Source organism: Pseudomonas pseudonitroreducens (genome assembly GCF_021603645.1).
GTDB lineage: Bacteria > Pseudomonadota > Gammaproteobacteria > Pseudomonadales > Pseudomonadaceae > Pseudomonas > Pseudomonas pseudonitroreducens.
Window position 1 is genome coordinate 108000 of sequence record NZ_BQHJ01000017.1, and the last position, 54918, is coordinate 162917.

49 protein-coding genes (1 of these 49 cut by a window edge) are annotated in these 54918 nt (G+C 65.3%); 21 read left to right on the forward strand and 28 right to left on the reverse strand.

Going from position 1 to position 54918, the window contains the following annotated elements; genetic code table 11:
* Window positions 1–448 carry the 5' portion of an adhesin gene (locus tag L6D89_RS30725; protein ID WP_236202156.1) on the reverse strand. It extends 131 nt beyond the left edge of the window, so 448 of the gene's 579 nt are visible here — the first part of the coding sequence; it begins with the start codon at window positions 446–448; its stop codon lies beyond the left edge, outside the window.
* 1 nt (window position 449) lies between these two features.
* The gene (locus L6D89_RS30730) at window positions 450–899 is read right to left on the reverse strand and encodes a hypothetical protein (protein WP_236174927.1); all 450 of its coding nucleotides are present in this window, start codon (window positions 897–899) and stop codon (window positions 450–452) included.
* A 630-nt stretch (window positions 900–1529) separates the two neighbouring features.
* Here L6D89_RS30730 and L6D89_RS30735 point away from each other — a divergent pair.
* Together L6D89_RS30735 and L6D89_RS30740 are read left to right on the forward strand one after the other, a co-directional pair.
* The gene (locus tag L6D89_RS30735; RefSeq protein ID WP_236174928.1) at window positions 1530–2360 is read left to right on the forward strand and encodes an undecaprenyl-diphosphate phosphatase; all 831 of its coding nucleotides are present in this window, start codon (window positions 1530–1532) and stop codon (window positions 2358–2360) included.
* A gap of 17 nt (window positions 2361–2377) precedes the next feature.
* Window positions 2378–3088, forward strand: a complete 711-nt coding sequence (locus L6D89_RS30740) for a DUF1294 domain-containing protein (RefSeq protein ID WP_279829386.1) — start codon at window positions 2378–2380, stop codon at window positions 3086–3088.
* A 9-nt stretch (window positions 3089–3097) separates the two neighbouring features.
* Here L6D89_RS30740 and L6D89_RS30745 read toward each other — a convergent pair whose 3' ends face one another.
* The gene (locus tag L6D89_RS30745) at window positions 3098–4003 is read right to left on the reverse strand and encodes a LysR substrate-binding domain-containing protein (RefSeq protein WP_236202158.1); all 906 of its coding nucleotides are present in this window, start codon (window positions 4001–4003) and stop codon (window positions 3098–3100) included.
* 131 nt (window positions 4004–4134) lie between these two features.
* Between L6D89_RS30745 and L6D89_RS30750 the strand changes: the two genes are divergently transcribed.
* The gene (locus L6D89_RS30750) at window positions 4135–4743 is read left to right on the forward strand and encodes an FMN-dependent NADH-azoreductase (protein WP_236202159.1); all 609 of its coding nucleotides are present in this window, start codon (window positions 4135–4137) and stop codon (window positions 4741–4743) included.
* Between the two features lie 194 nt (window positions 4744–4937).
* Window positions 4938–5951: an alpha/beta hydrolase family protein gene (locus tag L6D89_RS30755; RefSeq protein WP_236202160.1), complete on the forward strand. Its 1014-nt coding sequence runs from the start codon at window positions 4938–4940 to the stop codon at window positions 5949–5951.
* Between the two features lie 172 nt (window positions 5952–6123).
* On the opposite strand, the gene L6D89_RS30760 is transcribed toward L6D89_RS30755, so the two are convergent.
* Window positions 6124–7713, reverse strand: coding sequence for an ABC-F family ATPase (locus L6D89_RS30760; RefSeq protein ID WP_236202194.1), 1590 nt, complete (start codon window positions 7711–7713; stop codon window positions 6124–6126).
* 236 nt (window positions 7714–7949) lie between these two features.
* Between L6D89_RS30760 and L6D89_RS30765 the strand changes: the two genes are divergently transcribed.
* Together L6D89_RS30765 and L6D89_RS30770 are read left to right on the forward strand one after the other, a co-directional pair.
* Entirely contained in the window at window positions 7950–8900 is a 951-nt protein-coding gene (locus L6D89_RS30765) for a phospholipase D family protein (RefSeq protein WP_236202161.1), read from the forward strand.
* 157 nt (window positions 8901–9057) lie between these two features.
* Window positions 9058–9339, forward strand: a complete 282-nt coding sequence (locus tag L6D89_RS30770; RefSeq protein WP_236174934.1) for a hypothetical protein — start codon at window positions 9058–9060, stop codon at window positions 9337–9339.
* A gap of 72 nt (window positions 9340–9411) precedes the next feature.
* Here L6D89_RS30770 and L6D89_RS30775 read toward each other — a convergent pair whose 3' ends face one another.
* From L6D89_RS30775 to L6D89_RS30795, 5 genes are all read right to left on the reverse strand, one after another.
* Complete coding sequence (locus tag L6D89_RS30775) at window positions 9412–10689, reverse strand: OprD family porin (RefSeq protein WP_236174935.1); 1278 nt, start codon at window positions 10687–10689, stop codon at window positions 9412–9414.
* Between the two features lie 281 nt (window positions 10690–10970).
* Window positions 10971–12155: an MFS transporter gene (locus L6D89_RS30780; protein WP_236202162.1), complete on the reverse strand. Its 1185-nt coding sequence runs from the start codon at window positions 12153–12155 to the stop codon at window positions 10971–10973.
* A 239-nt stretch (window positions 12156–12394) separates the two neighbouring features.
* Window positions 12395–12949, reverse strand: coding sequence for a putative glycolipid-binding domain-containing protein (locus L6D89_RS30785; protein ID WP_236202163.1), 555 nt, complete (start codon window positions 12947–12949; stop codon window positions 12395–12397).
* Entirely contained in the window at window positions 12949–13311 is a 363-nt protein-coding gene (locus L6D89_RS30790; RefSeq protein ID WP_236202164.1) for an MmcQ/YjbR family DNA-binding protein, read from the reverse strand. The genes L6D89_RS30785 and L6D89_RS30790 overlap by 1 nt, the downstream gene beginning before the upstream one ends.
* A 51-nt stretch (window positions 13312–13362) precedes the next feature.
* The gene (locus L6D89_RS30795; RefSeq protein WP_236174939.1) at window positions 13363–13641 is read right to left on the reverse strand and encodes a peptidylprolyl isomerase; all 279 of its coding nucleotides are present in this window, start codon (window positions 13639–13641) and stop codon (window positions 13363–13365) included.
* A 186-nt stretch (window positions 13642–13827) separates the two neighbouring features.
* Between L6D89_RS30795 and L6D89_RS30800 the strand changes: the two genes are divergently transcribed.
* Window positions 13828–15063 (forward strand): PilT/PilU family type 4a pilus ATPase, encoded by a 1236-nt coding sequence (locus L6D89_RS30800; protein WP_236174940.1) that lies wholly within the window; start codon window positions 13828–13830, stop codon window positions 15061–15063.
* Window positions 15064–15624: 561 nt separating this feature from the next.
* Here L6D89_RS30800 and L6D89_RS30805 read toward each other — a convergent pair.
* On the reverse strand, window positions 15625–16875 hold the full coding sequence (locus L6D89_RS30805; RefSeq protein ID WP_236202165.1) for an OprD family porin: 1251 nt from the start codon (window positions 16873–16875) through the stop codon (window positions 15625–15627).
* Window positions 16876–17406: 531 nt separating this feature from the next.
* Here L6D89_RS30805 and L6D89_RS30810 point away from each other — a divergent pair.
* Window positions 17407–18291, forward strand: a complete 885-nt coding sequence (locus tag L6D89_RS30810; RefSeq protein ID WP_236202166.1) for a DMT family transporter — start codon at window positions 17407–17409, stop codon at window positions 18289–18291.
* 117 nt (window positions 18292–18408) lie between these two features.
* On the opposite strand, the gene L6D89_RS30815 is transcribed toward L6D89_RS30810, so the two are convergent.
* Complete coding sequence (locus L6D89_RS30815) at window positions 18409–19227, reverse strand: helix-turn-helix domain-containing protein (protein ID WP_236174943.1); 819 nt, start codon at window positions 19225–19227, stop codon at window positions 18409–18411.
* 168 nt (window positions 19228–19395) lie between these two features.
* Between L6D89_RS30815 and L6D89_RS30820 the strand changes: the two genes are divergently transcribed.
* On the forward strand, window positions 19396–20838 hold the full coding sequence (locus L6D89_RS30820) for an alanine/glycine:cation symporter family protein (protein ID WP_236174944.1): 1443 nt from the start codon (window positions 19396–19398) through the stop codon (window positions 20836–20838).
* A gap of 90 nt (window positions 20839–20928) precedes the next feature.
* Window positions 20929–21924, forward strand: a complete 996-nt coding sequence (locus L6D89_RS30825) for an asparaginase (RefSeq protein WP_236202167.1) — start codon at window positions 20929–20931, stop codon at window positions 21922–21924.
* Between the two features lie 15 nt (window positions 21925–21939).
* Here L6D89_RS30825 and L6D89_RS30830 read toward each other — a convergent pair whose 3' ends face one another.
* Entirely contained in the window at window positions 21940–22566 is a 627-nt protein-coding gene (locus tag L6D89_RS30830) for a response regulator transcription factor (RefSeq protein ID WP_024767262.1), read from the reverse strand.
* Between the two features lie 265 nt (window positions 22567–22831).
* Between L6D89_RS30830 and hpaC the strand changes: the two genes are divergently transcribed.
* Window positions 22832–23353, forward strand: a complete 522-nt coding sequence (hpaC, locus tag L6D89_RS30835; RefSeq protein ID WP_024767261.1) for a 4-hydroxyphenylacetate 3-monooxygenase, reductase component — start codon at window positions 22832–22834, stop codon at window positions 23351–23353.
* A gap of 46 nt (window positions 23354–23399) precedes the next feature.
* The gene (gene catA / locus L6D89_RS30840) at window positions 23400–24332 is read left to right on the forward strand and encodes a catechol 1,2-dioxygenase (protein ID WP_236202168.1); all 933 of its coding nucleotides are present in this window, start codon (window positions 23400–23402) and stop codon (window positions 24330–24332) included.
* A 605-nt stretch (window positions 24333–24937) separates the two neighbouring features.
* On the opposite strand, the gene fhuB is transcribed toward catA, so the two are convergent.
* The 5 genes from fhuB to L6D89_RS30865 form a co-directional block, all read right to left on the reverse strand.
* Entirely contained in the window at window positions 24938–26947 is a 2010-nt protein-coding gene (gene fhuB, locus L6D89_RS30845) for a Fe(3+)-hydroxamate ABC transporter permease FhuB (RefSeq protein ID WP_236202169.1), read from the reverse strand.
* Window positions 26940–27845 (reverse strand): ABC transporter substrate-binding protein, encoded by a 906-nt coding sequence (locus tag L6D89_RS30850; protein ID WP_236202170.1) that lies wholly within the window; start codon window positions 27843–27845, stop codon window positions 26940–26942. The genes fhuB and L6D89_RS30850 overlap by 8 nt, the downstream gene beginning before the upstream one ends.
* Before the next feature lie 112 nt (window positions 27846–27957).
* Window positions 27958–30354 carry a TonB-dependent siderophore receptor gene (locus L6D89_RS30855; RefSeq protein WP_236202171.1) on the reverse strand — a complete coding sequence of 799 codons (2397 nt, stop codon included), beginning with the start codon at window positions 30352–30354 and terminating at the stop codon, window positions 27958–27960.
* A 154-nt stretch (window positions 30355–30508) separates the two neighbouring features.
* A complete protein-coding gene (locus tag L6D89_RS30860; RefSeq protein ID WP_236202172.1) occupies window positions 30509–32197 on the reverse strand; it encodes a cyclic peptide export ABC transporter in 1689 nt (562 codons plus the stop codon).
* Between the two features lie 259 nt (window positions 32198–32456).
* The gene (locus L6D89_RS30865) at window positions 32457–33485 is read right to left on the reverse strand and encodes a FecR family protein (RefSeq protein ID WP_236202173.1); all 1029 of its coding nucleotides are present in this window, start codon (window positions 33483–33485) and stop codon (window positions 32457–32459) included.
* Between the two features lie 126 nt (window positions 33486–33611).
* Between L6D89_RS30865 and L6D89_RS30870 the strand changes: the two genes are divergently transcribed.
* From L6D89_RS30870 to fhuF, 4 genes are all read left to right on the forward strand, one after another.
* Window positions 33612–34118: a sigma-70 family RNA polymerase sigma factor gene (locus L6D89_RS30870; RefSeq protein ID WP_373874999.1), complete on the forward strand. Its 507-nt coding sequence runs from the start codon at window positions 33612–33614 to the stop codon at window positions 34116–34118.
* A gap of 425 nt (window positions 34119–34543) precedes the next feature.
* Window positions 34544–35878: a lysine N(6)-hydroxylase/L-ornithine N(5)-oxygenase family protein gene (locus L6D89_RS30875; protein ID WP_236202175.1), complete on the forward strand. Its 1335-nt coding sequence runs from the start codon at window positions 34544–34546 to the stop codon at window positions 35876–35878.
* 98 nt (window positions 35879–35976) lie between these two features.
* Entirely contained in the window at window positions 35977–36963 is a 987-nt protein-coding gene (locus L6D89_RS30880) for a GNAT family N-acetyltransferase (protein ID WP_236202176.1), read from the forward strand.
* 46 nt (window positions 36964–37009) lie between these two features.
* Entirely contained in the window at window positions 37010–37765 is a 756-nt protein-coding gene (gene fhuF / locus L6D89_RS30885; protein ID WP_236202177.1) for a siderophore-iron reductase FhuF, read from the forward strand.
* A gap of 434 nt (window positions 37766–38199) precedes the next feature.
* Here fhuF and L6D89_RS30890 read toward each other — a convergent pair whose 3' ends face one another.
* Window positions 38200–38967 carry an ATP-binding cassette domain-containing protein gene (locus tag L6D89_RS30890; RefSeq protein ID WP_236202178.1) on the reverse strand — a complete coding sequence of 256 codons (768 nt, stop codon included), beginning with the start codon at window positions 38965–38967 and terminating at the stop codon, window positions 38200–38202.
* A gap of 165 nt (window positions 38968–39132) precedes the next feature.
* Here L6D89_RS30890 and L6D89_RS30895 point away from each other — a divergent pair, with 165 nt between their 5' ends.
* Window positions 39133–41097, forward strand: a complete 1965-nt coding sequence (locus tag L6D89_RS30895; RefSeq protein WP_236202179.1) for a DEAD/DEAH box helicase — start codon at window positions 39133–39135, stop codon at window positions 41095–41097.
* A gap of 15 nt (window positions 41098–41112) precedes the next feature.
* Here L6D89_RS30895 and L6D89_RS30900 read toward each other — a convergent pair whose 3' ends face one another.
* Complete coding sequence (locus L6D89_RS30900) at window positions 41113–41454, reverse strand: FKBP-type peptidyl-prolyl cis-trans isomerase (RefSeq protein ID WP_236175924.1); 342 nt, start codon at window positions 41452–41454, stop codon at window positions 41113–41115.
* A gap of 234 nt (window positions 41455–41688) precedes the next feature.
* Between L6D89_RS30900 and L6D89_RS30905 the strand changes: the two genes are divergently transcribed.
* A complete protein-coding gene (locus L6D89_RS30905) occupies window positions 41689–42159 on the forward strand; it encodes a glycine zipper 2TM domain-containing protein (protein WP_236202180.1) in 471 nt (156 codons plus the stop codon).
* 1 nt (window position 42160) lies between these two features.
* On the opposite strand, the gene L6D89_RS30910 is transcribed toward L6D89_RS30905, so the two are convergent.
* Entirely contained in the window at window positions 42161–43072 is a 912-nt protein-coding gene (locus L6D89_RS30910; RefSeq protein ID WP_236202181.1) for a LysR substrate-binding domain-containing protein, read from the reverse strand.
* A gap of 123 nt (window positions 43073–43195) precedes the next feature.
* On the opposite strand from L6D89_RS30910, the gene L6D89_RS30915 reads away from it, so the two are divergent.
* Window positions 43196–44011: an aminotransferase class IV family protein gene (locus tag L6D89_RS30915; RefSeq protein ID WP_236202182.1), complete on the forward strand. Its 816-nt coding sequence runs from the start codon at window positions 43196–43198 to the stop codon at window positions 44009–44011.
* 86 nt (window positions 44012–44097) lie between these two features.
* On the opposite strand, the gene L6D89_RS30920 is transcribed toward L6D89_RS30915, so the two are convergent.
* On the reverse strand, window positions 44098–44874 hold the full coding sequence (locus L6D89_RS30920; protein ID WP_236202183.1) for an NAD(P)H-dependent oxidoreductase: 777 nt from the start codon (window positions 44872–44874) through the stop codon (window positions 44098–44100).
* 99 nt (window positions 44875–44973) lie between these two features.
* On the opposite strand from L6D89_RS30920, the gene L6D89_RS30925 reads away from it, so the two are divergent.
* Window positions 44974–45867: a LysR family transcriptional regulator gene (locus tag L6D89_RS30925; protein WP_236202184.1), complete on the forward strand. Its 894-nt coding sequence runs from the start codon at window positions 44974–44976 to the stop codon at window positions 45865–45867.
* Between the two features lie 276 nt (window positions 45868–46143).
* Here L6D89_RS30925 and L6D89_RS30930 read toward each other — a convergent pair whose 3' ends face one another.
* The 7 genes from L6D89_RS30930 to L6D89_RS30960 all read right to left on the reverse strand — a co-directional run bounded on the left by L6D89_RS30930 (window position 46144) and on the right by L6D89_RS30960 (window position 53957).
* Window positions 46144–47037: an alpha/beta hydrolase gene (locus L6D89_RS30930; protein WP_236202185.1), complete on the reverse strand. Its 894-nt coding sequence runs from the start codon at window positions 47035–47037 to the stop codon at window positions 46144–46146.
* Window positions 47038–47059: 22 nt separating this feature from the next.
* Complete coding sequence (locus L6D89_RS30935; RefSeq protein ID WP_236202186.1) at window positions 47060–49294, reverse strand: TonB-dependent siderophore receptor; 2235 nt, start codon at window positions 49292–49294, stop codon at window positions 47060–47062.
* Window positions 49295–49375: 81 nt separating this feature from the next.
* Window positions 49376–50752: a HAMP domain-containing sensor histidine kinase gene (locus L6D89_RS30940; protein ID WP_236202187.1), complete on the reverse strand. Its 1377-nt coding sequence runs from the start codon at window positions 50750–50752 to the stop codon at window positions 49376–49378.
* Window positions 50752–51444, reverse strand: a complete 693-nt coding sequence (locus tag L6D89_RS30945) for a response regulator transcription factor (RefSeq protein ID WP_236202188.1) — start codon at window positions 51442–51444, stop codon at window positions 50752–50754. Before L6D89_RS30945 ends, L6D89_RS30940 begins: the two co-directional genes overlap by 1 nt.
* A gap of 99 nt (window positions 51445–51543) precedes the next feature.
* Entirely contained in the window at window positions 51544–51993 is a 450-nt protein-coding gene (locus L6D89_RS30950) for a methyltransferase family protein (RefSeq protein ID WP_236202189.1), read from the reverse strand.
* 75 nt (window positions 51994–52068) lie between these two features.
* Entirely contained in the window at window positions 52069–52719 is a 651-nt protein-coding gene (locus tag L6D89_RS30955; protein ID WP_236202190.1) for a Vgb family protein, read from the reverse strand.
* A 41-nt stretch (window positions 52720–52760) separates the two neighbouring features.
* On the reverse strand, window positions 52761–53957 hold the full coding sequence (locus tag L6D89_RS30960; RefSeq protein ID WP_236202191.1) for an ATP-binding protein: 1197 nt from the start codon (window positions 53955–53957) through the stop codon (window positions 52761–52763).
* 285 nt (window positions 53958–54242) lie between these two features.
* Here L6D89_RS30960 and vgrG point away from each other — a divergent pair.
* A partial coding sequence (gene vgrG / locus L6D89_RS30965) for a type VI secretion system Vgr family protein (RefSeq protein WP_236202192.1) occupies window positions 54243–54918 on the forward strand: 676 nt, incomplete at its 3' end.

Below are 54918 nucleotides of genomic sequence, written 5' to 3' on the forward strand. Positions count from 1 at the left end.
CGGAGTTAGCTGGGCCTGAGTTCACTGGCAGCGCGACGTTCTGCTGGGACAGCACGCTGTCATCGACGCTCTGCGGTACGGCGCTGACGCTGATCCGCATGGCGTTCACTTGCTGGTTGGCAGCCCCGGCGGCCTGGTTCACGCCCAGTGCGCCGTTGCCGTTGCTGAAGGCGTTGCCGGTGATGCTGGCGGACGCGGCCTGGCTGGGGTCGACGTAGGCGTTGACCGTCTGCCGGAATTGCGTGGTGGCCTGGGCATTGGTGCTGATGGCGATGGTCCGGCCGTTGGCCTGTTGCTGCTCATCGCCCGCGGCCTGGTTCACACTGGCCACGCCGTTGTAGTTGCGCACGGCACTGTCGATATTGGCGTTGTTGACCGTCGAAGGATCGGCGGCGAAGGCCGAGGCGGAGCAGAGCAGGATCGGCAGAGCGAGCAGATGGGCTTTCATCTCAGCGATCTCCCGTCAGCATGCGCAAGGGTGAGAGGCCCTGCTGTACGGTGCGGTTCACCGAGTTGGAGATGCCGCCGCCAGCGCCCATGCCGCCGCCGAGGCTGCCATTGCTGAGGCTCTGGTTGCTGCCGTTGTCCATTCCTACCAGGGTGCCGCCGGGAAGGATGTGGCGCTCGAGGGTGGAGCCGCTGGTGACGCCAGCGAAGTCGCTGTCGCTCAGTTCGGCATTGCCGGTCTGGCGCACGACCTGATCGGAGATATTGGGATTGACGGTGATCGGATTCGGATCGGGAATATCGGTGGGGCGCGTGGCGACGCGTGGCTGCACCTGACGCTGCAGGACGATGGTGCCGTCGCCGGCCTGGACGGTGGGGCACAGCGTAGCGCTGGCCACCCCGCAAGCGAGCGTGACGAATAGACCGACGATCCTTGAGTCGATGTTCCCCATGATGGCGGTTCCTTCTTGGTGCGCTGAGCCCTAACCAGCGGTACCAAGGTGGAGCAGATGCCGTGCCGCTTTTGATCAGCTATTGCGAATCAACGACATAGCGTCAGGCCATGCGAACTGCCATGGAGCGAGTGTTGCCCTGCTGATACAGAACGAACGTACGAAAGCCATGCGCCGGCCCTAGAACGGGGCTCGTATCAGGGAAGAAGCGGATTCTGTTGCAGCGCTGATACACAACTTTGGATGGGCAGGGCCAAAGTCCAGCCCGCTTGCGTTTGCGACGATCCGAGTGTTTCGCGGGGCTAACAGAATCGCCTGATTCGTAGGGTTTCTGGTACTGAAGTACTGCAGTAATTTCAACAAATTAGGCATTTTGCATGATGGCGCGAACCCCATCGTGGCGTGGTTGTCTGCATCTTCCCGGCGGCGCAACGCGGGAGCGATTCTTGCCAAAGTGCCAACGCATCCTCCGCTTGCTCCGCCGAAGAGAAATTTTTGTGAATTTCATAGCGATCTGCGGGCAATGCATTAGCATGCCGACGCCGCTGCGGCGCTTGCGCGCCAGGAGCAGGCAGCGGGACAAAACCATTAGAAACGTGCGAGCCAGCGTGCCTCGCGGGGGACAGTAGTATGGATCTGTGGAGCGCCTTTCAGGCCTTCATTCTTGGCGTGGTCGAGGGGCTTACCGAGTTCCTGCCGATCTCCAGCACCGGTCACCAGATCATCGTGGCCGACCTCATCGGCTTCACCGGGGAACGTGCCGAGGCCTTCAACATCATCATCCAGCTGGCGGCCATTCTCGCCGTGGTCTGGGAATTCCGCCGCAAGATCCTCGACATCGTCCTGGGGTTGCCCACACAGCCCAAGGCGCAGCGCTTCACCGTCAACCTGCTGATCGCATTCTTCCCGGCCGTGGTGCTGGGCGTGGCCTTCGCCGACTACATCCACCATTACCTGTTCAACCCGATCACCGTCGCCGTGGCACTGGTGGTGGGCGGTGTGATCATGCTCTGGGCAGAGAAGCGCCAGCATCTGATCCACGCCGAAACCGTGGATGACATGACCTGGAAGCAAGCCCTGAAGGTTGGCTGCTGCCAGTGCCTGGCGCTGATTCCGGGCACCTCGCGTTCCGGCGCGACCATCATCGGCGGCCTGCTGTTCGGCCTGTCGCGCAAGGCGGCCACCGAGTTCTCGTTCTTCCTGGCGATGCCGACCATGGTCGGCGCCGCGGTCTACTCGGGCTACAAGTACCGTGACGTGTTCCAGCCTGCGGACCTGCCGGTGTTCGCCATCGGTTTCGTCACCTCGTTCATCTTCGCGATGATCGCTGTCCGTGGCTTGCTCAAGTTCATCGCCAACCACAGCTATGCGGCATTTGCCTGGTACCGTATCGTGTTCGGACTGCTGATCCTGGCAACCTGGCAGTTCGCCCTGATCGACTGGAGCAGCGCAAAACCCTGATCCGATAGCGAGTGAACGTGGAAAAGAACGGCACCATCAGCCGCTGGGACGATGACAAGGGCTTCGGCTTCATCAGTCCCCAGGCCGGCGGCAAGGAAGTCTTCCTGCATATTTCCGACTTCCGCGGCGACCGTCGCCCGGAGGCGGGCGACCAGGTCTGTTATGTCGAAGGCAGCGGCAAGGACGGCCGCCCCCGCGCCAACCACGCCCGCCTTGCCGGGCTGGCTATCGACACCCCGGCGATTCGCCGCAAGCCCGCAGCGGCAGCCACCCGTGAGCGCGCCCGCAGCGGGCGCGAAGTAGCCTTCCCGAGCGCGCCGAAACGCTCGCTGGGCAAGGCGCTGGCGATCCTGGCAGTGCTGCTGGCGTTGCCCGTCATCGGCTCGCTGCTGTGGTTGAAAGAGGCTTACTTCGTCTGGTTCCTGCTGCTCTATCCGGTGTTCAGCGTCCTGGCCTTCCTCGCCTATTGGCGCGATAAGCGCAGTGCCGAGCGCAACGACTGGCGAACTCCCGAGCAGAGCCTGCACCTGCTGGAACTGCTCGGTGGCTGGCCGGGCGCCTTCCTCGCCCAGCAGGTGTTCCGTCACAAGACCCGCAAGCTTTCCTTCCAGCTGGTGTTCTGGGCCATTGTCCTGCTGCATCAGCTGTTCTGGATCGACTGGCTCAGTGGCGGCCGGTTGCTGGGCTGGATCGGCGCGCTGATGGGGCTGGGCACCACCCCGGCGTAATCGCCTGGTTCAGACAGGCCAGTCGTCTTTCGAGAAGCCTTCCTCCAGGTAATCGAGCAACGCCCGCACCGCCGGCAGGATGCCGCGCCGATGCGGGTAGACCGCCTGCAGGTAAGCCTCCGGCTCGCTCCAGGCGGGCAGCACGCGCACCAGGCGACCATCCTCCAGTTCCTCGGTGCAGTAGTGCAGCGGCAGGAGTGTCACGCCCAGCCCCGCCAGGGCGACGTTCTTGCGCAGGTTGAAGTCTTCCACCGCCAGGCGTGCCTCCAGGGCGACTTCCTTCACTTCGCCCTGCAGGCCGGTCAGCTTCATGTGTACCCGACGGTCGTTGTCGATGGCGCCCAGGACGGGCAGGGCGGCCAGGTCCTCCGGTGCGCGCAGCTCGACGCCCCTGAGCAGCGCCGGTGCGGCCACCAGCGCGGTCTTCGCCAGGCGCAGGCGCCGCGAGATCAGCGACAGGTCCTCATCGCCCGGCGCCCGCACGCGCAGGGCGACATCGATGCTTTCGTTGAGCAGGTCGACGCGGCGATTGGTCAGCATCAGCTCCAGGTTGACCTGCGGATAAGCGGCGAGAAAGCCCGGCAGCATCTCGTTCAGCGAGGTTTCCGCCAGCGCCACCGGGCACGACAGCCTCACCCGGCCGCGTGGCTCGGCGCTCAGTTGCGCGGCGACCTCGTCGGCCATCTCGGCCTCTACCAGCATCGCCTGGCAGTGCCGGTAATAGCGCTCACCCAGGTCAGTCAGTGCCAGCTTGCGGGTGGTGCGCTGCAGCAGACGTACATCCAGGCGCGCTTCCAGCTCGGCGACACGCCGCGACAGGCGGGACTTCGGCAGGCCCAGCAAACGCCCGGCAGCTGCGAAGCCACCGGCCTCCACCACCTTGGCGAAATAGAAGAGGTCATTGAGGTCCTGCATCGGATTGTCCTGCTGGTGAGACGAATCATTGCATTTTTGCTGACTTATCGAAGATTGGCTACATGCGTAGTCTTGCCTCCAACAACGAATTCCTCCGCCAACCCACTTGGCCCCTTTCCTGGAGAACACACATGAAACTGCTGCACATCGACTCGAGCATCCTCGGCGACAACTCCGCCTCCCGCCAACTGAGCGGCGAACTGGTCGCCGCCTGGGCCGCCGCCGAGCCGGGCGTCGAAGTGACCTACCGTGACCTGGCCGCCGACGCCATCAGCCACCTGTCCTCGGCCAGCCTGGTCGCTGCCGGCACCCCGGCCGAACTGCGCGACGCCGCGCAGAAACACGAAGCCGCACTGGGCGAGAAAAGCATCGAGGAATTCCTCGGCGCCGACGCCATCGTCATCGGCGCGCCGATGTACAACTTCTCCATCCCCAGCCAACTGAAGGCCTGGATCGACCGCATCGCCGTCGCCGGCAAGACCTTCCGCTATACCGAGAGCGGCCCGGAAGGCCTGGCGGGTGGCAAGAAAGTCATCATCGTCTCCACCGCCGGCGGCATCCACGCGGGCCAACCCAGCGGTATCGCCCACGAGAACTACCTGGAGCTGGTGCTGAATTTCCTCGGCATCACCGACATCGAGGTCGTCCGTGCCGAAGGCCTGGCCTACGGTGACGAGCCGCGCCGCAACGCCATCGCCGGCGCCCAGGCGAGCATCGCCAGCCAGTTCGCCGCTGCCTGATCGCTGCCCAGTGAAAAGCCCCGCGCATGCGGGGCTTTTTTGTTTCCGCGAGTACCGCCTGTCTGCGGGCACGGAGCTACTCTCGCTGGCGCGTACTATGCAGAGGTTCCCACCAGGCGGCGCCCGGCGGTTTCTGCATTCATCAACAAGCCTCGTGGCGCCTGATCTGGAGACACATCGGAGCGAACTGCACCATGGCGAGGCGCCTGTTCTGGTTCCTGCTGCTCGTTACCTTCAGTACCGCGAGTTGGGCGGCACAGGGCTGGAATGTGGGTTTTCACCGCCTGCAGGTGAGTGACCCGCTGGACCAGCAACCGATGAAGGCCATTGCCTTCTACCCCACGCGCGCAGCCGAACAACCCCTGCACCTGGGCAACTTCATCCTGGACGTTGCCTACGAAGGCAAGACCGCCAACGGGCGATTCCCGCTGCTGGTCATGTCCCACGGCAACTACGGCACCCCGCTGGCCCACCGTGACCTGATCGAGGCACTGGTGCGCAAGGGCTTCGTGGTGGTGACGCTGCTGCACCCCGGCGACAACCTGCGTGACCACAGCCGCCTGGGCGCGGTGAGCAATCTCTATGGTCGGCCGCTGCAGGTCTCCGAAACCATCAGTGCCGCTCTGCTCGACCCCGAGGTCGCCGCCATCGTCGACCCGCGAAAGGTCGGTGTGATCGGCTACTCCGCCGGCGGAGAGACTGCGCTGATCCTGGCCGGGGCCCAGCCGCGCCTGGACCGGCTGATCAAGTACTGCCAGCAGCGCCCTGACGATCGCGATGCCTGCAGCGAGAAGGGCGAAGTACGCGCCGACCGCAACGACCTGGTGCCCATGGCCGACCCGCGCGTCGGCGCCTTGCTCCTGCTGGCGCCGCTGAGCCTGATGTACGGCGTTCATGAGCTGGAGGATGTACAGGTGCCGGTGTTGCTCTACACCGGCAATGCAGACCACATCCTCGACTGGAAGAAGAATGCCGCAGCGCTGGCGCGCAAGTTGCCGCAACAGGCGGATCTGCGGGTGCTGGACGGGGCAGGGCACTTCGTCTTCATGGCGCCGTGCTCGGAGGAGGAAAAGGACGCCACGCCGGACCTGTGTACCGACAACCAGGGCCTGGACCGGCAGGCTATCCATCGCGACCTGGCCGCCTCGGCGGCAGAGTTCTTCGATGTCAGCCTGGGCAGCGCAACGATGCAGACGTCGGGGCGTTGATCCGGGGCTGAGCAAAAAGGTGCCTCTTGTAGGAGCGAGCTTGCTCGCGAATGGGTTTCCCGGCTGCATTGGTGTCAGACAGGTTCGCGAGCAAGCTCGCTCCTACGAAGATCAAAAGAGCAAGAAAAAGCCCCGCACTGGGCGGGGCTTTTTCATTGCAGCTTGGCGTTGATCAGACAATCACGCCCTGGCTGCGCAGGTAGTCATCGTAGGTGCCGCTGAAATCGGTCACGCCGTTTTCCGACAGCTCGATGATGCGAGTGGCCAGGGAGGACACGAACTCGCGGTCATGGCTGACGAAGATCAGGGTGCCCGGGTAGTTCTCCAGCGCCAGGTTCAGCGACTCGATGGACTCCATGTCCAGGTGGTTGGTCGGCTCGTCCATCACCAGCACGTTCGGGCGCTTGAGGATCAGCTTGCCGAACAGCATGCGACCCTGCTCACCACCGGAAATCACCTTGACCGACTTCTTGATGTCGTCGTTGGAGAACAGCATGCGGCCGAGGGTGCCACGTACCAGCTGCTCGCCGCCCTGGGTCCACTGGGCCATCCAGTCGAACAGGTTGTAGTCGTCCTCGAAGTCCTCGGCGTGGTCCTGGGCGAAGTAGCCCACATCCGCGCTGTCGGTCCACTTCACTTCGCCCGCGGTGGGCGCCATGTCGCCGACCAGGGTGCGCAGCAGGGTGGTCTTGCCGATGCCGTTGGGGCCGATGATGGCGATGCGTTCGCCGGCTTCCACCTGCAGGCTGAGGTTCTTGAACAGCGCGTTGCCGTCGAAGCCCTGGCTGACTTTCTCCAGGGTCACCGCCTGGCGGTGCAGCTTCTTGTGCTGTTCGAAGCGGATGAACGGGCTGACGCGGCTGGACGGCTTGACCTCTTCCAGCTGGATCTTGTCGATCTGACGCGCACGGCTGGTGGCCTGCTTGGCCTTGGAGGCGTTGGCCGAGAAGCGGCTGACGAAGGTCTGCAGCTCGGCGATCTGGGCTTTCTTCTTGGCGTTGTCCGACAGCAGGCGCTCGCGGGCCTGTTCGGCCGCGGTCATGTACTCGTCGTAGTTGCCCGGGAACAGGCGCAGCTCGCCGTAGTCCAGGTCAGCCATGTGGGTGCAGACGCTGTTGAGGAAGTGACGATCGTGGGAAATGATGATCATGGTGCTGTTACGCGCCGTGATGATGTTTTCCAGCCAGCGGATGGTGTTGATGTCCAGGTGGTTGGTCGGCTCGTCGAGCAGCAGCAGGTCCGGATCGGAGAACAGCGCCTGGGCCAGCAGCACGCGCAGCTTCCAGCCCGGGGCGACAGCACTCATCGGGCCGAAATGCTGGTCCAGCGGAATGCCCAGGCCCAGCAGCAGTTCGCCGGCACGGGATTCGGCGGTGTAGCCGTCGAACTCGGCGAACTGGACTTCCAGCTCGGCCACGGCCATGCCGTCTTCCTCGCTCATCTCCGGCAGGGAGTAGATGCGGTCGCGCTCGGCCTTGACCTTCCACAGCTCCTCGTGACCCATGATCACGGTGTCGATCACGCTGAAGTCTTCATAGGCGAACTGGTCCTGGCGCAGCTTGCCCAGGCGCACACCGTTCTCCAGCATGACCTGGCCGCCGGAAGGCTCCAGCTCACCGCCGAGGATCTTCATGAAGGTGGACTTGCCGCAACCGTTGGCGCCGATCAGGCCGTAGCGGTTGCCGTTGCCGAATTTGACGGAAACGTTTTCGAACAGCGGCTTGGCGCCAAACTGCATGGTGATGTTCGCGGTGGAGATCAACTGGGTAACCCTTGGCTGGAACATGATGCGCGCCGGGCGCGAGCGGCGCGGGCGGGCAGTGACGACGGCGCGCGAAGGCGGCCTGACAAAGCCGCCTATTATGCCACATGCGGGGCGGATCTTGCATGTCCTGCCGCTACAGCGCCCTGACTGCGGGCAGAAGGTGCGAGCTGGCAGTTGAAACCCCCCATTGTCCTGCATCAGAATTCGGTGTTCAGAATTCTGGTGGGGGCTGTATGAAAATCCTAAACGCTCAACATTCGCTCAAGCAGTACCTGGAGCAGGTCAGCGGCAAGCTGATCACCGTGGTCTCGGCCTCCGCCAGTGAAACCGAGTCACTGATCGAAACCCTGGTGGAGAAGGGCAATCGCCTGGACCTGCTGGTGGGCACCATCAATTCGTTCAGCTCGCCGGACTTCATCGATTTCTGTGTCCGCGACGCGGGCGCCAAGGTCAGCTTGCACGTCGACTTCCGCGCGCAGAACAGCGTGCACTGGAAGCTGATCCTGATCGAGCCGGATGTGGTGATCCTGGGCAGCGCCAACTTCACCGAGATCGGTCTGAGCCTGACCCGCGACACCTGCACCGTGATCCAGGACGCCGCGCTGTACGCCGATTACCTGGCGCGCGTGGCCGAGATCAAGGGCATGGACGACGTGGTGCCGGGCGAGGATTCGCCGGCCTTCGACGCGCGACTGGAGGAGTACCGCCAGAGCCATCGCCGCGTGCAGGCCAGCCTGGCGCGCAGCGCCCAGTACCTGGACGGCGAGAGCTGGCTGGGCGACGAGACCAATCAGAGCATCCCGCTGTTCATCTGGTACAGCGATCACTCCGACGAGTCCGAGGAGCAGGCCGAGGCCTTCCTGCACGCCAGCAGCGATGGCGTGGACTGGGACGATGTACGCGAGTTCTTCACCTACGAATGCGCGGAGGGCGTGCTGCCCTACGAAGAGGGTGACATGGTGCTGACCGCGCGCTGCAATGGCACGCACATCGGCTTCTATACCTTCGACCGCATCCTCTACCGCAACGGCACCTACTTCATCTACTCCTACCGCAAGAAGCGCTACACCCAGCCGTTCAAGCTGGAGGATGCCAAGGAACGCCTGAAGGACGTTATCCCCGAGTGGTACGAGGAGATGCGTACCTCGCTCAATCGTCATGACATCAACAGCGTGGTGCGTTAAGCGGCAGCCACTCATCGGCGCGCAGTGCGTGACCCTGCGGTCGCGCACTGTGCACCTTGGCAATTCCCGCATGCATGGCTAGCATCCTGCCAGTATCTCGACGTTGCATGCCGCAGTGGCGTGAACCCGTCAGGAACCTGTCAGGAGGCAAAGGATCATGCCGCAACTTCCCCTCGATGAAGTCCCCGTTCGCCGCCGCATGCGCTGGCATTGGCGGCTGCTCACGCTGAAGATCTACATTCTCTCGATATTTCTGCTGGCCTGCATGCTGGGCGGCAGCGCGATGCTGTTCCTCAATGTGCTCAACGACACGCTGGAGCCCGCCCAGCGCCTCGGTTCCTTCGCGGCCGGCGCGCTGATTCTGCTGCTCTGCCTGCATATCCTGCGCATGGCGTTGCCGCCGATGCCCTGGTTACCCAGGCGGCGCTCGCTGGAGTAATCGGCGCCAGAATGAAAAACGCCCCGTGGCAGCGCTGCCACGGGGCGTTTTCTTTCGAGCCTGATCAGATCATCAGAAGATGTTGACCGGGTACTCGACGAAGACGCGTACTTCGTTGCCATCGTCGTTGTAGGAGCGGGCGTCGTTCGACACGCGCAGCCAGGAGCCGCGCAGCTTGACCGACAGGTCCTTGGCCGGGCCGCTCGGTACGACGTACTTCAGCTGGTTGAAGATTTCGCGCTCTTTACCGTTGCTGGTCTCGGCGGTCTTGATGTTGTCGCCGTAGACGTAGGCCACGGTGTAGCTCAGGCCGGGAACGCCGTACTCGGAGAAGTCCAGGCTGTAGCTGCCCTGCCAGGAGCGCTCGTCTTCGCCGTTGAAGTCCGACCAGTAGGAGTTGGCCAGCCAGATGGTGGTGCCGCCGTCGCCCAGGCCGCCTTCGTTCTGGTACCAACCGTAGTTGTAGCCGGAGTCGCCGTTGTTGCGCTGGTGCGCGACCATGAAGGTGTGGGCGCCGATGTTGTAGGCGGCCGACAGGCTCCAGATGGTGTTCTTGGTGCCGTCGATGCCGTGGTCGGCAGCGAAGTCTTCGTTGACGCGGGTACGGTAGCCGTTGAAGTCCAGGGTCAGGGACTGCTTGTCGGCCATCGGGATGACGTAGTTCAGGTTCATGTACTGCTTGCGAGCGACGTCTTCGTTCTCGTAGCCGTACAGCGAGCCGCTGAAGCTATCGGTGAACTTGTAGCTGCCGCCGAACACGTCGATGCGCTTCAGGCCGCCGCTGTCACGCCCTTCGGCGCTCTTGCGGGTTTCCGAGGTGAAGCGGCCGACGTTCAGCTCCAGGCCTTCGATCTCCTTGGAGGTGATCAGGGTGCCGGTGAAGCTTTCCGGCAGCAGGCGGGAGTTGTCGTAGCTCAGCACCGGCAGGGCCGGCATCTGGTCACCGTACTTGATCACGGTGTTGGAGAAGCGTGCTTTCACCGCGCCACCGGCACGGGCCAGGTCGTTGGCGGCTTCGCCGCTGTCGCCCTGCTTGAAGAAATCGATGCCGGGAGCGCCGCTGCGGCCCTTGCCGCCGTCCAGGCGCACGGCGTACATGCCGAAGGCGTCAACGCCAAAACCGACGGTGCCCTGGGTGAAGCCGGAGTTGAAGGTGGCGGTGGCGGCCTGGCCCCATTCGGCCTGGTCTTCCTTGCCGTGCTTCTTGTCGCGATTCATGTAGGCGTTGCGGAAGAACAGGTCGAGGTGGCTGTCTTCGACGAAGCCCTTGGCGGTGGACTGGTCTTCGGCCATGGCGGCGGTCGACGCGAGGATCCCCAGTGCGAGCAGACTGATCCGGTGGTTCAGCATCTTGATTTCCTTAATGGTGCAGCGCCAGCGAGCAGAAAGAAAAAGCTCTCCGCCCCGTAGTGCGTGAACGGGGTAGGTGGAGTCCTGTGCTGGCATGTTCTTTTGGTTGTATTCGGGGCGTGGTCGCCCCGGCGCCGCGCGATAATAGCAGAGGATCGAACTTTTTCGTCCAGCCTCTGTCACGCTCGTGTCATGTTGACCTGATCAACGGCGATGGTTGCCGGATCATGGTGGCTCGAAGGCAATAGGCGCAGTCGCAGCGTGTTGCTGTGTAGTGCCGGTCAGGCCTGGTGGTACGAGCGCTGATAGAGCCAGAGGCTCAGTATCAACCCGCTGAATGCTGCGAGTGCGGCGCAGAGGAATATCGAGCCGAAGCCGAAGCCACTGGCGACGGCGCCCATCAGCGGTCCGGTGACGCCGAGGGAAACATCGATGAACAGTGAGTAGGCCCCCAGGGCGGCGCCACGGTTGGAGGCGGGCACCAGGCCCACGGCTTCCACGCCCAGCGCGGGGAACACCAGCGAGAAGCCAAAGCCGGTCAGCGCCGCGCCGGCCAGGGCGATCCAGGGTGTCGGTGCGCTCCACAGCAGGAGCAGGCCGAGGCTTTCCACCGACAGGCAGGCGATGGCGACGCGGAAGCCGCCGTGGCGATTGATGACGTTGGCGAACAGCAGGCGCGCACCGATGAAGCAGCCGCCGAAGGCGCTCAGGCAATAGACCGCATCTTTCCAGCCAAGGCTGGCGTAATAGAGCGTGATGAAGGTGGCGATGGTGCCGAAACCGATGCCGCCCAGCGCCAGGCCCATACCATGGGGAAATACCCGGCCGAGTACGTGGTGGAAGGGCATCCGCTCGCCATGCACCAGGGCTGCCGCACGCTTGGGCCACGCCAGGGCGAAACCGAGCGCCGCCAGCAGAACCACGCTGGCGCCCAGGCTGGCCAGCCCGAGCTGACCGACCATCTGCACTCCCAGCGGCGCGCCGATGGCCAGGGCGCCATAGCTGGCGATGCCGTTCCAGGAAATGACTTTCGCGGTGTTCGCCGCACCGACGCGGTCGATCCCCCAGGCGATCGACGCACTACCCACCAGGCTTTCCGAGGTGCCGAGCACCAGCCGCGCGACCATCAGCAGGCCGAGGCTGACCCACGGCAGGCCCTGCGTGGCCCAGGAGCCGAGCATCAGTGCACCGCTGCCGGCGCAGCCGAGCATGCCGTAGAGCACCGCGCGCTTGGGCCCGAGGGTGTCGATGACCTTGCCTGCGTACGGACGGGTCAGCAGGGTGGCCAGGTACTGGATGCTGATGACCAGGCCGGCCATCACCGAGCCGAAACCCAGGTCGCTGTGCACATAGCCGGGCAGCACGGCCAGCGGGATACCGATGGTCAGGTAGGCGATGAAGGTGAACAGGACGACGGACACCACTTGCAGGGTGGTGGACGAGTTCGAGCGGGAGTCGGCGGACATGTGCAGCGGTTCGGTACGGCGAGTGGGCTTACATGATGGACCGCGCCTGGCATGTAGGAAAGCTAGCTAACGAACTACCTTTCAGGTCCGGTGTGATGCGAGCCGATCGCGGACGGAGTCCGCTCCCACGCGCCGGCCCGCGCACTGCCTGTAGGAGCGAGCTTGCTCGCGAACGGATTTCCTCGGTGAGCATCGAGGGAGGTGGTTCGCGAGCAAGCTCGCTCCTACAAGGGCCTGCATCAGGCGCGGCGGAAGAGGGTGGGATAATCGATGACCAGGCCGTCATCATCCACCGTCAGCAATGCCTGAAAGTCCGTGCCTTCGAGGTTTTCGTACAGATAGTGGTGGGCATCGATCCGCGTGTAGCCCTGGCGCATGCGCACCGGCTTCAGCTTCGGTGCTTCCAGATACACCACCGTCAATTCGCGGCGATCGCCGTCGGCCAGTTGCAGGCGGCGAATGGGGAAGGTGTTGGTGAAGGGCGACGGCCAGATGTCGATGTCCAGACAGCCGTCCAGATCCATCAGCGCGTCACCATTGGCGTTAAGCCAGTGGCCTTCGCCATCGGTCAGCAGGTGAAGCTGATGCGCACCGCGCTCGCTCTCGACAGAGAAACGCGCCTCGCGCAAGCGCCATTGGCTGTCCCAGTCGAGTTGGTAGTCCAGCTGATAGGAAGGCCCGCCCGCTTCGTCGATGGCACGCAGTTGGCTTTCCGCGCGGCCATCCACCAGTTGCAGGGATTCCCAGCTGGCCGCCGGTGCGTGCCACAGGCCTTCCCAATTCAGGGTGCGCATCAGGGCGCCTCCAGCACGAGGCCCAGGCGTTGGCGCTTGGGCAGGCGGGCGACCACCATCTGGTGCGAGCGGGTCAGGGCTTCGCGCAATTCAGCGTCGCCCATGGGGTAGGGGCGCTGCATGGAAATCCAGAAAGCCCGGGCCAGGTAGGGCGCCGGATGGATGCCAGGGCGGTCGACGTAGCCCAGGAACAGCTCCGGGCCGACCTTGAAGGCCAGGCCACCATGGCCACTGTCGAGGAAATCAAGGATGGCGAACATCTTGTTGCCAGCCACCGAGAACACCCGATTGCTGCCCCACTTGATGTCTTCGCGGGCGCCAGGCAGTTCCAGGCAGAAGTGGGCTATCTGTTGCGGCGTCATGGCGTGCGTTCCTTCGTTCCCGGGCGTGTCTTGGATCAGCCACGCCTCTGACTAATCACGGAAATAGACCTCGACCAGATGGTAGCCGAACTGGCTTTTCACCGGCCCGTGAATCACGCCGACTGGCTTCCTGAAGATCACCTGGTCGATGGACTTCACCATCTGCCCGGGGCGCACCTCGCCCAGGTCGCCGCCGCGCTTGCCGGAGGCGCAGGTGGAGTGCTTGCGCGCCAGGGCGGCGAAATCCTCGCCCTTGGCCAGGCGCTGCTTGATCTGCTCGGCTTCGGCGGCGGTCTTGACAAGGATGTGGCGGGCCATGGCGACGGGCATTGTTTCGTGTCCTGTGATGAAAGCGTCTGGGCGGCATTGTACGGCAGCAGTGATGCAGGTCGCATTTCACGATGGGTTGCATTGTCTGGTACAGGAGTGCTCCATAGAGTCAATGAGCAAATTCTTATCTATAGGGCGCTGCTGACAGACAGCGCCTGCCGCCACCTTGCGTACGGATGCAGTTCAATGGATATCCAAGCGATGCTCAAGATCCTGGCCACCCAGGATGGTTCGGATCTTTACCTCTCCACCGGCGCGCCGCCCTGCGCCAAGTTCAATGGGGTGCTCAAGCCCCTGACCAATGAACCGATGAAGGCTGGTGATGTGGCGCGCATCGGCTATGGGCTGATGGATGAGGAGCAGCGCGCCGAGTTCGACCGCGAGCTGGAGATGAACCTGGCGATTTCCGTGCCCGGCGTCGGGCGCTTCCGGATCAACCTGTTCAAGCAGCGCAACGAAGTGTCCATCGTGGCGCGCAACATCAAGCTGGATATCCCGCTGTTCGAGGACCTGAAGCTCCCCGAGGTGCTGCTCAAGGTCGTCATGGAGAAGCGTGGCCTGGTGCTCTTCGTCGGCGGCACCGGCTCGGGCAAGTCCACCTCCCTGGCGGCGCTGATCGACCACCGCAACCGCAACAGCGGCGGGCACATCATCACCATCGAAGACCCCATCGAGTACGTGCACCGGCACCGCAAGTCGATCATCAACCAGCGCGAGGTCGGCGTGGACACCCGCAGCTTCCACGCCGCGCTGAAGAACACCCTGCGCCAGGCGCCGGACGTGATCCTGATCGGCGAGATCCGCGACCGCGAGACCATGGAGCATGCCCTGGCCTTCGCCGACACCGGCCACCTGGCGATCTCCACGCTGCACGCGAACAACGCCAACCAGGCGCTGGACCGGATCATCAACTTCTTCCCCGAGGAGCGCCGGCCGCAGTTGCTCAACGACCTGGGCAACAACCTCAAGGCCTTCGTCTCCCAGCGCCTGGTGCGCACCCAGGACGGCAAGCGCCGCGCGGCGGTCGAGGTGCTGCTGGGCACGGCGACCATCAGCGATATCATCAAGCGCGGCGACTTCAGTTCGATCAAGGAGATCATGGACAAGTCCCGCGCCCTCGGCATGCAGACCTTCGACCAGGCGTTGTTCGACCTGGCGGTGGAAGGGGCGATCAGCGAGGAAGAGGCGGTGAAGAACGCGGACTCGGCGAACAACCTGCGGCTGAAGCTCAAGCTGTACAAGGACAACCCGGGCAGCGTCGGCAGCACTGCCACCCCCGCGGCCGCCAAGCCTGCCGCGCCGGCACCTGCGCCCGCTGCACCTGCGGCAGCGACCCAGCCGGTGGATGCTTCCAGCTGGGGGCTGGAACTTGCGCTGGAAGAGATCGAGGCAGAAGACGCCGAGAAACCGGCCGGGCAGTAAGCCACCTGCTGGACGAAGAAAAGCCCCGGCATGCCGGGGCTTTTTCATTAAGAAGGGCTCACCTGTAGGAGTGGGCTTGCCGGCGCAACGCCAATTCTCCACTCCAGGATTCGAGCTGTACGTAGGAGCGGACTCCGTCCGCGATCGATTCCCGACCACTCCGATGGGCTGGGCGTTTGCACAACCCTATCGCGGACAGAGTCCGCTCCTACGTAAATGTCTGCTTCAGGTGCCGAACACTTCGCCAGCGCTCCCTGTAGGAGCGAGCTTGCTCGCGAACCTCCCAACGCTGGCGCCGCCAGGAAGACATCGCGGACGCATTCCGCTCCTGCGAGATGCCTCTGCGCTTGGGCCATCCCTCACCCTGGCCCTCTCCCAAGGGGAGAGGGGGCCGTTCGGGGCAGGATGAAACCTTCGCGTCAGTCGGCTCGAACTGCCCCCTCTCCCTGAGGGGCGGGGCGAGCAGCCAGGGTTGGGGTGAGGGAGGAAGACACAGCGACGGGCTATCCAGAGAAGACAGTTGCTCCTGCGCGCGTCGGAGAGTTCGGCGCAAGGCGAGCATCAGAGCAATGACAGCGGATAACTGATGATCAGCCGGTTTTCGTCGAAACTGTTGGTGCTGCCCCAGTCGCGGCGCATGGTGGAGTTGCGCCACTTGACGTTCAGCGTCCTGAAGGTGCCGCTTTGCACGGTGTACGCCAGTTCACTCTCGCGGCCCCATTGGCTGCCGTCGGCGGTGCTGGCGTTGTGCACGTTGTCGCCGTGGATGTAACGGTTCATCAGGGTCAGGCCAGGAATGCCGAAGCCGGCAAAGTCGTAGTCATGGCGCAGCTGCCAGGAGCGCTCCTTCGCGCTTTCGTAGCTGGCGTTGTAGCTGTCGTTGGCCAGGGTGCCGCCGCTGGTGCCGTTGACGCGGAACCACTCGTCCTTGCCCATGACCTTCTGCAGGCCGAGATAGAAGGTGCTCGCACCGTACCTGGCCGAGAACATCCCGGAGAAGGTGCGGTTGTCGAGGTCGCCGGCTTTGGCGCTGCCATCCTCCTTGCCCCAGAAATAGCCGATATTCGCACCGAGCACCCAATTGCCCAGTGGCTGGCTGTGCTGCAGCTGCAGGTATTGCTGCTGGTAGATGTCCTTCAGTTGCGCATTCCACAGGCCGACCAGCGTGCGGTCGCCGTTGAAGCGGTATTCGCCACCGGCGAAGTTGAAGCGGTCCGAGGTAAAGGCGGGGCGGTTGAACAGCGACATGTCTTGCATGCTGGCGTCGTTGCGCGGGCTGTTCTGACGGAACTGGCCGCCGTAGAGGGTCAGGCCGTCGATTTCCTTCGCGGTGACCTGGGCGCCCTGGAAGGTCTGCGGCAGTGAACGGCCGTCGTCCGAGCGCAGGATCGGCAACACCACCATCCATTCGCCGAGCTTGAATTCGCTGTTCGATACCTTGGCCTTGCCGGCCACCGCCAGACGGCCGAAATCGTCGGCGGGGCGGCCGTCGTCGTGGGTCGGCAACAATTGGGTGCCGGCCGTGCCCTTGCCGCCATCGAGCTTCAGGCTGTAAAGCCCGAGCACGTCCAGGCCGAGCCCGACGGTGCCCTGGGTGAAACCGGAGCGGGCGTCGAGGATGAAGCTCTGGGTCCATTCCTCCGCCTTGTCCTGGCGGGCTTCGCCGACGTAATTGCGGTTCATGTAGAAGTTGCGCAGCAACAGGCTGGCCTTGGCATCTTCGAGAAAGCTGCCTTCGTTGGCGCTGGCCAGCACGGGCAGGGCGGGCAACAGGCAGGCACCGATGGCGAGGCGGGGCAGGTGGCGGATCATGGGTGTTCCCTCGGCATTCTTGTCGTTGTTCGGGGCGAACGGAGGCCTGCGCCGGGCTCGTTCGAGCGCGGCGAATGGCGGGCGAAATCGGTCAGAGCTCGCGGGTTGGGCGGTCAGCCGGGCGCGACAGGAATCTGCGGAAGGGCGCGGAGGAGGGCGATGCACGCGCGCAGGCGTGCCAGGGTGAGGGTGAGCATGTGAACGGACCTTTCTTATAGTTGTTGGCGCCGCATCGAGGCGGCGGCTGCGTCCATAGTGGTGTTCCGTGGCGGCCCGCCGCAATTCGCCCGAGGCGTAAGCGTTCGCTGTTCGAACATGAATTAACCAAATGGAACATTCCTCCGCGGGTATTGCGCGTAGGATGCCTGGCACAACGCCGAGCGGGACGCGTATCGCCCGGCCTTTCAGCGGACCCGCGAGGTGCTCGGGCAGCGGCGTGGCGGATTCTTTCTGCAGAGCCTCCTGCTAGGCTGTCCTGCTCTCCATGTTGGCCCCGTGCCGGCCGCATCTGCCTAGTGAATCCGTGAGTCGATGAGTACCAGCCAATCGCCGTTGTCCGGCGTCCACCAGCCCTTCAAGGGCATCCTGCTCATTGTCCTGGCGACCTTCCTGTTCTCCAGCCACGACGCGCTGTCCAAGTACCTGGCGAGCATCTATCCCATCGTCATGGTGGTGTGGGCGCGCTATGTGGTGCACACGCTGCTGATGGCGGGCATCTTCCTGCCGCGCGCGGGGTTTGCAGTGCTGCGCACCCGCCATCCGTTCCTGCAGACGGCCCGGGCGCTGTGCCTGCTGGGTACCAGCTTCCTGTTCACCACCGGCCTGCAGTACATCCCGCTGGCCGAGGCGACCTCGGTGAACTTCCTTGCGCCGCTGCTGGTAACGGCGCTGTCGGTGCCGCTGCTCGGTGAACGGGTCAGTTTCGGCCAATGGGCGGCGGTCATCGTCGGCTTCATCGGCGTGCTGATCATCGTCCACCCCGGCGGTGAGCTGTTCACCCCGGCGGTGCTGCTGCCATTCGGTTCGGCGCTGTGCTTCAGCGTCTACCAGCTGCTGACCCGCAAGCTCAGCCAGGTGGACAGCCCGACCACCAGCAACTTCTTCGCCGGGTTGTGCAACACCCTGATCGTCAGCGCGCTGGTGCCGTTCTTCTGGCAGTGGCCGGGGCTGGTGCACGGGCTGATGATGCTGGCCCTGGGCACCTGCGGGATGACCGCGCACCTGTTCCTCACCCAGGCGTTCAAGCATGCCGCGCCGGCACTGCTGGCGCCGTTCAGCTATTGCCAGATCGTCTTCGCCGGGCTGCTGGGATTCGTGATCTTCGGCCATACGCCGGAGCCGTCGGCGCTGCTGGGGATCGCGGTGATCTGCGGCAGCGGGTTGGCCGCGGCCTGGCTGCAGAGCCGCAAGGGGTAGGGCGATGCCGTTGCCGTAGGAGCGAGCTTGCTCGCGAACGGATTCACCGGTTGCTCCGACACTGGGCTGTTCGCGAGCAAGCTCGCTCCTACAGAAAAGCAATAGCGCCGGGCGGGGCTACTCGATTTCGAAGAGGCCATGGCGGATCGGCCCGACCTGCAGGCGCTGGCGTACGTCGTCGTCGATGCGCGGGTCGTCCGGCTGGTAGAGCTTCACCTGGCGGTAGGCGCTGATCCGGTTGATCTCCTGGCCCAGGTATTCCCAGACCACACGGGTGCAGGCCGGGGTGCGCCGGTCGCCGCTGGAGACACCGGTCTTCAGCCCGTTCAGGCGGGTGATACGGCTCTTGAAGCTGGGAATGAGGATGGTCTGGCTCATCTCGTTGACGGTGAGCGACTCGTAGTCCATCAGGAACAGCCGGTCCTGCAGCTGGAAGGCCGCGCCCAGGTAGCGGCAGCGCACCCAGTCCTCGGCCTGCACATCGGTGCTGCTGGAACGCTCCTGGCGTTCCTGGCGCTCGAAGAGGAAATTGCCGTCCTGCTCATACAGGTGCACCAGCGACAGCAGGATCGATCCCGGCACCGACATGCAGTTGGAATACTCGAAGTAGTAGCCGCAATAGCGCGACAGGTTACCCGCGTGGTCGCGCAACGGCTGGAGCATTTCCAGCAGCGGGTCATTGCGCTGCACATTGGCCGGCGAAGTGCCGCGCGCGCCGATCAGCCGGGCGAACTGCTCAGGCGGCAGTTGCAACTCGTAGTCCTCGACGCCGAAGAAATCGCCGATGCGCTTGAGGTTGTATGCGGTGGGCTGGCTCTGTCCGCCGAGGTACTTGTTGAACTGCGCACGGTTGATCGAAAGCTTGCGGCAAACCTCCGAAATAGAGCGGTAATGGGCGCACAGCAGCTTGAGGTTGGGGCCAAGGTTTTCGGACATCAGTGCCAGGTCCAGGTGATGCGACTGACGCCATAATAGCGCCAAGTGGCGTCAATTCGTAGCAAGCCGCGAAATTGTTTCAGGAGGCTTCGGGCGCAACCATGCGCCCCTAGTGAGCGGACCAGCCCCAGGTCCGTGCTCCCACAATAACAATCGAGGCCCCAGCACATGCTCGACGCGATCAACGATTTCCTCTCCGGGAAAGTCCTCATCGTCCTCATCGTAGGACTCGGCGCGTATTTCACCATCCGCTCCCGGTTCGTCCAGTTCCGTCACTTCGGCCACATGTTCGGTGTGTTCAAGGAGTCGATTCGTGGCCAGTCGGGCCAGCTGAGCTCGTTCCAGGCCCTGATGCTGTCCCTAGCCGGTCGCGTGGGCGCCGGTAACATCGCCGGTGTCGGCATCGCCGTGACCCTCGGTGGTCCGGGCGCCGTGTTCTGGATGTGGGTCACCGCGCTGGTGGGCATGTCCAGCAGCTTCTTCGAGTGCACCCTGGCCCAGGTCTACAAGCGCAGCGACGGCAACGGCCTGTACCGCGGCGGCCCGGCCTACTACATCCAGCACGGCCTGAAGCTGCGCTGGATGGCCATGACCTTTGCGGTCCTGCTGCTGGTCACCTACGGCTTCGCCTTCAACGGCCTGCAAGCCTTCACCGTGACCCACTCGCTGCAGAATGCCTTCGACATCCCGGTGCTGTACTCGGGCATCGCCCTGGCCGTGCTGCTGGCCATCGTGTTCTTCGGCGGCATCCAGCGCATCGCCGCGGTCTCCGATCTGCTGGTGCCGGTGAAGACCCTGGCCTACATCGCCGTGACCCTGTACGTGATCGTCACCCAGATCGAACTGGTGCCGGGCATGCTGAGCACCATCGTGAAGAGCGCCTTCGGCCTGGAACCGGCCTTCGCCGGCCTGCTCGGCAGTGCCATCGTGATGGGCGTGAAGCGTGGCGTGTTCGCCAACGAAGCGGGCCTGGGCAGTGCGCCGAACGTGGCCGCAGTCGCCGCCGTGCGTCACCCGGCGTCGCAGGGTGTGGTCCAGGCGTTCAGCGTGTTCCTCGACACCTTCGTCATCTGCACCTGCACCGCGCTGCTGATCCTGCTCTCGGGCTTCTACACTCCGGGCTTCGAAGGCGACGGCATCACCCTGACGCAGAACTCGCTGGCCGCCGTGGTCGGTGACTGGGGGCGAATCTTCGTCAGCGTCGCGCTGTCGCTGTTCGTGTTCACCTGCATCACCTACAACTACTACCTCGGCGAGAACGCCCTGCAGTTCATCGTCGGCCGCAGCCGCTCTGCGCTGATCGCCTTCCGCATCCTGGTGCTGGGCCTGATCCTCTGGGGCTCGATGCAGAACCTGGGCACCGTGTTCGCCTTCGCCGACATCACCATGACCTGCCTGGCCTTCGTCAACCTGGTGGCCCTGGCGATGCTGATCAAGACTGGCCTGCGCGTAATGCGCGACTACGACGAGCAGCGCCGCGCCGGCATCGAGCGCCCGGTGTTCGACGCCAGCAAGTTCGCCGACCTGGATATCGACCACGACGCCTGGCGCGACGCGCACAAGATCAACGCCACCGCTCCGGCCCACGGCAGCCTGCCGGCCCAGGGCTGATCCTGCCTCGGACCAAGGTCTGACAAGCGAGGCCGGGACTTCTCCCGGCCTCGCGGTTTATCCTGTGAACTTTCCTACAAGAGCACTGGCATGCGTCGCGTGAAGAATCTCTTCGTCCTCTATACCGGCGGCACCATCGGCATGCTGCAGACCGCCGAAGGCCTGGCGCCGGCAGGCGGTTTCGAAGCGCGCATGCGCGAGCAACTGCAAGGGCACCAGGAGATATGCCTGGATTGGTCCTTCGCCGAACTGCGCCCGCTGCTCGATAGCGCCAACATGACCCAGGCCAACTGGCTGGCCATGCGCGACGCCATCGTCAATGCGGTGGAGCAGGGCGGTCATGACGGTGTGCTGGTGCTGCACGGCACCGACACCCTGGCCTACAGCGCCGCCGCGCTGTCGTTCCTGCTGCTGGGTCTGGGCGTCCCCGTGGTGTTCAGCGGCTCCATGCAGCCGATGGGCGCGCCGGGCAGCGATGCGCCGGCGAACCTGTTGGGCGCGCTGAAGGCACTGGAGTCCGGCGTCGAGCCGGGCGTCTGGTTGTACTTCAATGGCGAACTGATGCATGGCGCGCGCGTCACCAAGCTGCGCAGCGAGGCCTTCGATGCCTTCGCGGTACTGCCACGCGAGCGCAAGGGTGAGCGTGCGGCGCTGCTTCCTGGCGAACTGGATTACCGCCAGCCGCGCCAACCGGTGAACCTCGCGGTGCTGCCGCTGTTCCCCGGCCTGCGTGCCGAACACCTGCGCGCGTTGCTGGGCAGTGGCGTACAGGCGCTGTTGCTGGAGTGCTACGGCAGTGGCACCGGTCCGTCGGATAATGAGGAATTGCTGGCGGTATTGCGTGAGGCGCATGCCCGTGGCGTGGTGTTGCCCGCCATCAGCCAGTGTCCGCAAGGCCACGTGGCGTTCGACGTCTATGCCGCGGGCAGCCGCCTGCGCGATGCCGGATTGGTGTCGGGAGGGGGAATGACCCGCGAAGCCGCGCTGGGCAAGCTGTTCAGCCTGATCGGCAGTGGTCTGGCGCAAGACGAGGTGGAACGCCTGTTCGCCCTCGACCTGTGCGGCGAGCGCGTCGACACCGAGTAAAGGAAGGCGCCCCGTTCAGGGGCGCGATTCTTCCAGCGGCACGTTGAGCACTTCGCGCACCAGCATGGCGATGCTGCTCACGCCCATCTTTTCCTTGATCTTGGTGCGGTGCACATCGACCGTCTTGACGCTGATATTCAGCTCGCGGGCGATGACCTTGCTGGCCTTGCCGTCCACCACCATCATCAGGATTTCCCGCTCCCGCCCGGTCAAAAGGTCCAGCTTGTGCTGCAGGACCTGCTTCTGCTCCTGCCCGGCATGCACCTGCACTGCGCTTTTCAGCGCCGCCTGGATGCGATCGAGCATCTGCTGCGGGTTGTAGGGCTTCTCGACGAAATCCAGCGCGCCGTTCTTCATCGCCTTCACCGACATCGGGATATCGCCGTGGGCGGTGACGAAGATGGTCGGCAGGGCGATGCCCTTGTCGTTGAGCATCTCCTGCAGCTGGAAGCCGCTGGTCTCGGGCATGCGCACGTCGAGCACCAGACAGGCGGGAAGCTTGGGGTCGTATTCGCGCAGGAACTCCTCGGCGCCGCCGTAGCACAGCGATTCGATGCTGACCGATTCGAGCAGCCAGGCGAGGGAGGTGCGCAGGTCCTTGTCGTCGTCGACGATGTAGACCACGGGTTTTCTAGCATCCATCAGGCGTTGCCACTTTCTTTTTTATCGTTGTAGAGCTGCACGTAGGCCGCGTACGCCGGGCTTTGGCCCGGTCGCCGCAATGGCATGCCCCGGAGCATACCCATAGTCGGCGATGCTGACGATAAAGAAACCACCTACATGACTAGCGGCCACCACCCTCTGGCGTGGTAATCGTCTGAATGTTTCGCACCCTGGCGCTGCCCTACGCTGGCCCCATACAAGAAAGGCCGGGCGTGCCGGCCACTCCAGCACAAGGGGCGACGACATGGCCAACACCCTCAGCCAGACCCAGATCGATTTCCGCAACGCCATGGCGCAACTGCCGGCGGCGGTGAACATCATTACCACCAATGGCCCGGAAGGCCGCTGCGGCATCACCGCCAGCGCGGTCTGCTCGGTCACCGACTCGCCACCCACCGTGCTGGTCTGCGTCAACCGCGGCAGCGCCACCCACGACGTGTTCCGCAGCAACGGCCACCTGTGCGTCAACGTGCTCTGTGGTGAGCAGGAAGAGCTGGCCAAGCACTTCGCCGGGATGACCAAGGTGTCCATGGAAGAACGCTTCGCCTGGGATCTCTGGGACGACGGCTACGCCGGCCTGCCAGTACTGCGCCAGGCGCTGGTCAGCCTGGAAGGGCGGATCAGCGACTGCAAGGAAGTCGGCTCGCACACCGTGATGTTCGTCGAGCTGGAAAAGGTCGCGGTGCGCGAGCGCCAGGACAGCCTGGTGTACTTCAACCGCGTGTTCCATCGCGTCGACCGCGAGGCCGTGCGCTGCGCGAGCTGACCCCCTGCGGTTTTCGAGATCAATAACAAGAACGAGGTGATTCAGCATGACCGTGAAGATTTCCCAGACTGCCGATATCCAGAGCTTCTTCGAAGAGGCCAGCGGCGCCCTGAACGATGCCGGCAACCCGCGGGTGAAGAGCCTGGTCCTGCGCATCCTGCAGGACACCGCCAGGCTTATCGAGGACATGAACGTCACCCCGGACGAGTTCTGGAAAGCCGTGGACTACCTCAACCGGCTCGGTGCTCGCCAGGAAGCCGGCCTGGTGGTCGCCGGCCTGGGCATCGAGCACTACCTCGACCTGCTGCTGGACGCCCAGGACGCTGCCGTCGGCATCGAAGGCGGCACCCCGCGCACCATCGAAGGCCCGCTGTACGTGGCCGGTGCGCCGCTGTCCGAAGGCGAGGCGCGGATGGATGACGGAAAAGACGCGGGCACCGTGATGTTCCTCTCCGGCCGCGTGTTCGACCTCGACGGCAAGCCGCTGGCCGGTGCCGTGGTCGACCTCTGGCACGCCAACACCAAGGGCACCTACTCCTACTTCGACAGCACCCAGTCCGAGCACAACCTGCGCCGGCGCATCGTCACCGACGCCGAAGGCCGCTACCAGGCCCGCAGCATCGTCCCCAGCGGCTATGGCTGCCCGCCGGACGGCCCGACCCAGGAGCTGCTCAACCAGCTCGGCCGTCACGGCCAGCGCCCGGCGCACATCCACTTCTTCATCTCCGCGCCGGGGCATCGCCACCTGACCACGCAGATCAACCTGGCCGGCGACCAGTACCTGTGGGACGACTTTGCCTACGCCACCCGTGACGGGCTGATCGGCGAGGTGCGTTTCGTCGAGGACGCAGCCGCCGCCCAGGCACGCGGAGTGGAAGGGCGCTTCGCCGAGATCGAGTTCGATTTCCAGTTGCAGCAGGCGGTCAGTGCCGACGCGGAAGACCGCAGCAATCGTCCTCGCGCCTTGCAGGAAGCCTGATTCTCCATCTGCTCTGACCCTGCCGATGACCTCGCCGTAGGATGGCGTGGAGCGCAGCGATACCCATCAATCCGTGCACCGGCAGCATGGGTATCGCTGCGCTCCACCCACCCTACCCAGCTCGCTGCTCATCTCGGTGTGGCCGGCGAGCAATCGCGGACGGAGTCCGCTCCTACGCCCCCGGAACCTTTCTCGCCAGGCGTGTAGGAGCGGACTTCGTCCGCGATGGCTTTCCATCCATGCCGAAGCATCAGAGGCGTGCGGTTCGCGAGCAAGGACTGGGCGTCCCCTCGGTCCTGCAAGGGACTCCAGTGATTACCGGCAGAGCCCGGCCTTGCTGGCAACCCGCCGTAGGATGGCGTGGAGCGCAGCGATACCCATCGATCCATGCACCGACCGCATGGGTATCGCTGCGCTCCACCCATCCTACCCAGCTCGCTGCTGACCTTGATGTGGCCGGGGAGCAATCGCGGACGGAGTCCGCTCCTACGCCCCCGGAGCCTTTCTCGCAAGGTGCGTAGGAGCGGACTCCGTCCGCGATGGTTTTCCATCCATGCCGATGCACCGGCGCGTGCGATTCGCGAGCAGGCTCGCTCTTGCCCGCTTTAGCCCCGACGCTCCCGATGCATCAGCCAGAGGAAGTACGGGCAACCGATGAACGCCGCCAGCAAGCCCGCCGAAACCGGCCAGGGATAGGCGATGTTGCGCCCCAGCCAATCCGCCACCACCATGATCAAGGCACCGGCCAGCGCGCTCAGCAGCAATTGCGGCGCGGCGCGGCGTACGCCGAGGTGGCGGGCGATGTGCGGGCCGATCAGGCCGACGAAGCTCAGTGGGCCGACGATGATGGTCGCGGTGGCGGTCAGCACGGCGGCGGTCAGCAGGATTGCCAGGTGACTCCCGCGCAACCGCAAGCCCAGCGCGGTGGCGGTGCCGTTGCCGAGGGTCAGCAGGTCCAGCGGGCGGGCCAGCAACAGGCTCACCCCGATCATTGCCGCACCGACGGCCAGCCCGGTGCTCGCGGACGTCACATCCACCTGATAGGTCGAGCCGGTCATCCAGCTCATCATCGCGGTCATGCGCGGGTCGCCACTGGCCAGTAGCAGCGTGCTCAACGAATGCAGCAGGGTGGTCAGGCACACGCCGGTGAGCAGCAGGCGCTCGGCATTGAAGGTCTTGCGCCAGGCAAACCACAGCAGCAGGCCGAGCGTCAGCAGTGCGCCAATGCTGGCGGCCGGCACCATGTAGGTCTGCGGCTGCGGCATCACCAGGAACAGCACCAGCACGGCGATGGCCGCGCCGGATGTGGCGCCAAGGACTTCCGGGCTGGCCATGGGATTGCCGGTCAGGCGCTGCACCAGCAGGCCGGCGACGGCCAGCATGGCGCCGGCGGCGAGCGAGCCGAGCACGCGGGGTACGCGCCATTGTGCGATGGCGTCGCTGAGGCCGGCGTCGCCCCAGTGCCAGCCGTTGGCGCCCACCGCGAAGTAGATCGCCGGCAGGGTCAGCAAGGCGAGCAGGACGGTCATGCCGATGATCAGCCGCCAAGGATGTTGCCGTTGCGGCTGGGCCGGCGCCGGTCGCGGGATGATCCCGCCGCTGCGCTGGCGGCTGAGCAGCCACAGCAGCAGCGGCACGCTGAAGATGCCGGTGAGGATGCCGGCGGGAATCTCCCCGGCGAAGCGCGATAGTTCGCGGGCGATCTGGTCCACCACGCAAAGGAGCGCGGCGCCCAGCAGCGGCGCCCAGATCAGCCGTTGCTTCAGCGTGCGGGCACCGCACAGCCGGGCAATGGCGGGAGCGGCAAGACCGACGAAGGCGAGCATGCCCACCGCGCTCGTGACGAAGGCACTCAGCGCCACGGCCACGGCGAGGCCCAGCACGCGGGTGCGACGCAGGTTGACGCCCACCGCCGCCGCGCCTTCATCCTCCAGGCCCAGGGCTGCCAGCGGGCGCACCATCAGCAGGGCGATGACCATGGCTACCGCCAGGCGCGGGGCGAGGTACAGCACGCCGTCCCAGCCGCTCTGGTTCAGCGAGCCGGCCTGCCAGAGCAGCAGGTCGATCAGGTAGTCGTGGTTGAACAGCACCAGCAGCGCGTTGAGCGACACGCAGTAGAGGCTGATGACCATGCCGGCGAGGATGAAACGCAGCGGCGACAGCGTGCGGCCCCAGGCAAAGGCGAACAGCAGGGCCGTGGCGAGCGCGGCGCCGGTCAGGGTGACGGCTTCCAGGCCATGCACCAGCAGCGTCGGGGCGAAGATGGTGGCGGCCGACAGCGCCAGGTTGGCGCCGGCGGAAACACCCAGCGTCACCGGTTCGGCCAGCGGGTTGCGCAGTATCTGCTGGAACAGCGTGCCGGCCAGGGCCAGTGCGGCGCCGGCCATCAGGCTCACCGCCAGGCGCGGGAAGAAGCTGAAGTGCAGCAGCACCTGGCGCACGTCGTCCAGGTTCGGCGACCACAAGGCCTGCCACCAGAGTTCGCGGGGCAGGGCGCCTTGCAGGCCGTGGAAGACCAGCAGGCCCGCGAGGATCGCCAGCACCAGCGTACAGATCGCCGGCCCCAGCGGCAGGCCGTTGCGCGGGGCTGCGAGGCCCAGGGTCGATTCAGACATGGGCGACCTCCGTGGCGCTGTCCAGGTAGGCCGCGATGCGCTCGGCGAGGTCCAGCACCGAGGCCGCGCCGGCGTAGGGGTAGAAGCGCTGCAGCGTCAGGGTATGGCCCTGGCGCACGGCGGGCAGGTTGGCCCAGAGGTCGTTGGGCTGCCGCAGGCTCTGCAGGCGCGCCGAGGTGGTGGGGATGTCGACGTAGACCAGGTGTGCGTCCGGACGCTCAGCCAGCCGCTCGATGCTGACCATGGCCAGCCCCACCGGGCCGACTGGCCCTTGCCAGGCATTCTCGACGCCGAGGCGGTCGAGCACGTCCTGCACCATGCTGTTCCTGCCGTAGACAGCGGCGTGGCGGCCGTCCTGGTTGAGCACGGCAACGCAGACCGGCGGCAGGCTGCGGTTGGCCAGTTTGGCGCGTAGTTCGGCCAGGCGCTGTTCGCCGGCAGCGATGTAGTCGGCAGCGACCTGCTCGACGCCCAATCGCCGCGCCAGGTCATTCATGAAGTCGGTCGTGGCCTTCCAGGCGCCCTCGGCAGCCGGGTAGATGGCGACCTTTTCGGTCGGCGCAATACCGTTGAGTCGGCGCTGCAAGGTCGGCGTCATCGGGTCGCTGAGGATCAGTTGTGGTTGCAGCTGCTGGATCAGTTCGAGGTTCGGTTCCCAGTACGGGCCCACGTCACGCACGCTGTCGGGCAACGCCATCGTCGGCATGCGCACCCGGTAGTAGCGGTCGTCGGAAATCGCCAGGGGCGGCACCCCCAGGGTCAGCAGCGTTTCAGCGGCCACCCAGTTGAGCGCGACGATCCGCGTCAGGCGCTCACCGGCGAAAACCGGCAGGCCGCAGGCGCAGGCCAGCCCGCCCAGGGCAAGGCGCTGCAGCAGGTGGCGACGGGTGAGGGACATGCACTACTCCTCGCGTGAAACAACAGGCTCTTGAAACAACAAAGGGCCCCCTGTGAACAGGGAGCCCGGGAGCAGCGGACGGAAGCGACACGGGGCCGCTTCCGTCGGTGCCTTACCAGCTGTACTTCACGCTGGTCATGACGGTGCGGCGCAGGCCCGGGTAGCAGGAGATCGGGCTGTCGCAGGTGGCGGCATAGTCCTCGTCCAGCAGGTTCTGCGCGTTCACCGAGAGGGTCACGTTCTTGTTCAGCGGGTAGCTCACGCCGGCGTCGAACAGGGTGTAGTTGTCGACGTGGTAGGTGTTGGTGTTGTTGCCGTAGAGCGAGCCGGTGTAGCGCACGCCGCCGCCGATGGAGAGGCCGTCGACCACGCCTTCGTGGAAGGTGTAGTTCAGCCAGCCATTGGCCATGTGCTCGGGTACGTTGGCCGGGCGGTTGCCCTCGTTGGCGTCGTTGCTCTTGGTGATCTTGGCCTTGGTGTAGGTGTAGGAAGCCAGCAGGTCCCAGTTCTCATCCAGCTTGGCCTTCAGCTCGGCCTCGATGCCGCGCGAGCGCTGCTCGCCGGTGGGCTCGTTGAAGCCAGTCGGCACGCCGTTGGCACTGAGCTGCGGGGTGAGGATGTTTTCCTTGGTCAGCTCGTAGGCGGCCAGGGTGATCAGCAGCGTCTCGTCCGGCTGGAACTTCACGCCGGCCTCGTACTGGTGGGCTTCGCTGGATTTGAACGCGCCGCCATCCGGGCCGAGGCCGGAGTTCGGCACGAAGGACTCGGAGTAGCTGACGTAGGGCGCCAGGCCGAAGTCGGTCAGGTAGGTCACGCCGACGCGGCCGGTGAAGGCGTTGTCCTTCTGCATGCTGTGCGCGCCGGTATGGCTGTCCAGGTCATTGCGCACGTAGTCGTAGCGGCCACCGGCGGTGAGGATCCAGTGGTCGTCGAACTTGACCTGGTCCTGCAGGTAGGCGCCGACCTGCTCGATGTTCTGGTTGTAGTCGATCGCCTGGCCGGGGAGGGTGGTGTCCTTGGTCGGGCGCTGCACGCTCTGGCCGTACTGCGGGTTGTCCAGGTTCAGCGACGGGCCGAGGGTGCGCCAGCGGGCGATGTCGGCGTCCTGCCAGCTGTAGTCGACGCCCATCAGCAGGGTGTGCTTGATGGAACCGGTGTCGAAGTTGGCCTGGAGCTGGTTGTCCAGGTTGAAGGTGTCCATGTGCTGGTCGAAACGGTCGGCGGTACGGATGATGTTGCGACCGACCTGGGCTTGCGGCAACAGGTTGGCGAACACCAGGTCGACCTGGCCATAACGCGCGTTCTGGCGGAACTCCCAGACATCGTCGAAGCGATGGCGGAACTCGTAGCCGAGGGTGTACTGGTCCTGGCTGAAGTGGTTGTAGCTATGGTCGCCCAGCAACGTGCCGGTGGTGTGGCCGTTGACGCTGTAGTCGAAGATCGACCCGGAGTTGCGGTCACGCAGGAAGTCGGTGAGCACGGTCAGGCTGGTGTCTTCGTCCGGCGCCCAGGTGAAGGACGGGGCGATGTAGTAGCGGTCGTCCTCGACCTCGTGGCCGTCGTCGTATTCGGCCTGGGTGTTGGCATCGCGGGCCAGGCCCACCACGCGGTAGAGGAACTGGTTCTGCTCGTCCAGGGCGCCGCCGAGGTCGAACTGGCCCTGCTTGCGGTCATGGTTGCCGCCGGTCAGCTGGACTTCGTTGATGTGATTGGCAGTGGGCTTCTTGCTCACGCGGTTGACGATGCCGCCGGCGTCGCCCAGGCCGAACAGGCTGGAGGACGGGCCACGGACCACGTCGATACGCTCGAAGGCATAGGGCTCGCTGCGAAAGAAGGCGTAGCTGTTGTTCTGCTGACGCAGGCCGTTGAGGTAGTCACTGGTGGCCTGGGCATTGAAGCCGCGGATGTACATCCAGTCGAAGCCCTTGGGGTCCAGGCCATAGGCTTCCACCTTGACGCCCGGCACGTAGCGCAGCGCTTCGGTCACCGTCTGGGCGCCCTGGGCGTCCATCTGCTTGCGGGTGATCACCGAGATCGACTGGGGGATTTCCAGCAGCGGGGTGTCGGTCTTGCTACCGCTGTTGGAGGTGCGCGGCACGTAGCTGTCCTCACCCTCGACGGCGCCGGTGATGACCTGGGCGGACATGTTCAGGGTGTCGCCACTGGCGGCGTCGGCGCCCAGCAGGGTCACGCGGCTGCCTTCCACCTGGTACTTGATGCCGGTGCCCTGCAGCAGACGCTCCAGCGCCTGGGTAGGCTCCATCTCGCCGCGTACGCCGGGCGCACGCAGGTTCTGCACCTGGGTCTGGTTGAAGACGATCTGCAGGTTCGACTGCGCACCCAGGCTGGTGAGGGCGGAGGCCAGCGACTGGGCCGGGATGTCGATGCGGACCGGGGCGGCCTCGGCGGCGGAGGCCGCCAGTACCATCCCCAGGGCGGTGGCGCGGACCAGGCGGGCCAGGGGCTTCACCGGGTGCCGGGATTGCAGCGCAGTGCGGGTGCGACTCACTTTGTTAGCTCCTATGATCTTAATGCAGTTTCTAATAAGAATGATTCAGCTTTATGTGACGCGCCGGCTGAAAAAAACCGGAAGAATCCGTTCGATCTTTTTTTATTGCTGAGCGACGACCGCGGGAAAGGCGGCCATCCAGGCCGCCGGGCCGTCAGTGCAGCGCCACGCCAGAAGCACCAGGCGTGGCTGCGCTGCGCTGCTCCTCGACCGCCACGATCTGCCCGGCGCGCATGCGCAGCAGGCGGTCGGCGACGTTGAAATAACGGTCATCGTGGGAAATCACGATCAGCGTCTTGCCCTGGGCGCGCAGCTCGGGCAACAGCTCGGTGTAGAAAATCCGCCGGAACTCGGGGTCCTGGTCCGCGGCCCATTCGTCGAACACCAGCACCGGGCGCTTCTCCAGCCACGCCTGCACCAGCGCCAGGCGCTTGCGCTGGCCGGTGGACAGGTCGGTCGTCGAGAACTCCTGGCCGTGCAGGCTGACCTTATGGGCGATCTCCAGGCGCTCCAGGTAGCGACCGGCTTCGACCGGGATGTCCTGGCTGCCCTTGAGCAGGTCCTCGAACAGGAAGTAGTCGGCGAAGATGGTGGTGAACAGTTGGCGGTAGTCGTCGCGACTGCCATCGCCGACCGCTTCGCCATTGAGCAGCAGCTCGCCAGCGCGCGGGGCGTAGAGGCCGAGCAGCAGCTTGATCATGGTGGTCTTGCCGCAGCCGTTGTCGCCGGCGATGAAGAGGATTTCCCCGCGATTCACCGTCAGGTTCAGCGGGCCGACGGCGAAGCCACTGGAGCCGTCGTCGGTGGGGTAGTGATAGGCCAGGTCGCGCAGCTCGATGGAGTGGAATTCCTGTGCCGGGCGACCATCGTCGGCCAGCAGCAGGTTCGGCTCCGGGGAGGAGAAACGCACCGACAACTCGGCGATGCGGCGGAACGCGACCTGTGCACGGGTGACCACCGGCAGCTGGCCGATCAGTCCTTCCAGCGGGCCCTTCATGTACAGCAGCACCAGGATGAAGCCGGACAGCGTCGCCTGGTCGGTGCTCGGCCACAGCGACTGGTAGGCCAGGGCCACGCCGATGACGATGAAGAACAGCGTCGAACCGAAGCCCTTGGCCACGTTGAACAGGTTGATCGAGCGCAGCTGGATGTCGCAGATCTCGTCGGCGGTGCCTTGCAGGCGCTCGCTGTAATGCTGGAAGCGGCGCGGGCGGCTGATGCGCAGCTCCTTGGCGCCCTCGGCGATGGCGCGGTAGTGCTTCTGCAGCTCGTCTTCCTTGTCCCGAGCCTCGAAGAAGCCCTTGATGCCCTTGGCCCGTGCGACGTACTGCACGGCACTGCCGACGACGATGGCGATAGCGGTGGCGAGGAACATCGGCGGCGACAGCCAGGCCAGGTAGCCCAGGCAACCCAGCGTCGTGGTCAGCGCGACGGCCAGCGGCGCGAAGGCGAAGGCGAAGTCGCTGATGGTGTCGATGTCGTGGGTCAGCACGGGGATCAGGCGATGGCTGCGGTAGCGTTCGATCTGCTCGATGGGCGCGGAAATGATCTTGCTGCCCAGGTCTTTGCGCAGCCGCGCGATCACGTGCTGGCCGACGTAATTGGTGCCCATGTCGGAAATGATCGAGCCCAGCAGTGCCAGCGCGCACAGCCCGGCGAAGCCCAGCAGCAGGCCGGCGGGCATGCCGCCCTGCGAGTGCAGGCTGTAGTTGATGGTGGCGAGCAGCGCTGTGATGGCCGAGCCGCCCAGAATCCCCAGCAGGGTGGCGGCGGTCAGCGGCAGCCAGTGCGGCCGCAGCAGTTTGAGCATCTCGCGCAAGGCGCTTGGAGCGGGTGTCTGCATCGTCTTTTCCTGGACCCGGCCTGCCGGAAAGCAGGCCGCACAACGGGACGAGACGGCGCGCGAATCAGCAAATCATCGGCAAATCCGAATCGTTGCTATCAAGACGAATGAGCCGGGAGAAAACTGAAGAGAATTTGCGAATTTATCGCAAATGAGTCGGCACAGATGCTGAGGTCTCTGTAGGAGCGGACTCTGTCCGCGATCGGTGTCCGGCGCGAAGCGAGGCCAATCGCGGACAGAGTCCGCTCCTACAGTGGGGTTAGAGCTGCACGTAGCGGCTGGCGAGCACCATGCGGCCCTGGTGGTCCTTGCGCAATTCCAGCGGCAGGACCTTGGGTAGCGAGTCCACCAGCGCCTGCAGGTCGTCGGTGCGGTAGATGCCGCCAATGCGCATGGCGGCAACGGTCGCATCGTCGAGGAACACCGGCTGCTTGAGGTAGCGATTGATCAGCGGGATGGCCGCTTGCAGCGTCAGGTCGTCGATCACCAGCTTGCCCTCGATCCAGGCGATGGCGCCCGCAGGCGCCACCTGGGCCAGCTCGATGCGCTGGCTGCCCTGGCTGTAGCGCGCCTGCATGCCCGGCGTGAGCTGGGCGCTGTTGCCGTCGACGCTGTCGGGCGGGCTGACCACCACCGAGCCTTCGAGCAGGGTGACCAGCATCTGGTGCGGGTCGGTCCAGACGTTGAAGCGCGTGCCGGTGACCCGCACGCTGCCGTTGTCGGTGTAGACCGAGAAGGGCTGCAAGGTGTCGTGGGTGACCCGGAAGTACGCTTCGCCGCCGCTTTTCAGCCAGGCACTGCGGCGATCGCGGAAGTCGGCGAAGATCAGTTGCGAATGGCTGTTGAGCTCGACTATCGAGCCGTCGGCCAACTCGACCTCGCGTGCGCCGGGTTGCGCGGCGTAGTAGCCGACCTTCGACGGCAGCCAGCCAGCGGACCAGCCGGCCGACCACAGGGCGCCAATGGCCACCAGCATGCCAGCCGCCACGGCGACGATGCGCTTGCCTCGGCGTGGGCGACTGGCGCTGCTGTGGCGGCGGCGATCGTTCGAAGGCGTCGCTGCGATCGGGGCGGGCGCTACTCGCGGAGTCGCTGGCAGCAGTTCCGAAAGCTGCCAGATCTCCAGCATCGCCTGGTACTCCTCCTCGTGGCGCGGGTCGACTGCGAGCCACTGCGCGAATTCGGCGCGCTCGGCATCGCTGCACTCTTCATCGTGCAGACGCGCGCACCAGTGCGCGGCTTCGGCGCTGACGCGGTCATCGTCGAACGGGGCGGGGGAGCTGGTCATCAGGAATCTCGGTGAGGCCGTTTGCGGCCGATATCACACTTTCTTTTCGCGTTGATGCGAGTGATTATAAATAAGCCTGACTCGGACTGTCAGCAGGCGCCTACAGCCTCGACTGTTTTTCATAGGATGCCCGACGGGGTGGAAAGCGCGTTCATCCGTTATTACAAGGAATTGGTCCTGTACCTCAATCGCCGCCTTGGCGACCGGCAGGTGGCTGCCGATCTGACGCAGGAGGCTTTCCTGCGCCTGCTCGACCGCAAGGGTGACGAGCATATCGAACAACCCCGCGCATTTCTCTATCGCACTGCCGTCAACCTGAGCATCGACCTGCACCGGCGTGGCCGCGTGCGCCGCACTGAAGAGCTGGAAAGCCTCGATCGCGAAGGTTGCCTCGATGAGCGCTGCCCGCAGGAAGAGGCCAGCCGGCAGCAGCAACTGCAATTGCTCCAGCGCGCCCTCGGGGAGTTGCCCGAGGCCTGCCGTCGCGCTTTCCTGCTGCGCAAGGTCGATGGCTGCAGCCATGTCGAGATCGCCGAAGCCATGGGCATCTCCCGCGACATGGTGGAGAAGCACATCGTCAACGCGATGAAGCACTGCCGGCTGCGGCTCAGGGCCTGGGGCGGGCAGGGCTAGGCGCGGTTCGTCAGCCGCCCTCGCGTAGGAGCGGACTTCGTCCGCGATCGAATCACTGCCACTCCAATCGGTCAGGGAGCGGGGTCATCACATCGCGGACGGAGTCCGCTCCTACGCTGATGCATTTACATGGAAAGACGCGCCAGCTCCGCCGGGATATAGTCCCGCGCGGCTCCTGCGCATTTTTCGAGCCCCGCCTGGCACGCCGTCATTCTGAAATTTTCATGACTTAGTGAGAATCATTCTAAATTTCCGAAAGCCTGTCTCGTCTCTCCAGATAACGCGCTATCGACAGCGCAAATCACGGGCGACACGCAGGAGCGAGCGCCGACCGCCGGATGGCGGGGCGCTCCGGGCAGAGCAGTAAGCCGCCGCCTCCTGCGTGATCCCACCCCACGGCCATCGCGATACAGGACATTGGCACCATGACCCAGATGATCACCCCGACCTACGACGTGCTCGGCATCGGTTTCGGCCCCTCCAACCTGGCGCTGGCGATCGCCCTACAGGAGCAGGCGCGACGCGAGGGCCGCCACTACCACGCGCTGTTCCTCGACAAGCAGGCCGACTATCGCTGGCACGGCAACACCCTGGTGGCGCAGAGCGAGCTGCAGATTTCCTTCCTCAAGGACCTGGTGACCCTGCGCAACCCCACCAGCCCCTACAGCTTCGTCAACTACCTGCATGCGATGGGGCGGCTGATCGACTTCACCAACCTGGGCACCTTCTACCCGTGCCGCATGGAGTACAACGACTACCTGCGCTGGGTCAGCGAGCAGTTCGCCGAGCAGCGCGTCTGTGGCGAGACGGTCAGCCGCGTGGAGCCGGTGCAGGGCCCGGACGGCATCGAGCTGGTCAAGGTGCTGTCCACCGATGCCCGCGGCCACGAGCGCTTCCGCCTGGCCCGCAGCGTGGTGGTGAGCACCGGCGGTACGCCGCGCTTCCCGTCCGCCTTCAGCCACCTGCGTGATGATCCGCGCGTGTTCCACCACGCCCGTTACCTGGAATGCATGGCCAAGCAGCGCTGCAACCAGAACGAGCCGATGCGCATCGCGGTGATCGGCGGCGGCCAGAGTGCAGCGGAAGCCTTCATCGACCTGAACGACAGCTTCCCCTCGGTGCAGGTCGACATGGTCCTGCGCGCCGCCGTGCTCAAGCCGGCCGACGACAGCCCCTTCGTCAACGAAATCTTCGCCCCGCGCTACACCGACCTGGTGTTCAACGAGCCCAAGGCCGAGCGCGAGAAGCTCATCCAGGAGTTCCACAACACCAACTACTCGGTGGTCGACCTGGACCTGATCGAGCGCATCTACGGCATCTTCTACCGGCAGAAGGTGGCGGGCGTGGATCGCCATGCCTTCCTCTGCCGGCGCAATGTCGAGGCCGCCAAGGCCGACGCCGATGGCATCGAGCTGACCCTGCGCGACAGCGCCACCGGCGCCGTGGAAAGCCACCGCTACGACGCCGTGATCCTCGCCACCGGTTACGAGCGCAAATCGCACCGCGAACTGCTCGCACCGCTGCAGGACTACCTGGGTGATTTCGAGGTGGGCCGCGATTACCGCGTGCTGGCGGATGAGCGACTGCATGCCGGCATCTACCTGCAGGGCTTCACCCAGGACAGCCACGGCCTGAGCGATACGCTGCTGTCGGTGTTGCCGATGCGCGCGGAAGAAATCGCCGCGTCGCTGTTCGAGCACCTGCCACCGCACGAAGCCGCGCACAAGCCGACGCGCCCGCTGACCGCGGAAAGCGCCTGAGCCAAACGGCCCGGAACTGATTTCCGGGCCGACTAAATTCCTGCCGACCCTGCTCGTCTTACGGGCGGGGTCGTTGCATTCACCAAAGGGTACCCACTATGACGCCCAGCTTTTCCCTGCCGTTGCCCGATGGCCACCAGCTCTCCGCCGACCTTGGCGCGCAGAGCCTGACGCTGCTGCTGGACGGCCAGCCATTGCTGACGGCGCAACGCGAAGGCGAGTGCTGGCAGCTCGACGCTGCAGTCAGTCGCGATGCCCTGTGGGCCCTGGCCTATTGGAGCTTCGCCAGCGACCCGCAGAGCGAGCGCGTGCAGTTCGCTGCCGCCAACGTGCCCGCCGAGGCCTTCGAGCAAGGCCTGGTGAGCCGCGATGAAGTTGGCGGGCGCCTGCAGATCGAGCGTGCGGCGTTCTGGCAACTGCCTGCTGCCTGGCACAAGGGCATCGCCAGTGCCGATTACCCGCAGGTCTATCGCATGAGCAGCGGCCGTCGTCATCCGCTGCGCGCACCCAAGCCGCAGGGCGAAGTCTATCGCCGCTTCGATGCGAAGCTGGGGCAATGGATTTCCCTGCGCAGCCTGGACATCGAACTGGACCTGGAGCGCTTCAACCGCTGGCAGAACAGCCCCCGCGTGCTCGAGTTCTGGCAGGAAGGCGGCACTCTGGAACAGCATCGCGCCTACCTGGAAAAAGCCGCTGCCGACCCGCACACCACTACCCTGATCGGCTGTTTCGACGATCAGCCCTTCGCCTACTACGAAGCCTACTGGGCCAAGGAGGACCGCATCGCGCCATTCTACGAAGTGGGCGATTACGACCGCGGCATCCACATGCTGGTCGGCGAGGAATCCCATCGCGGCCCGCACAAGGTGGAAAGCTGGATGACCGCCCTGGTGCACTACCTGCTGCTGGACGACCCGCGCACCCAGCGCATCGTCGCCGAGCCGCGCGCCGATAACGCGAAGATGATCGGCCACATGCAGCGCCTGGGCTTCTGGCGCGAGAAGGAATTCAACTTCCCGCACAAGCGCGCCGCGCTGATGGTGCAGAGCCGGGAAACCTTCTTCGAGCGTTGCTCCCTGTGCTGACAGCGCTGCTCTGCCGGATCGAGGGCCGCACGACCGAGGGCTGCCGGTGATCGCAGCCCTGGCGCCGCTGTACTTCGGCGAGTTCGCCAGCTACCGTGAAGTGCTGGTGACCCGCGACGACCCACGCCCGTCCGTACCGGCCCGCACGCTGCTCGAGCGCGAGATGCTCGACAGCGTGCTGCGCCGCTTCGATCCCGCGCATGCCGACGGCGACCGTCGCGCACTGGCCTCGCAGTGGTCGAAGTGGTACCTGGTGCGGATCATCCCGCCGGTCGTCGCCGCAGCGTTGGTGCTGGGCCGCTCGCTGCCGCTGGACTTCGACGAGGTGGAAGTGGTGCTGGATGCCGCGGGCATTCCCGAAGCTTTCAAATTGCCGGGGGAGGGCGGGCCGTTCACTGCGCCGCCGGGAGATCCGTTCCAGCGCTTTGCCCATCTGCTGGAAGGCCACCTGCGGCCCTTCATCCAGACCCTCGCCGGCGAGGTGCGCCTGTCGCCCAGGGTGCTCTGGAGCAATGCCGGGAATTACCTCGAGTGGTTCATCGGCGAGATGGGCAAATTGCCGCCGCTGGCACCGATGCTCGGGCACGGTCGCGAGCTGCTGGAGACCGAGCGCCGCCCGGATGGCACGCGCAATCCGCTGTACAAGCCGATCCAGTATGTCGAGGTGTCCTGCGCGCAGCGCCCGGACGGGCTCTGGCGGCAGCGGCGAACTTGCTGCATTCGCTATCGCCTGGGTGAGATGGGCAATTGCGATAATTGCCCGCTGATCGATGAGCCGCCGGTTGAGGTGAGCGATCGGTAGGGCGCATACCGCGTCAGCGTTATCCGCCATCCGGGATCCGGCGGATAACCTGTTCCAGGTTATCCGCCCTACGGCGTTGCACGCGCAGCTGTGGTTTTGGTCTTGAGTACTTCCAGAGAAACATCCGAATGCTCCGGAATGCCCCTTTCAGGAGGCCTCATTGAATTGGAGTTTCAGGGGTTGAGCGGCATGGATGCCGCAAGAGCCACGATGGGCCAGGGATGGCCCGTCGTGGCGTGCCCCTGAAACTTCGATTCAATGAGGGAATTTTTCGCCTGAGCGAAAAACCGGATGGAGGGGCGAGACTTTTTGGTTCCTTTTGTGGCGTTTGACAAAAGGGACTCGCCCGAGGAGGCGAAACAAAATCCCTCCGAACACACCGAAGCGGCGCAGAAACGCCATACCAAAAGCCATCGCGGACGGAGTCCTACACGTCAGCGCAGATAACTGATCGGCGAGCCATCCACCGGGTTGCTCAGCACACCCATGGGAATGCCATAGATGTCTTCCAGCGTGTCGCCACGCATCAGCTCGGCCGGCGAGCCCTGGGCCAGCAGACGGCCGCCGTGCAGGGCGATCAGGTGGTCGCAGTAACGTGCCGCCATGTTGATGTCGTGCAGCACCACCAGCACGCCTAGGCCCAGCTCGCGGCTCAGTTCATGGACGCGGGAAAGCACTTCCACCTGGTGGGCGATGTCCAGCGCCGAGGTCGGTTCGTCCAGCAGCAGGTAGCGGCTGTTCTGCGCCAGCAGCATGGCCAGCCAGACGCGCTGGCGTTCGCCGCCGGAGAGCAGGTCTACCGGGCGCTCGGCGAAGGCGAGGGTATCGGTCAGGTCCAGCGCGCGGTCGATCTGTTTGCGGTCTTCGCCAGTCACGCGGCCCAGCGCGCCATGCCAGGGGTAACGGCCGAAGGCGACCAGCTCGCGCACGCTCAGGCCGTCGGTCTGCGGCAGTTGCTGCGGCAGATACGCCACCTGGCGCGCGAAGTCGCGGTTGCCCCAGTCCTTCAGCGGCTTGCCATCCAGGCGGATGCTGCCGCTGCTGGCCTGTTGCTGGCGGGCCAGCAGCTTGAGCAGGGTGGATTTGCCCGAGCCGTTGTGGCCGATCAGGCCGATCATGTTGCTGTCGGCCAACTGCAGGCTCAGCGGTTGCAGAAGGGTGCGACCGGGGACGCTGAAACTGACATTTTCCAGTTCGAACATGGGGTCATCCATCGGGGCGGCAAGGCCGGAAAAAGCGGGAGCCCGACTCTAATCCAATCGCTAATGGTTATCAATTTTCCCGGACCTTGCGGAACCGCCGGATCGATTGCCTGTCCCTGAGCGAAAGCGCTTATGATTCAACGCTGTAATTGATCGGATGGGCCCATGGAGTCTGCTGTCGAACGCTACAAACGCCTGCTCGCCGAGGCCCTGGCGCGTTATTTCCCCCGTACCACCGAATACCTGCGCGCCGAGCGCGAAGCGGCGCAGCCGCAACCTCGTGGACGCGGCAAGACCAAGGGCAATGCCAAGGCACCCGCCAAGCGCACGGCGAAAACCAGGAAGGATGGCGAAGGGCCTGCGCCCAGGCGCCCGCGAGCTCCGGCCGCAGCCGGTATCTATGGCGCGGCCAAGGCGCCGGATGAGCAACACGCCCTGGACATGCGCCAGCGCGTGGCCCAGGCCGCCGCCCACGGGGTGGTCAGCCTGCCCTCGGATGAACAGTGGGCAATGATCCTCGCGCCCGAACCGTTGACCCGCATCTTCGCCGGCGCCGGCTCTGGCAAGTCCACCACGCTGGTCCTGCGCGTGGTCTACATGCTCTGCCACCTGGGCATCGAGGCCGAGCGGGTAACGGTTATTTCCTTCACCAATGCGTCCTGCGCGCAACTGCGCGAGCAACTGGTGAAAGTGCTCGGCTACTGGGGGCATCCGCTCGACGCGGCCCAGGCGCGCCAGTGCGTGCGTACCTTCCACTCGGCCATGGGCACACTGGCAAAGGTGGCGCTGAAGAACCCACGCTGGTTCGAGCAACTGGACGAACGCACGCCGGCAGACGAGCTGGACAACCCGCTGCTCGCTGGGCGCCTGCGCCCGGCGCAGCAACGCCTGCTCAAGCAGGTCTACCAGCAGTGCTACGCCGACCAGCATGAATTCCGCGTTCTGGTACACCAGCTGCTGGAGCTGTCGCCACCTCCGGAGGCCGGCGAGGACGGCAAGCCGCCACGCATCGGCAAGGCACCACTGGATGCTTTCAAACTGCCTGGCGAATTCGTCGCCCTGCCGCTGTTCGAGGCCTTCCATGCCCAGTCCGGGTTCATCGAGAGCATCGGCCTGCGCATCGCCCAGTTGCAGCCGAAGAAGCTCGCTTGCCCGCCGCGCGAACGGCAGTTCGTCGAAGCGCTGCAACTGTTCTGGGTGGCCTTCGAAAACGCCTTGCAGGAACAGGGCCTGCTGACCTTCAACCTGGCCTTCCAGCGTCTGACTGACCAGCTCGGCGACGGCAAGCTGCCGGCTGCGGCCCTGGCGCCGTTCCAGCATCTGCTGATCGACGAGTTCCAGGATGTTTCGCCGCAGATCGTGCAGTGGTTGCAGGCGCTGCATCGCGACCTGGCCAAACGCGGCGAAGCCGTCAGCCTGATGGCCATTGGTGACGACTGGCAGTCGATCTACGCCTGGCGCGGCAGCTCGCCGGAGCTGTTCATGGATTTCGACCGGCACTTCCCCAGCAAGGGCCGGCGCAAGAGTCGCGTGCTGCTGCTGGAAACCAACTACCGCAGCATCGACCCGGTGATCCGTGACGGCGATCGCGTGCTGGCAGGCGTGGCCAACAAACAGGCCAAGACCTGCCGCGCGTTCAAGACCGCGGAGGCGGGCGATCATGGGGTCAAGCTGGTGCAGCGTTTCGATGCACGCAACAACCTGCCGATTCTGCTCGAAGAGATCCGCAAGCAGTGCGAGCACGTCGCCACGCGCGGATCACGGGAGAAGACTGCCGTGCTGCTGCTCAGCCGCCGCAACGAGACCCTGCAGACGATCCTCGGCGAGCTGGACCGCAAGCTGCCGGTGAAGGGCATGACCATCCACCGCGCCAAGGGCCTGCAGGCGGAAGTGGCGATCATCGTCGACGACTGCGCGCCGGCGGAGAAACACCCGCTGCGCAGCGCGCTGTACGCGGCCTCGGGCTTCTTTGCCAGCAGTTACGACCAGGCCCAGCAGGATGAGCAGTTGCGCCTGGCCTACGTGGCGATCACCCGCGGCGTGAGCCGGGTGTTCTGGTTCACCCGCAAGGCGCAGGGGCCGACGGCGATCCTGGCGATGCGGCGCAACGTGGAAACGGCTCCGGCCTGAGCCTGGATGTAAGCATCAATCGTCGCGGGTGAGGACTTCCAGCAGTTCGATTTCGAACAGCAGGTTGGAGTTGGGCTGGATGTGCGCACCGACCTGGCGCTCGCCGTAGGCCAGGTGCGCCGGCACGAAAAGCTTGCGCTTGCCGCCGACCTTCATGCCCATCAGACCCTGGTCCCAACCCTTGATTACCCGGCCGGTGCCGATCACGCACTGGAAGGGGCGGCCCTTGTCGTAGGACGAATCGAAGACGCTGCCGTCTTCCAGAGTGCCCTTGTACTGGGTGGTGATGAGGGCGCCCTTGACCACGGCCTTGCCGTCGCCGACGACGATATCTTCGATCTGCAGTTCGTTGCTCATGGCGTTCTCCGCTGTAGCAGGTGCGGCTCAAGCGCCGCGAGGGCGTGCGTTTTCGCAGGAAAGCGCGGCAAAGACAAGCCCTGGCGGCAAGGCTGGCGCACCAGCGCGGCGTGCTCCGACCGTCCGTCGCATTCCCCGGCGGGGCCGGGCAATTCAGCGAATCCGGGCAATGCTCAGCAGGCTGGGTGGCACGCACCGCCGGAGTCGGCAATCAACCCAACCAAGGAGATCGCCATGCACCGTATCAACCGCGGATTTCTCATCGGCTTCATTGTCCTGGGCCTCAGCGCCTGCGCCGCAATACCGGGCGGCGGTAGTGGAAGTGCCGGCGCGCCGGGGGAAATGGAGATCCGCACCGGCGTGGTCGAACAGGTCACCGAGACCCAGGTGCAGAGCAACCACGATACCGGTGTAGGGGCCATTCTCGGCGGCCTGGGTGGCGTGGCGCTGGGCAGCCTGATCGGTCGCGGCAGCGGCCGCGACGTGGCGATGATTGCCGGCGCGCTGGCCGGCGGCGTGGGCGGCAACTATGCCGAGCAGCGCCAGTACGACAAGCCGCAGGAGGCGCAGCAGGTCATCGTGCGGGTGAAGAGTGGCGTGCTGGTGTCGGTGACCCAGCCGGTGAATGCCGATCTCAAACCTGGGACGAAGGTCTACATCGAGGGCCAGGGCGCCGGTGCGCGCGTGGTGCCGCAGAACGACTGAGTCAGACCGCCAGCTCGCGCAGAATCCAGTCGCGGAAGGCCTTGACTCGCGGATCATCGGTGCTGGCCTGCGGATACACCAGGTTGTAGGCGTAGTCTTCGGCGACCCGCACGCCCAGCTCGAACGGCTGCACCAGCAGGCCCTGTTCCAGCTCGCGGGCGACCATGGCGTGGTCGGCCAGCCCGACCGCGCCGCCTTCCAGCACGGCCTGCACCACGTGGCTGGTGTCCTCGAAGGTCATGCAGTTGCCGGCGTCGAAGTCTTCCACGCCGGCTGCAGCCATCCAGCGCGACCAGTCCGGCCAGGCCGCGCCTTCGGTTTCGCACACCACGTGGCACAAGGTATGGGTCTGCAGGTCGCGCGGCTCGCGCAATGGCGGCCCGTCCTCGAGCAGGCTCGGGCAGCACACCGGCACGATCTGGGTATCGAACAGGCGCTCGGCCACGAGGCCGGGATAGCGCCCGCTGCCGAAGCGAATGGCCAGGTCGATGTCGTCGACGGCGAAATCGCGCAGTTCGTCGCTGACGTCGAAGCTGAGCTTCAGCCCGGGGTGCAACGCGCGGAACTGCGGCAGGCGCGGCAACAGCCAGTGCGTGGCGAAGCGCGCGGTGAGCGAGACCCGCAATTGCTCGGACGACCGCGCCAGCCGCCGCGCCCGCACGGTGGCACGGTGCAGCAGGCCGAGGGATTCGACGGCCGCTTCCAGCAGCAGGGCGCCCGCCGGGGTCAGCTGGATACTGCGGCTGGTGCGCACGAACAGGCCGAGGCCGAGCTGGTCCTCCAGCTCCTTGATCTGGTGGCTGACCGCCGCGGGCGTCAGGCCGACCTCTTCGGCAGCACGGGTAAAATTCAGGTGGCGGCCGGCGGCCTCGAAAGTGCGCAGCGAGCGAATGCCGGGGAAGGGGCGGCCCATTGATCTTCAAATCCTGTTTGATGATCTGACGAGAAATACTCGTTTCTCCTGGCTTCGTCAAAGGCCGATAGTGATCTCACCTGATGTTGAATTTGAAGATCACCGAGCAGAGGAAGCCAAGCCATGTCAGCCGCCATCCATCCCTACATCACCCAACGCAATGCCCGCCCCGCCAGCGCCGACGATCTGGCGTCGCTGGCTTTCGCCGGCTACGCGCACTTCACCGCCATGCAGGTGCGCGACGGCGGCATCCGTGGCCTGGACCTGCACCTGGAGCGCCTGCGCAATGCCTCGCAGCGCTTGTTCGGCCAGGGCCACTCCGATGAGGAGATTCGTGCCGCCTTGCGTACTGCGCTGGAGCAGGCACCGGAAGACGTATCCCTGATGGCGACGGTCTACTCGCCCGCTGGGGAATTCACCGTCGCCGGCCCCGAGCATCGCCCCGAGCTGCTGGTGCGCACCGCACCGCCGTCTGACGGCCCACAGGGACCGCTGACCCTCGCTATTGCCGGGCACGAACGGGTGCTACCGGAGATCAAGCACGTCGGCGAGATCGCCAAGACCTGGTACCTGCGTGAAGCGGTGGCCGCCGGCTTCGACGATGCGGTGTTCACCGACCACCGTGGCCGCTTCAGCGAGGCAACCATCTGGAACCTGGCGTTCTGGGATGGTGAAAGCGTGGTCTGGCCGCGGGCGAAGATGCTCACCGGCACCACCATGGGCATCCTCCAGCGGCAACTGGAACGGCAGGGCGTGCGCCAGGTCACCCGCGCCATCGACCAGCAGGACCTGCCGCGCCTGGCCGGCGCGGTGGTAATGAACTCCTGGACGCCGGCGGTGCCGGTGAGTCGCATCGGTGATGTTGAGATCCCGCCGGCGCCGGAGTTCGTAGAACTGCTGCAGCGCGCTTTCGAGGCAGAGCCGCGTGTTCAGCCCTGAGGACTAAGCGGTTCGCGAGCAAGCTCGCTCTTACAGGGGCGTGCTCATGGCTCTTTGTAGGAGCGAGCTTGCTCGCGAACAGGGCCTCAATCCAGATGTGCAGCAAAACCAGTTGCCTGAGGATTGATCTCCTCGCGCAAGGTCAGCGCGGGAATCTGGTAATCGCCGCCGTTCTGCCGGCGGAAGGGGATGGGAGCGGTGGTCTGGAGCGTGTCCAAACGCTCGCCGAGCTCCCGTTCGATCTGTCTGTAGCGTTCGCCATCCACCCGGCTGGTGCGGTAGACCAGGTACGCCGGCAGCACCTCGAAGCCGGGGTAATACAGCATGCCGTGGTGGATCGGGAACAGCAGGTCGTCGATCGGGCCGTTGATGCCGCGGGGGCTGTAGTGCGATTCCCAGCCGCCGGTGGTGACCACCAGCATGGCGCGTTTGCCGGCGAGGTTGCCTTCGCCATAGCGGTCGCCCCAGCGGGCGTCGGAGTGCTCGCCGACGCCATAGGCGAAACCGTAGGCATAGACCCGCTCGAACCAGCCCTTGAGGATCGCCGGCATACTGAACCACCAGAGTGGGAATTGCAGGATCACAGTGTCGGCCCAGCGCAGCTTTTCCTGCTCGGCGGCGATGTCCGTGCTCTGCCGGCCGGCGGCGTAGGCGCGCTGGGAGTCCAGCGAGGGGTCGAAACGCGCTTCGGGATCGCGATCGAGGCTGTCGGAAGCGTCGATCTGGGCCTTCCAGTTCATCGCGTACAGGTCCGAGACCTGCACGGCATGGCCAGCCGCCTGCAGGTGGCGCACGGCGAAGTCCTTCAGCGAGCCATTGAGCGAACGCGGTTCGGGGTGGGCGTAGACGATCAGTACGTTCATGAGTGCCTTCCTGTGAGTCATCCGGTGAGAGGGGATGAACGCAGGATGCGGATTGCCGGGGTATAGTTGAAATGAATATCCGGTATCCCAGGTATATCAATGAATAATCTGCGCAGGCTCGACCTCAACCTGCTGGTGACCCTCGACGTGCTGCTATCCGAGCACAACGTGACCCGCGCGGCCGAACGCTTGAACTTCTCGCAGCCTTCGGTGAGCGTGCATCTGGCCAAGCTGCGCGACATCTTCGACGACCCGTTGCTGCTGCCCGGCCCACGCGGCATGCGCCCGACAGCGCGGGCGGAATCCCTGCGCGAGCCATTGCGCCTGGCCCTGGAAGCGCTGGAACAGGCGGTGGCGCCATCAGCGCCCTTTGATCCGGCGCAGGCGAACAACACCTGGCGCATCGCCGCGACCGACTATGGCGAATCCACCATTCTGCTGCCGGCCTTGAGCGCCATTCGCCGTAGCGCACCGGGCACTCGCCTGGCTCTGCTGGAACTGTCGCCGCCGCGCATCGTTCGGCAGGCGGAGCAGGGCGAAATCGACCTGGCGTTCCATACCAGCGAAGGCAGCCCACCGGGAATGCGCCGGCGCACGTTGTTCACCGAGCGCTATGTGCTGGCTGGCCGCACCGGGCATCCGAAGCTCAAGCGCAGACCGACCCTGGCGCAGTTCTGCCAGCTGGAGCATGTAATGGTGTCGCCCGATGGCGGCGGCTTCAGCGGTGTGACCGACGAGGTATTGGCGGCGGCTGGCCTGAGCCGGCGCGTGGCGCTGTCGGTGCCGCATTTCCTCTTCGTCATCTCGGCACTCGCCAGCAGCGACCTGGTGGCCATGGTGCCGGCGCGGCTGGTGCGGGATAACCCGGCGTTGCGGGTGGTGGAGGCGCCGGTAGAGGTTCCGGGCTACGAGATGTCGATGCTCTGGGACGAACGCTCGCACCGCGACCCGGCGCACCGCTGGTTGCGGGAGCAGATCGCCGCGTCAGTCTGAGCGCCAATGGCGTTTATGTAGGAGCGAGCTTGCTCGCGAACCGCCCAGCGTCGAAGTCACCGGTAAGTCCTTGTTCGCGAGCAAGCTCGCTCCTACAGGGCCAAGTCCTGCGTTGGGCCTTCCCTCACCCCAACCCTCTCCCAAGGGGAGAGGGAGCCATCCGTGCCGGCGGACGATGTGGTTTCATCCTGTGCCGATCAGTTCCCTCCCACTTTGCAGCGGGGTGCGCAGCCAGGGCTAGGGTGCGGGGAATACAGGTGGCAGAGGCGTTCACCGTTACTGCGTAAATCGCATCCGCAACAGGTACTTCAGCGAAGCCTCCAGCGTCTGCCCATGACTCATGCCGTCGAAGGCGTGGAACCGCGCCTGCATGCCGGGCACTTTGCCCACGCTTTCCACCAATTGCTGGGCAGCACGCGGCGCGCTGGGGGTGATGTCTTCGCGCGGTTTGAACGGTTCCTTGCCGCCGCGCATCAACAGCAGTTGCGCGGAGTGCCCGGCCAGGCGTTTGGCGAAGCCGTCCTGCTCCTTGAGGATGGCGCCGTCACCCCACCACAGCGAGGGACTGGCCGGCGCGTAGTAACTGAACTGCTGCGGGCGGGTCAGCAATGCATGCAGGGTCAGCAGGCCGCCATAGGAATGCCCCCAGAGCGTCTGGTTCGAGCGATCGATGGGCGCCCGGGCGGCAACGGCGGGCAGCATGCTGTCACGCATCAGGTCGAGGAAGGCATCGGCGCCGCCGCTGGGGTCGCCGGTGAGTGGGTCTTTCTGTTCGGCCAGCTGCGGGCGCGGCGGGGTGTAGTCGCGGGTGCGGCCGCTGCGGTCGATGCGCAGTGGCGTCTGATATCCCACGGCGACCAATAACGGTGCCTTGCCGTTGTTCAGCTCAGCGAGGAGTTTCTCGTCCAGCGCACCGATGGCGGCGTTGCCGTCGAGCATCCACACCAGCGGATAGCCGGCGGCGGGTGCGGGATGGTTCGGGCGGGCAATCCACAGCTGGTAGTGGCGCTGGCCATCGGCGGAATCCAGCTTCAGCGTGCTGAAACGGTAGATCAGGTCGCTGCGCTGCAGCAGGGTGGTGTCCATTTTCTGGTCGGGGGCAGGCGCGGCGTGCGCTGCCAGCCCCGGCACGGCGAATGCCAGTGCCAGGGCCAGGAGGCGAAATCTCATCAGGCTGTTCTCGTGCTACGAATCAGAAGGACGCAGTGAGGCTGGTGTACAGGGTGCGGCCCGGTTCGTTGTAGGTGGCGGCGCCGGCGCCCTCGATGCCGTTGACGCCCTGGGCGTTGCCCTCGCGGAACAGGCGCTTGTCGAAGACGTTGTCGACCCCGGCAGTGAAGCTCAGGTTCTTGGTGAACTCGTAGGTGCCGCTCAGCCCGGCGATCGCGTAGGGCGAGAGCTGGTTGTTGGCGCTGCCGGTGACGCGGTCGCCGTGGTAGTCGTACTTCTTCGGCTTTTGCTTGCCGTACCAGGCGACGCTGGCCTGCAGCGACAGGGCGTCGGTGGCTTGCCAGTCGAGCATGGAGTTGAGGGTGTACTTCGGCGTTACCGAGAGCACGTCACCGGTTTCCTTGTTCTTCGATTGCAGCATGTAGGTGAAGTTGTTGCTCCACTTCAGCTGTTCCATCAACGGGATGGTCAGGGTGCCCTCCAGCCCTTCGACCAGCGCCTTGGGTACGTTCTCCCATTGGTAGATCGCCGCGTTGGCGTAGCTGCCGCTGCCGCCGCTGGCCTGATCGACCGGCGACAGGCCGGATTCGATCTTGTTCTTGTAGTCGTTGCGGAAGTAGGTCAGGCCGGCAATCAGGCCGTCCTGGTTGAACTCGATGCCCAGTTCCTTGTTGACGCTGGTTTCCGCCTTGAGGTCGTCGTTGCCCTGCAGGTAGCAGCTGGTGCTCTGCCCGTAGCAGCCCTGGCCACGGCTGTAGAGCAGGTAGTCGGGGTTGAGCTGGTACAGGTTCGGCGCCTTGTAGGCGCGGGCGATGCCGGCCTTCAGGGTGACGCTCTGGGTCAGTGCGTGGGAGATGTTCAGCGACGGGCTGAAGTTGTCGCCGACGATGCTGTGGTGGTCCCAGCGCAGGCCCGGGGTGAGCATGGTGCCGGGCAGCAGCTCGATGTTGTCCTCGGCGAACAGCGAGAAGATCTGCGCTTGCGAGGTAGTGTCGCGGTTGCTGCCGGCCAGGCCCGGTACCGAGCCGCCTTCGCTGGTGGTCTGGGTGTTGGCGCTGGGGTCGTCGAGCTTCTGCTGCACCCATTCGCTGCCCAGGGTCAGGGTCTGGTCGCGCCAGGCGTGCAGCGGCAGGTTGACTTCGCCGTGGGCGGTGAGGTCGCGCAGGGTGGCGGTGTAGAAGTCGGTGTTGCTGAAGATGCCCTCGGTGCCGCCGGCCAGGCCCTCGTTGATGCGGCTGTTGCGGGTCTTCTCGTACTGCAGGTAGGCCATGGAACTGCCGAAGTCCCACTCGCCGCGATGGGTGATCGAGTAGTTCTCGCGGTACATGCGGTTGGTCTCGTGACCGAGCATGGACTTCACGTTGGCGTTGCTGTTGGTGTTCTGCGTATCGCCGGTATAGATGTTGCCCTGGCGGCTGAAACCGGCCTCGAAATCGAGGGTCTGCTCGGGTGTCAGGTGCCAGCTGAGCAGGCCGTTGACGTCCTTGTTGCGCACGCCTTCGCGGCCGGCGGGGAGGGTGCCGACCTGGTTGCCGGTGCGGTTGGATTCGTGGCCGGCGTTGATGTCCCAGTCGTCCGAATCGGTCTTGGCGACGTTGCCGTAGACGCGGTAGCTCAGGGTGTCGGTCAGTGGGCCGTTGAGGCCGAAGGTCATGCGCTGGGTGGCGCCTTCGTCCTTGTGCTGCGGGAAGTTGCTGTAGACAGTGACGTCGCCGTGGGTTTCCTTGCCCGCCTGCTTGGTGATGATGTTCACCACGCCGCCCGCCGCGCCGTTGCCGTAGCGCGCCGCCGCCGGGCCGCGCAGCACTTCGATGCGTTCCACCTGGTCGGCCGGCACCCAGTTGGTGTCACCGCGCGAGTCGCGCTCGCCGCGCCAGCCGTAGCGCACGGCATTGCGGCTGCTGACCGGCTTGCCGTCGACCAGGATCATGGTGTTCTCCGGGCCCATGCCGCGGATGTCGATCTGCCGGTTGTTGCCGCGCTGGCCGCTGGTGGAGTTGCCGGTCAGGTTGACGCCGGGCATGGTGCGGATGATCTGCGACAGGTCGCTGGCCGGCGGGCGTTTCTTGATGTCCTCGGCGGTGATGATCGACACCCCGGGCATCTGCTTGGCTTCCTCGGCGGCGGTGGCGACGATGGTCTCGCTGTCGAACTCGACCACGTCGGAATCGGCGCTGGCTGCTTGCACGGCGAAGGACAGCAGGCAGCTGGACAGCAGCAGGAAGGGCGGAAGGAACTGCATCGGACGGGAGGACATCGGTGATCTCCGGCGGAGGGCTATTACTGAGAGATCACAAATGATAATGAATGCTATTTGCCAGTAAAGCGCATTAACTTTCTAAACACTTGCGTCAGCCTGTGGGGCCGGCGCGGCGGGCAGCAGCAGGTGCAGGCAGAGCCCGACCTGGCCATTTTTTGCGCCGTTTTCAGCCCACAGACGGCCCTCCGCGAGCTCGATGCCGCGCCGCGCAATGGCCAGGCCGAGGCCGAATCCGCTGGACTCGGATGGCTGGAGGCGCTGGTACGGCTGGAAAATACGCTCCAGGTCTGCCTCGGCGACGCCGGGGCCATCGTCACTGACGCACAGGTGCCAGAACGCGCCCTCGCGCCAACCATCCAGGCGTACTTTCCCGTTGCGCGGTGAATGACGGATGCCATTGCGCAGCAGGTTCTCGATGGCCTGGGCGAAGCTGTCCAGGTGCACCTGCACCGTGCAGTCGGTGCCCAGCGAGCAGGGCAGGCGTTCGGCATCCCAGCCGCTCTCGAAGCAGGCGTCTTCGCGCAGTGCTTCCCATACCGACAGTACCAGCACCGGCTCGCGTTCCAGCTGTGGCCGTTCGGTATCCATCCAGGCCAGGTCCAGGGTGTCTTCGAGCAGGCGCTGCATGTCGTTGATCTCACGGTCCAGCCGTTCGCGCAGTTGCTCCGCCGCCAGGTCGCTGTCGTGGGCGATGCGCAGGCGCGCCAGCGGCGTGCGCAGTTCGTGGGACAGGGTGCGCAGCAGCAGTCGTTGCTGGGCAAGGCTGTGGCGCAGCCGCTCGGCCATGTGATCGAAGGCCAGTGCCAGTTCACCCAGTTCATCGCGGCGATGGGCCAGTGGCGTGCCGGGTCCTTCGCTGTCCAGGTCGTCGGCGCGCAGGGCGTCGGCCCGGGCGCGCAGGCGATTGAGCGGCAGCACCAGGTGGCGGTAGATCAGCAGGCCGAGGAGGGCGGCGAGCAGGGTCGGCACCACGCCGTGGCTGAACAGGTGCGTCCAGGGTGTCAGGCCACCGGGCAGCAGGCGTTCGGGCAATTGCATGACCAGCCGGCCGCGTTCGGGGTGCGCGGGAAACTCGATGCTGACGTAGGGCAGTTCGTCCTGCAGGCGCCGGCTCATCGGCCAGTCGAGCTTGCGCATGAAGGTCAGGTGGCTGGATTCCTCCGCCGTCAGCGGCGTGGTGCCCAGGCTCTGCAGGTGCTCGCCGATCACCGCCACCCAGGTGTCCTCGGCGGCGGACAGCTCCTGGCGGAAGCGCTCGACACCTCCGGCGCCGTGCTGCTCGAAGACCATTTCGGCCTGCTCGGCATAGCGCGCGAGGTAGTCGCGATCGGCTTCGCCGAGGAAGTAGGTGCTGCGCTCCAGCGACAGGCCCCAGGTCCAGATCAGCCAGGTCAGCAGCAGGCAGAAGCCGACCTGCAACGCGGCAAGCTTCCACAGCAGCGGATGGCGACGCATCAGTGGCGCTCCGCGTCCACCAGGATGTAGCCCTGGCCGCGCACGGCCTGGATCTGCACCTGCTGCGCGCCGATCGCAGCGAGCTTGCGGCGCAGGTTGCAGACGTGTACGTCGAGCCCGCGGTCGAGGCGCGTGTAGGCGCGGTGCAGTACGCTCTGGTAGAGGAAGCTCTTGCTCAGCGCTTCGCCGGCATGGGCGTTCAGCGTGGCCAACAGGCGATATTCGGAATGCGTCAGCCCGGCGTGTTCACCATGGCGAGAAACGTCCTGCAACTCATCGTCGAACTGCAACGAACCCTGCACCGGTGGCGCGGCACGTGCGCGATCCAGATTGACCCGGCGCAGCAGCGCATCGATGCGTGCATCCAGTTCCGCCAGGCTGAAAGGCTTGGGCAGGTAGTCGTCGGCGCCACGGGTGAAGCCGGTGATGCGGTCCTGTTCGGCACCCAGTGCAGACATCAGCATCACCGGCGTAGCACGCTGGCTGCGCAGGGTATCGAGCAGGGATAGGCCATCGACGCCGGGCAGCATGATGTCCAGCAGGACCAGGTCGAAGTCGTTCTGGTGAACGGCTACGAGGCCCTGGTCACCGTTGGCGCAGGTGGTGACAGAAAAGCCGCGCTGACAGAAATGGCGTTCGAGGTCCAGGCGGAGACGGGAATCGTCTTCCACCAGCAAGAGGGAAGGGGACACAGCAGGCCTTGATGAGTGTTGCTTTGATGAGAATGTTTAGCATTTGCAAATATCTCATCTCTCCCGGCCAGAAGGCAATGGCAATCTGCCGTGAAGCCCTCAGACCCAGCGTCGCACCCGCTCGCAGAAGGCGTCGAACTCGCTACCGAACAGCTCGCGCAGTGCACGTTCCTCCGGGCGGATCTGGAAACGCCCGATATACAGCACGAAGGCTGCGACGCCGAGCAGCGCCGGCACCGAACCGAGGAGTACGCACCAGCCCAGCAGGATGATGGCGAAGCCCAGGTACATGGGGTTGCGGGTATGCCGGTAGATGCCGGCGACCACCAGGGACGAGGCGCTCTCCGGCTTCAGCGGATTGACCGTGGTGCGCGCGCGACGGAAGGACGCCACGCCCGCCAGGCAGATCGCGACTCCGGCCAGCACCACCAGCAGGGCCACCCACAGGCGGTTGCCCAGCGGGTCGATCGGGCGTACGGCGAGCCACATCAGCGCAGCGCTGATGATCGCCACCAGGGGCGGGGGAATACGGTGTTCCAGCCAATCCATGAGCGTTCTCCGGGCCAGTGCGGCCATCTCCAGTGAGGTGCCAACACTAGCCCAGATTGCTTTCGTTGGCGTGCCTCAGCGCGGCCGGCGTACCGCGCGGACCTTGCCGCTGTTGCCGCCACCGCAGTAGAAGCGCTCGGCGCCATCGGCTTCCAGCCCGGAAACATGCACGCCCTCGGGCATGTCCAGTTGCTCCAGAACCGCGCCGGACTGCGGGTCTATGCGGCGTAGCTCGCTGTAGGTCGCTTCCGGCTCCCAGGTGCCATGCCAGAGTTGGCCGTCGACCCAGGTCACGCCGGTGACGAAACGATTTGAATCAATCGTGCGCAGGATTTCGCCGCTCTCCGGGTCGATCTGGTGAATCTTCCGCGCGCGGTACTCGCCGACCCAGAGTGACCCTTCCGCCCAGGCCATGCCGGAATCGCCACCGTTGCCCGGAGCGGGAATGCTCGAGAGCACCTTGCCGCTGCCGGGGTCGATCTTCTGGATACGGCTTTCGGCGATCTGGTAGAGGTAGGTGCCGTCGAACGCGGTGCCGGCGTGGGCCGGTACGTCGATGCTGCGTTCCAGGCGACCGTCCTGCGGGTCGAGGCTCTGCAGGCGCTCGCCGACGGCGAACCAGACCCGCTGGCCATCGAAGGTCAGGCCATGCACGCTGCTGACGCCGGGGAACGGGCCGTACTCCTGCAGCACCTGCGCCGGGGATTGCTTGTAATGGGTGGTCATGATGTTGCCCTGCACGTTGTGGTTGGGAGCCTTCAGCCTATTCAGGCGCCGAAAGGCGCGGGGAGTAACAAGGTCGTCGCGAATCCCGCTACTGGCGGCAGCGTCCAGCGCCGCGCGCGCCCTTGCCCCAGCGCCTGTACCCGGCCGGCCTCGCTCAGTGCTTCGAGGGCGCGTTGCACGCTGCGCTGGCTGGTGTCCAGCGCCAGCGCCAGGGCCGAGCTGGACCAGGCCTGGCCATCGCTGAGCAGTGCCAGTACTTCAGCGTTGGCGTCCTCCAGCGGCGGCGCAAGGACCACCGGATTGGCGGCGACCAGCCGATAACCGCGTGGCGTCGACTCGATACCCGCCAAAGGCTGCAACAAGCGCCGCAAGCGGCCCATTTCCACCCGCAGACGCGCACGGTGGGTTTCGTCCGGCTGGCGGATGCGGAACACCCGGGCGATCAGCTCGGTGCGCGAGGCATCGCCCGGCCAGGCTTCCGCCAGCGCTCGGGCAAGGGCAAAGATCACCGGACGGCTGCCCAGCGGCAGGCTGCCGATGCGGTTGCGGCAGGCGTCCACCACCAGGGCATCGGAGCGCAGCAGGCTTTCCACTTCATCCAGCGACAGCAGGCGCGCGGCTGGCCGGGCAATCTGCCGCGCGGCGGGTGCATCGAGCATGCGCGTCGCCTGCTCGACTTCCGCGCGCAGGGCGGCGATACCCGACGCTGCCGCCGCCTCACTGGCCCTCTGCAGCGCAGCGCGGGCCTTGCCCGCCTGCAGCCGGCGGACGGCGATGCCGGAGGCGATCAGCCAATGCACCGTGCGCAAGGAAGGCGGCAGCGCATCCGGCTGCAGCGTGCTCAACGCTGCATCGGCGTCATCGAGCTTGCCGATCAGCAACCCACGACGGATCAGCAGGTAGCGGGCATGCGCGGCATTCAGCCGGTCGCCGTGATCCAGTAGCGCCTGCGCGGCCTGCTCCAGCGGTTCGCTCGGCCAGTTCAGCTCGCGGCTGGCCAGCGCCACTTCCGCCTCGGCCACCTGGCAACGGGCGCGCTCCATTGGCTCGTGGGCGCCGAAGGCCCGGGCGGCCTGGCGCAACAGGGTGCGAGCGCGGGGAAAGTCGCCCAATTGCGCCATGGCAATGCCGCGCAAGGCCAGCGCTGGCGGGTCCGCGCGCAGCGCTACGCGGTTCAATGCGCCCAGCGGATCGCCCGCTGCCAGCGCGCGGGCAGCCGCGGTGATCAGCGAATCCATGGAAATCCCGCCACCTTTGTCACTCCCGTCGACGTCGGCCCGCTGCCTAGTCTAAGCCATGCCCACCGAACCGCCGCTGGCGGAGGAGAACTGCCATGACTGCCCATTCCATCGGCACCCGCGAAGAATGGCTGGCCGAGGAAAAGGCGCTGATCCGGCGTAGCGATGGCAAGTGCAGTTACTACATCTAATGACCGATCCGATAGGGAATCAGGATCAGTCCGATAGCGCCGCCACCTCCAGACTGTTGGGATAGCCACCTTCAAGGGTCAAGGAGGTTTATTCATGGACAGCGCGCATACCCTGTTCTTCAACCACAGCCGGCACACCGTCACCGTGGATGGCCAGGGCGCCCTGCTGGACGTGCTGGCCTTCTCCGGTACCGAAGCGCTCAGCGAAACCTTCTGCTACGCCATCGAGGTCACCAGTCCCAACCTCGATATCGCCGCTGAAACGATGCTCGGCAAGGACGCCAGCTTCAGCATGCACGCCGCACCACCCTCGGTGACTATCCGCGGTTTCACACCGCCTCCGGTGGCACCACTGCGCACCCTCCACGGAGTTATAACCCGCTTCAAGAGAGTCTCGGCATCCCGAGAAGACGCGCGTTATGAGCTCACCCTCGAGCCGCACCTTGCCCTGCTCGACAAGGGCCAGCAGTTCCGCATCTACCAGAACCAGAGCGTGCCCGAAGTGGTGGAAAGCATCCTTCGCCGCCACGGCCTGCGCGGGCAGGACTTCCTCATCGACCTCGGCAGGACGTACAAGCAGCACGAGCAACTGCTGCAGTACGGCGAATCGGACCTTGCCTACATCAAGCGCCTGTGCGCCGAGCGCGGCATCTGGTTCAGCTTCAGCATGGATGCGCGCCTGAAGATCGATGTAGTCGAATTCCACGACTCGCCCATGCACTACCAACGGGACCTGAGCTTGCCGCTGCGCCCGCTGAGCGGCCTGGAAA

Bases quoted from the DNA above. Each gene is read 5' to 3' on its own strand.
- L6D89_RS30735 (WP_236174928.1), top strand. From the start codon at position 1,530: ATGGATCTGTGGAGCGCCTTTCAGGCCTTCATTCTTGGCGTGGTCGAG.
- L6D89_RS30865 (WP_236202173.1), bottom strand. From the start codon at position 33,485: ATGACCAGCTCCCCCGCCCCGTTCGACGATGACCGCGTCAGCGCCGAA.
- L6D89_RS30770 (WP_236174934.1), top strand. From the start codon at position 9,058: ATGCCGCAACTTCCCCTCGATGAAGTCCCCGTTCGCCGCCGCATGCGC.
- fhuB (WP_236202169.1), bottom strand. From the start codon at position 26,947: ATGTCTGAATCGACCCTGGGCCTCGCAGCCCCGCGCAACGGCCTGCCG.
- L6D89_RS30810 (WP_236202166.1), top strand. From the start codon at position 17,407: ATGAGTACCAGCCAATCGCCGTTGTCCGGCGTCCACCAGCCCTTCAAG.
- L6D89_RS30755 (WP_236202160.1), top strand. From the start codon at position 4,938: ATGGCGAGGCGCCTGTTCTGGTTCCTGCTGCTCGTTACCTTCAGTACC.
- L6D89_RS30730 (WP_236174927.1), bottom strand. From the start codon at position 899: ATGGGGAACATCGACTCAAGGATCGTCGGTCTATTCGTCACGCTCGCT.
- L6D89_RS30900 (WP_236175924.1), bottom strand. From the start codon at position 41,454: ATGAGCAACGAACTGCAGATCGAAGATATCGTCGTCGGCGACGGCAAG.
- L6D89_RS30920 (WP_236202183.1), bottom strand. From the start codon at position 44,874: ATGAACGTACTGATCGTCTACGCCCACCCCGAACCGCGTTCGCTCAAT.
- L6D89_RS30890 (WP_236202178.1), bottom strand. From the start codon at position 38,967: ATGTTCGAACTGGAAAATGTCAGTTTCAGCGTCCCCGGTCGCACCCTT.
- L6D89_RS30785 (WP_236202163.1), bottom strand. From the start codon at position 12,949: ATGCGCACCCTGAATTGGGAAGGCCTGTGGCACGCACCGGCGGCCAGC.
- L6D89_RS30780 (WP_236202162.1), bottom strand. From the start codon at position 12,155: ATGTCCGCCGACTCCCGCTCGAACTCGTCCACCACCCTGCAAGTGGTG.
- L6D89_RS30790 (WP_236202164.1), bottom strand. From the start codon at position 13,311: ATGACGCCGCAACAGATAGCCCACTTCTGCCTGGAACTGCCTGGCGCC.
- L6D89_RS30745 (WP_236202158.1), bottom strand. From the start codon at position 4,003: ATGCAGGACCTCAATGACCTCTTCTATTTCGCCAAGGTGGTGGAGGCC.
- L6D89_RS30850 (WP_236202170.1), bottom strand. From the start codon at position 27,845: ATGTCCCTCACCCGTCGCCACCTGCTGCAGCGCCTTGCCCTGGGCGGG.
- L6D89_RS30860 (WP_236202172.1), bottom strand. From the start codon at position 32,197: ATGCAGACACCCGCTCCAAGCGCCTTGCGCGAGATGCTCAAACTGCTG.
- L6D89_RS30765 (WP_236202161.1), top strand. From the start codon at position 7,950: ATGAAAATCCTAAACGCTCAACATTCGCTCAAGCAGTACCTGGAGCAG.
- L6D89_RS30950 (WP_236202189.1), bottom strand. From the start codon at position 51,993: ATGGATTGGCTGGAACACCGTATTCCCCCGCCCCTGGTGGCGATCATC.
- L6D89_RS30905 (WP_236202180.1), top strand. From the start codon at position 41,689: ATGCACCGTATCAACCGCGGATTTCTCATCGGCTTCATTGTCCTGGGC.
- L6D89_RS30960 (WP_236202191.1), bottom strand. From the start codon at position 53,957: ATGGATTCGCTGATCACCGCGGCTGCCCGCGCGCTGGCAGCGGGCGAT.
- L6D89_RS30875 (WP_236202175.1), top strand. From the start codon at position 34,544: ATGACCCAGATGATCACCCCGACCTACGACGTGCTCGGCATCGGTTTC.
- L6D89_RS30825 (WP_236202167.1), top strand. From the start codon at position 20,929: ATGCGTCGCGTGAAGAATCTCTTCGTCCTCTATACCGGCGGCACCATC.
- L6D89_RS30805 (WP_236202165.1), bottom strand. From the start codon at position 16,875: ATGATCCGCCACCTGCCCCGCCTCGCCATCGGTGCCTGCCTGTTGCCC.
- L6D89_RS30830 (WP_024767262.1), bottom strand. From the start codon at position 22,566: ATGGATGCTAGAAAACCCGTGGTCTACATCGTCGACGACGACAAGGAC.
- L6D89_RS30800 (WP_236174940.1), top strand. From the start codon at position 13,828: ATGGATATCCAAGCGATGCTCAAGATCCTGGCCACCCAGGATGGTTCG.
- L6D89_RS30775 (WP_236174935.1), bottom strand. From the start codon at position 10,689: ATGCTGAACCACCGGATCAGTCTGCTCGCACTGGGGATCCTCGCGTCG.
- L6D89_RS30910 (WP_236202181.1), bottom strand. From the start codon at position 43,072: ATGGGCCGCCCCTTCCCCGGCATTCGCTCGCTGCGCACTTTCGAGGCC.
- L6D89_RS30940 (WP_236202187.1), bottom strand. From the start codon at position 50,752: ATGCGTCGCCATCCGCTGCTGTGGAAGCTTGCCGCGTTGCAGGTCGGC.
- catA (WP_236202168.1), top strand. From the start codon at position 23,400: ATGACCGTGAAGATTTCCCAGACTGCCGATATCCAGAGCTTCTTCGAA.
- hpaC (WP_024767261.1), top strand. From the start codon at position 22,832: ATGGCCAACACCCTCAGCCAGACCCAGATCGATTTCCGCAACGCCATG.
- L6D89_RS30930 (WP_236202185.1), bottom strand. From the start codon at position 47,037: ATGAGATTTCGCCTCCTGGCCCTGGCACTGGCATTCGCCGTGCCGGGG.
- L6D89_RS30915 (WP_236202182.1), top strand. From the start codon at position 43,196: ATGTCAGCCGCCATCCATCCCTACATCACCCAACGCAATGCCCGCCCC.
- L6D89_RS30880 (WP_236202176.1), top strand. From the start codon at position 35,977: ATGACGCCCAGCTTTTCCCTGCCGTTGCCCGATGGCCACCAGCTCTCC.
- L6D89_RS30925 (WP_236202184.1), top strand. From the start codon at position 44,974: ATGAATAATCTGCGCAGGCTCGACCTCAACCTGCTGGTGACCCTCGAC.
- L6D89_RS30935 (WP_236202186.1), bottom strand. From the start codon at position 49,294: ATGTCCTCCCGTCCGATGCAGTTCCTTCCGCCCTTCCTGCTGCTGTCC.
- L6D89_RS30820 (WP_236174944.1), top strand. From the start codon at position 19,396: ATGCTCGACGCGATCAACGATTTCCTCTCCGGGAAAGTCCTCATCGTC.
- L6D89_RS30815 (WP_236174943.1), bottom strand. From the start codon at position 19,227: ATGTCCGAAAACCTTGGCCCCAACCTCAAGCTGCTGTGCGCCCATTAC.
- L6D89_RS30895 (WP_236202179.1), top strand. From the start codon at position 39,133: ATGGAGTCTGCTGTCGAACGCTACAAACGCCTGCTCGCCGAGGCCCTG.
- L6D89_RS30955 (WP_236202190.1), bottom strand. From the start codon at position 52,719: ATGACCACCCATTACAAGCAATCCCCGGCGCAGGTGCTGCAGGAGTAC.
- L6D89_RS30750 (WP_236202159.1), top strand. From the start codon at position 4,135: ATGAAACTGCTGCACATCGACTCGAGCATCCTCGGCGACAACTCCGCC.
- L6D89_RS30870 (WP_373874999.1), top strand. From the start codon at position 33,612: ATGCCCGACGGGGTGGAAAGCGCGTTCATCCGTTATTACAAGGAATTG.
- L6D89_RS30795 (WP_236174939.1), bottom strand. From the start codon at position 13,641: ATGCCCGTCGCCATGGCCCGCCACATCCTTGTCAAGACCGCCGCCGAA.